This is a genomic window from Serratia sp. C2(1), assembly GCF_036352655.1.
Lineage (GTDB): Bacteria > Pseudomonadota > Gammaproteobacteria > Enterobacterales > Enterobacteriaceae > Serratia > Serratia inhibens.
In genome coordinates, this window is the sequence record NZ_JAZFBA010000001.1 from 2,981,928 (window position 1) to 3,038,695 (window position 56,768).

The window sequence follows — 56,768 nt, forward strand, 5'->3', positions numbered from 1 at the left end:
TTGGCGGCAGTATGTCGCTGACACCGGAAACCCAGCGGCCGTGGCTGCTGGTTGGCCTGATCACGCTGGCGGTGATGGTGTTCGCCGGCGGGCATTTTTACCGCAACGCCTGGCGCGCGCTGCGCAACGGCAGCGCCACCATGGATACGCTGGTCGCACTCGGCACCGGCGCCGCCTGGCTGTATTCGATCAGCGTCAACCTGTGGCCCAATTTCTTCCCGATGGAGGCGCGGCACCTGTACTACGAGGCCAGCGCCATGATCATCGGTCTGATCAACCTCGGCCATGCGCTGGAGCAGCGGGCGCGCCAGCGTTCGTCGCAGGCGCTGGAGCGGCTGCTGGACCTGACGCCGCCGACGGCGCGGCTGGTGACCGACGACGGCGAGAAAACCATTGCGTTGGCACAGGTGCAGCTCGGCATGACGCTGCGCCTGACCACCGGCGATCGTATCCCGGTGGACGGCGAAATTGTGCAGGGCGAAGTGTGGCTGGACGAAGCTATGCTGACCGGCGAAGCGGTGCCGCAGCAGAAAGGCATTGGCGATACGGTGCATGCCGGTACGGTGGTGGATGACGGCAGCGTGCTGTTTCGCGCCGGCGCAATCGGCAGCAAAACCACGCTGGCGCGAATCATCAAACTGGTGCGTCAGGCGCAAAGCAGCAAGCCGGAGATCGGCAAACTGGCGGACCGCATTTCTGCGGTGTTCGTGCCGGTGGTGGTGGCCATCGCCCTGTTCAGCGCGGCGATCTGGTATCTCTTCGGCCCGCAGCCGCAATTGGTTTACACGCTGGTGATCGCCACGACGGTATTGATCATCGCCTGCCCTTGCGCACTGGGCCTGGCGACACCGATGTCGATCATTTCCGGCGTTGGCCGTGCGGCCGAGTTCGGCGTACTGGTGCGCGATGCCGATGCGTTGCAGCAGGCCAGCACTCTGGATACGCTGGTGTTTGATAAAACCGGCACCCTCACCGAAGGCCAGCCGCGCGTGGTGGAGATCTTCACCTTCAATCAGATCGGCGAGCAGCAGGCGCTGCGTTGGGCCGCCGCGCTGGAACAAGGTGCCAGCCACCCATTGGCGCGGGCCATCGTTGAGCACGCCGCCGGGCAAGCGCTGCCGCCGGTTGAGCAGTTCCGGACCCTGCGCGGTGCCGGCGTCAGCGGCGAAGTGGACGGCGTGAAGCTGCTGCTGGGCAACGCCGCGCTGTTGCAACAGCACCAGGTGGCGACCACAGCGCCGCTGGAGGCACTGATGCAGCAACAAGCGGAGCGCGGCATTACGCCGGTGCTGCTGGCAGCCGACGGGCAGCCGGCTGCCCTGATCGCCATCCGCGATCCGCTGCGCAGCGACAGCGTTGAAGCGCTGCAGCGTTTGCATCGTCAGGGCTATCAACTGGTGATGCTGACCGGCGACAACCCGGTGACCGCCAACGCCATTGCCAAAGAGGCAGGAATCGACAAGGTCATCGCCGGCGTGCTGCCGGACGGCAAGGCCGAGGCGATCAAACAGTTGCAGGCGCAGGGTCACCGCGTGGCAATGGTCGGCGATGGCATCAACGACGCCCCGGCACTGGCGCAAGCCGACGTGGGCATCGCGATGGGCAGCGGCAGCGACATCGCTATCGAAACCGCCGCCATCACCTTGATGCGCCACAGCCTGAATGGCGTCGCCGACGCGCTGGAACTGTCGAAGGCCACGCTGCGCAACATGAAACAGAACCTGCTCGGGGCATTCATTTACAACACGCTCGGCATTCCCATCGCCGCCGGAGTGCTGTATCCGCTGACCGGCACGCTGCTCAGCCCGGTAGTGGCGGGCGCAGCAATGGCGCTGTCTTCCATTACCGTAGTCAGCAACGCCAACCGGCTGCTGCGTTTTAAACCGAAACGCTGAATGCCACAGGGGGCGCAAATCCTTGCGCCCCGCTTCCTTTGGGATAATTCCCCCACTCTTCAGGCTTTCTTGTGTGGCGGATAGCGTTTAGCATGGCACAACCGCGTTACCCGCCAGAGGGGCCAGGCCGTCGCTTGCAAACTCGCGGGGAAAATAAGGAGCCACGCTGTATGGGTAAGCTATTACGCCGCATCGCCGCCTTTCTCGGCATTCTTTCTCCGATGACCTACGCCTACCCGGCGCTGGATATCCGGCTGCCCGGCGATCGTCAATTCCATTTGGTGGGCAGCATTCATATGGGCACGGTGGATATGGCGCCGCTGCCGGCCACGCTGGCTACCCGCCTGAAACAGGCTGACGCCCTGATTGTCGAAGCCGATATCACCGGCTCCGCTTCGCCGTTTGACCGCACCGACGCACAACCCAAGCTGGTGGAGCGCCTTTCCGATACCGAGTTTCAGCAGCTGTTGACCCTGTGCCAGGAACTGGGCACCGACGCCGAAGCGTTCTCTACCCTCCCCGGCTGGCAAGTGGCGCTGACGATGCAGGCCCGCCAGGCTCAGCGACTGGGGCTACGCGCCGAATACGGCGTGGACTATCAGCTGTTGCAGGCCGCCCGGCAACAACACAAAAAGGTGATTGAGCTGGAAGGCGCGGAACAGCAGATGGCGATGCTGGAACAATTGCCGGAAGGCGGCATGGCGCTGTTGCGCGATACGCTGGAGCACTGGCACACCAATGCGCGGCTGCTGCAAACCATGGTGAGCTGGTGGCTTGACGCGAAACCCAACGGCGCGCTGGAAACCCTGCCCGCCACCTTCAGCGCCGATCTGTACGACGTGCTGATGCATCGGCGCAACCGGGACTGGCGGCAGAAACTGGAGGCGTTGCCGGCCGGCAACTACGTGGTGGCGGTGGGCGCGCTGCATCTGTACGGCGAAGACAATCTGCCGGCGATGCTTCAGGCGCAGTAAAAAAAGTGGCCAATATCGCTACTGGCCAGTCAAAGAGGAATTTCTTGTATTTTAGTTATACGCATAGCAACCGTGTTAACGGTTACAGTAGACAGGGTAGCAACCCAGTGAACACCTTGGCAACCCGCTTTATGTAACAGCGGCTCAGGTTGCTGCCGCCGTTGTATTTTTGTAATTTTGTTGCTTCGCGTTGCAACGTCCCCGACAGGGGGAAAATAGGAAAACAGTATGACGCCCGCAGTGATCCTGCTTGAGAAACAAAAAATCGCGTTTACCCTTCATCCCTACCATCACGACAGTGCAGAAACCCACTTCGGTGATGAAGCGGTACAGAAACTTGGGCTCGATGCCGATCGCGTCTATAAAACGCTGCTGGTGGCGCTGAACGGCGATGCCAAACAGCTGGCGGTGGCGGTAACGCCGGTCGCGACCCAGTTGGATTTGAAAAAGGTCGCCCGCGCCCTGGGCGCAAAGAAAGCGGAAATGGCCGATCCGCAACTGGCGCAACGCGTGACGGGTTATCTGGTCGGCGGCATTAGCCCGCTGGGGCAGAAAAAGCGGCTGCCGACGGTGATCGACAGCCCGGCACAGCAGTTCGCCACCATTTACGTCTCCGGCGGCAAACGCGGGTTGGACATCGAACTGGCCGCCGGCGATTTATGCCGCCTGCTGGCCGGCAGCTTCGCCGATATCGCCAAGCGCGATTAAAGAGCGGGTACATCTGCCCCCAGCCACCACTTTTACCCTAAATAATTGACGTTGTATCAAGACGGCAAGAACGTAAATCCCCAGGAGCATAGAGGGCTATGAGACTGGGGTGAGCGGATGCAGCCAACGCAGAGACAACGTCAAGTATGACGGGTAAAAGCTTACTGATAAACAATCTCGCCCTTCGGCTCATAGGCCGCCGCATCCAGCGGAGAGTGCTTCTCGATATACTGTTTCAGCACTTCGGCATCGATAAAGCCGGTGTTGACGTAGCCTGGCAGAGTATCCAGCTTCGGATAACCGTCGCCGCCCAACGCATTGAAGTTCAGCGTCGCCATACGATAGGTTTTGTCCGCCTGCAGTGGCTCACCCTTGATCTTCACGTTGCTGACGCCCTTGCCGTCCGCCGTCAGGCTGACGTTGGCAAACTGCGCGTAAGCGCCGGAATCCACCTTCATGTTAGCCACCACCGCCAGGTATTTTTCTACCTCGCTGCCTTTCATCTCGGCATACACCAGCGTGTTGCCAAACGGCTGCACCTTGAGCACGTTTTTATAGGTAATGTCGCCGGATTCGATCGAATCACGCACCCCACCGCCGCTCATCACCGCAAAATCGGCGTCGGCACGCTCCATTTGCGCCGCCAGCAGCACGCGCGACAGGTTGGTCTGAACGAAGCGCACCTTGCTGCGATCGCCCTCCAGCTTGCCGTTTACGCTGCCGATTTTAACCTCAAGCTGCGCCTTGCCCTTGTCCTGGAACGGTGTCAGCAGTTTCATCATGGAAGGATCTTCCTGAATTTGCTGGGTGTAATACACCCGCTCGCTGGTGCCGTCGGCTTTTTCCACCTTCTTCTTCAGGTTGACCGGGATCAGCTGATAATGCACCAGCTTCAGTTCGCCGTTGCGGAACTGGAAGTCGGCGCGGCCGACGTATTTGCCCCACTCGTGCGCCTGGACGATCCAGGTTCCGTTTTGGCGATCCGGCGAACACGGAGTGCCCGGCACGTAGTCTACCTGCTTGTGGTTTTCGCCGGCCATACAGACCGGATCCTGTGAGTGGCCGCCGACGATCATATCCAGATAACCTGCCGGCAGACTGCGCGCCATCTCGACATCGCCCGGCGCGTTGGAACCGTGGTTGCCGTCATCGTAATGGCCCATGTGAGTGGCGGCGATGATCACGTCCGGTTTTTCATCTTTGCGCAGTTGCTCAACCACTTGTTTCGCCTCCTGCGCCGGCACGCGGAACTCGATATCGGTGAAATATTCCGGGTTGCCGATCTTGGCGGTATCGTCGGTAGTCAGGCCGATAACCGCAATCTTGATACCCTGCTTGTCGAATAAGGCGTAAGGTTTGAACAGGCGCTGCTGGGTGCTTTTCTGATAGATATTGGCCGACAGCAGCGGGAAGGTCGCCCATTTCTCCTGCTGACGCAGCACGCTGAGCGGATTGTCGAACTCATGGTTGCCGATCGCCATCGCATCGTAACCCACCAGGTTCATGCCGCGAAAATCCGGCTCGGCATCCTGCAGATCGGACTCCGGCACGCCGGTATTGATATCACCGCCGGACAACAGCAGCAGGCTGCCCCCCTTGGCCGCCACTTCCTGGCGAATGCCGTCCACCAGGGTTTTCTGCGCACCCAGACCGTACTCACCGTGATCGTTCTGCCAGAAATGGCCGTGGTGATCGTTGGTATGCAAGACGGTGATGTCGTAGGTCTTATCCTTTTCCCAGGCGCTGGCGGTTCCCGACAGGAAAGTCAGGGACACGGCCAAGGCGCATGCGGTGGTTTTTAACGAAAAACGCATGGCGGCTCTCCATGATGAAAATGCACTGTTTTTTTGAGGTGGTCGAAATTGTAGCGCGAAACAAAGGCGAGTGATTTCAAATTTTTGCGATGTGAGTCAAATTATGTCGGATATGGTAAAAATTGAACAACTTGCCTAAGATAATCTGCTCTGAACTCTAAAACTTACCAGGCTAATAATAAAATGACCGACCGTAGCGAAACCGTCATGCCGCCGGCCAAGGGCGGCGCGGTTAAAGGCACCGCTTTCTCGATCCTCGGCGCCATCAGCGTATCCCACTTGCTGAACGACATGATTCAGTCGCTGATCCTGGCGATTTACCCGATCCTGCAGGCCGATTTCAACCTCAGCTTTGTGCAAATCGGTATGATTACCCTGACCTACCAATTAACCGCTTCATTGCTACAACCGCTGATCGGCCACTTCACCGATAAACACCCGCAGCCTTATTCGCTGCCGATCGGTATGGGCTTCACCTTGTGCGGCCTGCTGCTGCTGTCGGTAGCCAATACCTTCCCACTGGTGTTGCTGGCCGCGGCGCTGGTCGGTACCGGCTCTTCGGTGTTCCACCCGGAATCGTCTCGCGTGGCGCGTATGGCTTCCGGTGGTCGGCATGGTCTGGCGCAGTCGCTGTTCCAGGTCGGCGGCAACTTTGGCAGCTCGCTTGGCCCCCTGTTGGCGGCATTGATTATCGCGCCTTACGGCAAGGGCAACGTCGCCTGGTTCTCACTGGCGGCACTGTTGGCTATTGTGGTGCTGCTGCAGGTCAGCAAGTGGTATCAGCAACAGCATCAGGCAACAAAAAGCTTGCCTAAAACTGCCGCTGCGCGACAACCGCTGCCAAAACGTACCGTCACCTATGCCCTCGCCATCCTGCTGGTACTGATATTCTCCAAATATTTCTATTTGGCCAGCATCAGCAGCTATTACACCTTTTATCTGATGCATAAGTTCGGCGTTTCGGTTCAGAATGCTCAGATACATCTGTTCGCCTTCCTGTTCGCTGTCGCCGCCGGTACCATTATCGGCGGGCCACTGGGCGACAAGATAGGCCGGAAATACGTCATTTGGGGCTCCATACTCGGCGCAGCCCCTTTCACGCTTGTTTTACCCTATGCATCTTTATACTGGACCGGCATTTTGACGGTGATCATAGGAGTAATTCTCGCCTCGGCGTTTTCGGCCATTCTGGTCTACGCTCAGGAGCTGATTCCGGGGAAAGTTGGCATGGTTTCCGGTTTATTCTTCGGTTTTGCTTTTGGTATGGGGGGGTTAGGTGCGGCAGTTCTTGGTTATGTCGCAGATTTGACCAGCATCGAATTGGTCTACCAAATCTGTGCTTTCTTACCCTTGATCGGCATTATTACTGCATTACTGCCTAATATGGATCATAACGCGCAATAACCCTGCTACAGCCCGGTTGATAAATATCATTCAGCCGGGTTATCTCCCACATAAATCAATGTTATTTGACTTATTAATTGATAAATCCCCTCACTGGCCCGTTCAAGGCGGAATCCTCTGCTTTTCCGCAAAAAATACAAATTTAGCCAAGCAAGGCATGCACAAATGCAATAAACTAAATGTATCTTTTCGTAACTTCGTTGCGCTTTCCCTCTGCCGCCATGCATAGCTAGAAGGAGTCTGGATGCATAATTCAACACCGTTAATCACTACTATTGTCGGAGGGTTAGTACTCGCCTTCCTCCTCGGTATGCTGGCGAATCGCCTGCGCATCTCCCCACTGGTAGGATACCTTGCAGCAGGCGTGCTCGCCGGCCCCTTTACCCCCGGGTTTGTTGCCGACACCTCGCTGGCACCGGAACTGGCGGAAATTGGCGTGATTTTGTTGATGTTCGGTGTTGGCCTCCATTTCTCTCTTAAAGACCTCCTCGCAGTAAAACATATCGCCATTCCCGGCGCCGTGGCACAAATTGCCGTCGCCACCTTGCTGGGTATGGGGCTGTCGAAGCTGCTCGGCTGGGATTTGATTTCCGGGTTGGTGTTCGGGCTGTGTCTGTCCACCGCCAGTACCGTGGTACTGCTGCGTGCACTCGAAGAACGCCAGCTGATTGACAGCCAGCGAGGGCAAATCGCCATCGGCTGGCTGATCGTGGAAGACCTGGCGATGGTGCTGACGTTGGTGCTGCTGCCGGCCTTCGGCAACATGATGGGCAATGACAACGCCAGCAGCAGCCAGTTGCTGATTGATCTGGCGATCACCATCGGCAAGGTCATCGCCTTTATCGCGTTGATGATTGTGGTTGGCCGCCGTCTGGTGCCGTGGATCCTGGCAAAAACCGCCAGCACCGGTTCCCGCGAGCTGTTTACCCTGGCGGTGCTGGCGCTGGCGCTCGGCATTGCCTATGGCGCCGTAAAGCTGTTCGACGTTTCCTTCGCTTTGGGGGCGTTCTTCGCCGGCATGGTGCTGAACGAGTCGGAGCTGAGCCACCGTGCAGCCCACGACACGCTGCCGCTGCGCGATGCTTTCGCGGTGCTGTTCTTTGTCTCGGTCGGCATGCTGTTTGATCCGATGATCCTCATCAACGAGCCGCTGGCGGTGCTGGCGACGCTGGCGATTATCGTGTTCGGCAAATCGGCGGCGGCATTCCTGCTGGTGAAAATGTTCGGCCACTCCAAGCGCACCGCGCTGACCATCTCAGCCAGCCTGGCGCAGATCGGCGAGTTCGCCTTCATTTTGGCCGGCCTTGGCATCTCGCTCGGCATGATGTCGGAACACGGTCGTAATCTGGTGCTGGCCGGCGCCATTTTGTCGATCATGCTCAACCCGCTGCTGTTCACCCTGCTTGAACGTTATCTGGCCAAAACCGAAACCATGGAAGACCAAATCCTGGAAGAAGCGGTGGAAGAAGAAAAGCAGATCCCGTTCGATATGTGCAATCACGCCCTGCTGGTCGGTTATGGCCGCGTCGGTAGCCTGCTGGGCGCAAAACTGGCCGAGGCCGGTATTCCGCTGGTGGTGATCGAGAACTCTCGCCCTCGGGTCGAAGCGTTGCGTGAACAGGGTATCAAGACGGTGCTGGGCAACGCCGCCAATCCGGAGGTGATGGATCTGGCAAGGCTCGACTGCGCACGCTGGCTGTTGCTGACCATTCCAAACGGCTACGAGGCCGGGGAGATCGTCGCCTCTGCGCGCAACAAACGGCCAAACATCGAGATTATCGCCCGCGCGCATTACGATGACGAGGTGTCATACATCTCAGATCGCGGTGCCGACCAGGTCGTGATGGGCGAGCGGGAAATCGCCAACAGCATGTTGAATATCCTTAAGCTGGATACGCTGAGCGAAGAAGAGAAAATGGGCGCCTGCCCGATTTGACGTGAAAAGCGATGATTCAAAAAAGGTCCGGCTTGCCGGACCTTTTGTTTTTTATCGTTCCCAGTAAGACTCTTCCAGGCTGTCTTCCCGTTCCGGCAGGCCACGCGTCAGGCGCGGTGAATGCTGGTTCAGCACCTGATAGCTGACGCGGTTGGCGTATTTGCACACCTGCGCCAACGAGGAGTAAGTCAGGTAGCTGCGCACATGCTTGCTGGAGTTCGGCACGTTATTGCGGTGAAAACCGTTGGCGGCGATATCATGCAACAACGCCGACAGCGCACCGTCGCCGGCGCCGTTGGTGTTCATGATTTTTTCCGGCCCGCCCATGTACGGCGCAATATGCGAATAAATGCGGAACGGGTTCTCACAGCTTTCACGACGCATGGCGCGGCTGAACTCATAACGGTTGAATTCGGCGATATGCCCCGGCAACAACGGATGCTGGGTTTCCCGCTTATTGGCCTCTTCAGTGTAACCCGCCATATACAGGCCGTTTGGCCCGGCGGTGCACAGCACCAGATCCACCCACTCGAGCGCCATATCAGAGGCGGTGAGCGGATCGCTCAGCCCGGTCAGCTCCAGCGCTTCGTCTTCGTTCATCGCCAGAATCGACACGTGCTGCTTCAGGAAATCGCGCCACCACTGCGGGTTATCGGCAATCACATACTTGGTGCCCAGCGTCAGCACCACCGGCACGTCGTGTTTTTTGGCAAATTCTATGGCTTGCATGGTGGCGGCAGGCATCGGCTCCCCCTCCTTGCAGCGCACCAGATACGACGTCAGTACCAGCGCCGATGCACCTGCAATCACCTCTTCCGGCACGCTCTCCGGCCGCAGTTGGTTCATCTGCCCGGGGCTGATGGCGAAAGTGCGTTCGCCGCTTTCAGTGATCAAGGTGAAGCAGCGGCCAATGGCGCCGTCAACCGCCTGCAGGTGGTTAAGATCGGTGCGGCTGGAGGTATTGCACAGATAACGGTAGGCATAGCTGCCGATTTTGATGTTGCTGCACATGACGCCGAGCAGGACCGAACGGTCATCCGCCAGCACCGAATAGTTGTGCAGGGTATTGCCGATGGTGCCGCCGGCGAACTGATGGTCGATCTGATTGTTTTCGCTTAGCTCCTGATACAGCGCCTCGGCGACGTCATCCTCAATCACCAGGGAATGCCCCAGGCTCAAGCCGTAGCGCTGGATAAACGCGTCATCCACTTTTGCTTCGATATCCACCAGCGTCTGGTCAATGCCGACGATATAAGAGGTGCTGACTTCATTTTCAGGCTGAACTTGCTGCAAGAGCGGATCGCGGGCGTTCACCGGAAAATAGTGCTTGGACTTACGTTTACCAGGAAATTTCATGTGATTGGCGGCAGTGGCAGTTAACAGGCAGAGAATGTTAGCACATTCCTGCCCGCTTGATGATGGCTGTATCAGGAATCAAAAACGCTGAGCCACCAGTTGTTGCATCATATCTATATGCGCCGGCTCGTCGTTCAGCGCGGAAATATACTCGAACTTCTCACCGCCGGCCTTGAGGAAGATCTCGCGGTTCTGCTCTTTGATTTCTTCCAGCGTTTCCAGGCAGTCCGCCGAGAAGCCGGGGCAAATCAGCTGAATATGCTTGATGCCCTGCGCCGGCAGGCTTTTCAGGGTTTCATCGGTATAAGGTGTCAGCCAGGGTTCGCGGCCAAAGCGCGACTGGTAGGTCATCATGACCCTGTCCGGTGCCAGCGGCAACGTAGCGGCCAGGGCGCGCAGCGTATCTTCACAGCGTTGCGGATAATCGTCGCCGAGGCGAGCATAACGCTTGGGAATGCCATGGAAAGACAACACCAGACGATCCGGCAGGCCGTGCTCGGCGAACGAACGCTCAACGCTCTGCCGCAGCGCGGCGATGTAGGCCGGGTGCTCGGCATAGTCACGGATAAAACCTATCGACGGCAGGCGGCGGTAGCCTTTCAGTACGCGCGCCACACCGTCCCACACCGCCGCACTGGTCGAACAGGAGTATTGCGGATACAGCGGCAGCACCACCAGATTGGTTACGCCTTGCGCCAACAGCTTGTCTATCGCTTCCGCCAGGCTCGGCGAGCCGTAGCTCATCCCCAACTCCACCGGGGTATTCGGCATGCGTGCGGCCAGCGCGCGCTGCTGGCGCCGGCTGTAGACCAACAGCGGCGAACCTTCCTCCATCCATACCGATTGATACAGTTTGGCAACGCGCGGCGATCGGATCGGCAGGATCACGCCATTAAGGATTGGCCACCAGATCAGCGGTGAAGTATCGACTACGCGGTCGTCACTGAGGAATTCCTTCAGATAGCGTTTTACCGCCGACGAGCTAGGAGCATCCGGCGTGCCCAGGTTCACCAGCAATACTCCGTGTTTCTCTTGCTTCATCTCAGCTCCCCTTGATGCCTTGCAGGCTAACACCCCGTTCTGGGTCAGGGCGTTAACGTCAATTAATGGCGTCTATTGTAGCGGAAAAGCGCTGCACCGGAACCGATATCAGCAACAGGCGATACCTCAGTCGCCAGATAAAAAAAACGCCAGACCTAAGGCCTGGCGCTATGCACAGCAATAAAAATCGATCAGCCGAGGATGCTCGCCAGTTCAGCGCTCACTTCGGTCACTTTACGAGTGCCGTCGATTTTACGGTATTGGGTGTTGCCTGCTGCAGCTTCTTTGCTGTAGTAGGAAATCAGCGGTGCGGTCATCTGGTGGTATTCCACCAGGCGCTTGCGCACGGTTTCTTCCTGATCGTCTTTACGGGTGGTCAGCTCTTCGCCGGTCACGTCGTCTTTGTCTTCCACCTGCGGCGGATTAAATTTAACGTGATACACGCGGCCAGACGGCGCATGTACGCGACGGCCCACGATGCGATCGACGATCAGTTCGTCCGGCACGGCGAATTCCAACACGTAATCCACGTTGATGCCGGCTTCTTTCATTGCGTCGGCCTGTGGAATGGTGCGCGGAAAACCGTCCAGCAGGAAGCCGTTACGGCAATCTTCCTGGGTGATGCGTTCTTTGACCAGTGCAATTACCAGCTCATCGGTCACCAGCTTGCCGGCGTCCATGATTTCCTTCGCCTGCTTGCCCAGTTCACTGCCGGCCTTTACGGCTGCGCGCAACATATCACCGGTGGAGATTTGCGGAATACCGTATTTCTCCATGATGAATTGAGCCTGAGTACCTTTACCAGCGCCCGGAGCGCCCAGCAGAATGATACGCATTGCGTAAATCCCCTTGCTATTGTTCCCTTCATCTTTCAAACCGCAGCGTTGTTGGCTACACACGCTCCCCCCAGTCACTTACCTGAGTAAGCTCCCGGGGCCTCACGTACTTGCCGCCTAGCCGCAATTTGAAATCTTTTGGGTATTAAGTTTTTATAAAATTGCGAAAACGCTCAACCATACCATTTCCGGGGGGGCTGGCTCAAGGTACGCAAGGAAATCGATTGCGGAACGGCAGGGGCAACAAGGCGGGTAAAACGGGAAAATCAGGGAGAAAAAACAAAGAATACGCCCTTAACCCTGCGGTTAAGGGCGCATAAGCCGGAAATTATGCCGACAACAACTTATTCATACGACGGATAAACTGGTTTGGATCTTCCAGCGTGCCGCGTTCAGCCAGCAGCGCCTGATCCATCAGCAGATCGATCCATTCGGCGAATTGTTCGTTATCACCCACATCGGATGCGCGTTTGACCAACGCATGCTCCGGATTTAACTCGAAAATGTATTTCACTTCCGGTGCTTCCTGGCCCGCAGCGGCAAACAGTTTTGCCATCTGGGTGCTCATTTCATCGGCACCGGTGGTGACAATGGCCGGCGTATCGGTCAGGCGGTGCGTCAGACGCACGTCCTTCACGCGATCGCCCAACAGCGTCTTCACGCGGTCTATAAACGGCTCCAGCTGCTTCTCGGCAGCCTTCTGTTCTTCTGTTTCATCCGCCAGTTTGTCCAGCGCTTCATCCGCCTTGCTGACCGACTGGAATGGCTTGCCGTCGAATTCGGTCAGGTAGCTCATCATCCATTCGTCGATGCGATCGGAAAGCAGCAGCACTTCGATGCCTTTTTTGCGGAACAGCTCCAGGTGCGGGCTGCTCTTGGCGGCGGCATAGCTGTCGGCAGTGATGTAATAAATTTTATCCTGCCCTTCCGCCATGCGCCCGACGTACTCTTCCAGCGAGACGGTTTGCGCCGAGCTGTCGCCCTGGGTAGAAGCGAAGCGCAGCAGCTTGGCGATGGCCTCTTTGTTGGCACCGTCTTCTGCCGGGCCTTCTTTCAGCACCAGGCCGAACTGCTGCCAGAACTTCTGGTAGCCTTCGGCATCGTCTTTAGCCAGTTTTTCCAGCATCTGCAGTACGCGTTTGGTCAGCGCACCGCGCAGGTTTTGCGTCACGCGGCTGTCTTGCAGGATCTCACGCGAGACGTTCAGCGGCAGGTCGTTGGAATCTATCAGGCCACGCACGAAGCGCAGGTAGTTCGGCATGAACTGCTCGGCGTCGTCCATGATAAACACGCGCTGCACGTACAGCTTCAGGCCGTGTTTATGATCGCGGTTCCACATGTCCCACGGCGCCTGCGCCGGGATATACAGCAAGCTGGTGTATTCCTGCTTGCCTTCCACCCGGTTATGGCTCCAGCTCAGCGGATCGGTAAAGTCGTGAGCAATGTGCTTGTAGAACTCTTTGTACTCTTCATCGGTGACGTCAGCCTTGCTGCGGGTCCACAGGGCTTGCGCCTTGTTGATTTTTTCCCAGGTGACGGTGCCGTCTTCTTCGTTTTTGCTTTCAATTTCGACCGGCAGTGCGATGTGATCGGAGTATTTGCCAATCACCGAGCGCAGACGCCAGGCGTCGAGGTATTCATCTTCGCCTTCGCGCAGATGCAAGGTGATCTCGGTGCCGCGATCTTCTTTGGTGACATCGGCAATGGTGTAATCGCCTTCACCGGCGGACTCCCAGAACACGCCCTGATCGGCCGGCGCGCCGGCGGCACGGGTGCGCACGGTGACTTTATCCGCCACGATGAACGCCGAATAGAAACCGACGCCGAACTGGCCGATCAGTTGGCTGTCTTTGGCCTGGTCGGAACCGATAGACTCCAGGAATGATTTAGTGCCTGATTTAGCGATGGTGCCGAGGTTTTCGATCACTTCGTCGCGGCTCATGCCGATGCCGTTATCGGCAATGGTCAGCGTGCGCTGGTCTTTATCGAACGAAAGGCGTACGCGCAGCTCGCCGTCGCCTTCATACAACTCAGGCGCAGACAGCGCGCGGAAACGCAGTTTGTCGGCGGCATCCGAGGCGTTGGAGATCAGCTCGCGCAGGAAGATTTCTTTATTGGAGTACAGCGAATGAATCATCAAATGAAGCAGTTGTTTTACTTCAGACTGGAAACCGCGGGTTTCTTGACCTTTCATACTCATTGATTACCTCAAAGACAGTTGCTACCAAAACCGGACAATGAGGAATAAGTGGGGACAAGCGCGTTGTATTTCAAGCGGCTGGCGGGAATTTTTTGCGGGAAAATAACGGGGCCACGCCGGCCCCGTCGAGAAAAACATTAAAACTTGATGACGTTGCGGCCGGCCAGCGAATGCGACAGCGTGGTGCCGTCGACCATCTCCAGCTCGCCGCCCACCGGCACGCCGTGGGCAATGCGGCTGGCAACCACGCCATACTGGCCGCACATCTCGGCGATGTAGTTCGCGGTTGCGTCACCTTCCACCGTCGGATTCGTGGCCAGAATCACTTCGGTAATGCTTTCCTTTTCCAGCCGTTGCTCCAGCCGATCCAGACCGATATCGCCAGGCCCAATGCCGTCCATCGGCGACAGGTGGCCCATCAGCACAAAGTAGCGCCCGGCGAACTGGCCGGTCTGCTCGATGGCGTGAATATCAGCCGGGCTTTCCACCACGCAGATCTGGCCGTTTTGCAGACGGCGTGGATTGGCGCAAATGGTGCAGATATCCTGCTCGGTGAAAGTGCGGCAATCGGCGCAGTGGCCAATTTCCGACATGGCGCGGGTCAGCGCCTGCGCCAAGCGCATTCCGCCGCTGCGATCGCGCTGCAGCAGCTGAAACGCCATACGCTGAGCCGACTTCGGGCCAACGCCCGGCAGGCAGCGCAACGCCTCCATTAATGTTTCAAGGAGCGGGCTGGTTTGCATCAGAACGGCATCTTAAAGCCAGGTGGCAATTGCATGCCGCTGGAAACAGACGCCATCTTCTCTTTCTGGGTTTCGTCGATGCGGCGCGCAGCGTCGTTAAACGCAGCGGCGATCAGGTCTTCCAGCATCTCTTTGTCGTCTTCCATCAGGCTTTGATCGATCTCCACACGACGGCAGTTGTGAGCGCCGTTGATGGTGACTTTCACCAGGCCGGCACCGGATTCGCCCGTCACTTCCAATTTGGCGACTTCTTCCTGCATCTGTTGCATCTTTTCTTGCATTTGCTGGGCTTGCTTCATCAGGTTGCCCAGACCGCCTTTACCAAACATAGTCGTCTCTCGTCGCTAGGGCCGCGCACTTTGCGCAGCGTTTAAAGGGGGCGAATACTCTCTTCATCCAGATCCGCGTCGAAAAATCGGCGCAGCGTCTGGATATTGGTATCCGCAACGATGGACTGACGCGCCTGCGCCAGTTTTTCTTCATAAATGGCTTGCCGCCACTCCAGCGGAGTCCGCTCCGCCGGGTTATCGTCTTCCACCACGGTCAACTCAACCGGGCTGCCGTACAGCTCGCCGAGTGCATCGGTCAGCACCTTCTGCGCCGAAGGCGAGTTCAGATGGCGCTGCGAAGACCGCAGGCGGAGACAAATTTTGCCTGGTTCCAGCTGTTGTTTCACGGCGTTCAACGCCAGTTGCTGCACCAGTTTCGGGATTTTCAGCTTATCGATCTCTGCCGCCCAGGGATCGCGCTCAAGCGACTCGACCACCAGTTTGGCCGACAGTTCGGGCGTTTTCTCATGCTCCAGAGCGGTACGCAACGCTTTCGGCGTCGCCAGCGGTTCCGTCTCCGGTTCCGGCTCGGTCAGCGCTCGCCAACGGTAGGCTTCCGGCTTGGCCGGTTTTTCCTGCACCTGTTTTTCCGCCAGGCGCTGCTGGCTACGCTCAGTCACTGAAGCCAAACGCTCCAGCGCTGAGTTTGCCGGCCGCGCTCTTCCAGGCGCCGCCGGCTCATTCTTTTTTGGTGTAGATGCTCCCTGCCGCAGCAGTTGGGTACGCGCTTTCAATAGCTGCGCGGTGGCATCCGGCAAATTCGCGGATTGATTATTTTGCGGCGCGGCTTGCCCTAATGGCGGCGGCGCGTCCTGAAACTGGGGCGGTTGGGCAGCGAGGGCCTGCGGCTGCGCTATTTGCGCAGGGGCAACGTGCACCGGTGCCATCGGCTCCGGGATCACCGCTTTCGGGTGAAACGCCAACGCACGCAGCAGGGTCATCTCAACCCCCATGCGGCGATCCGGCGCAAAAGCCAGCTCTTTGCGCCCCACCAGCAGCGTTTGGTAATAAAGCTGTACGTCAGTCGGCGGCAAGGTGCGCGCCAGTTCACGCAGCCGCTGTTCAATGGCGGCGTAATGATTGTCCAGTACCGACGGCAACAATTGCACCATCGCAATGCGGTGCAACAACGCCAACGTCTCGACCAGCAAATTTTCCCAATCTACGCCGCGAGAAGCCGCCTGCGCGACCTGCGCCATGACCTTTTCGCCGTCGGCGCTCACCAGCGCCTCCAGGATGGCCAGCGGCTGTTCGTCGTCCAGCGTGCCCAGCATCTGACTGACGGTGGCGGTCGTCACCTGACCTTGCCCCATGGCAATCGCCTGGTCGGTCAGGCTGAGCGCGTCGCGCATACTGCCGTCGGCGGCGCGCGCCAACAGTTGCAATGCACGCTGATCGCTGGTGATTTGCTCCGCCTGCAGCACCCTTTCAAGTTGGTTGCGGATCTGATCGACATCCAGCGCTTTGAGATGGAATTGCAGGCAGCGTGACAGAATGGTCACCGGCAGCTTTTGCGGATCGGTGGTCGCCAGCAGGAACTTCACGTGCGAAGGCGGCTCTTCCAGCGTTTTCAACAGCGCATTGAAGCTGTGACGCGAGAGCATGTGCACTTCGTCAATCAGGTAAACTTTAAAACGACCGCGGGCGGGCGCGTACTGGACGTTATCCAGCAGATCGCGGGTATCTTCCACCTTGGTTCTGGACGCGGCGTCGATCTCGATCAGATCGACAAAACGCCCTTGCTCAATCTCGCGGCAGTTATCGCATTGGCCGCACGGGGTGGCGGTGATGCCGGTTTCACAGTTCAGGCCTTTGGCCAGCAGGCGCGCAATGGTGGTTTTACCCACGCCGCGCGTGCCTGAAAACAGATAGGCGTGATGAATCCGCCCCAGCGAGAGGCCGTTGGCCAGTGCCGTCAGGACGTGTTCTTGTCCGACAACATCTGCAAACGTTTGAGGGCGCCACTTACGGGCAAGAACCTGATAGCTCATTAATACCGGAGAAGTCGAGGGATCTAGAGGGTCATGCTAACACAGCCCCGCGGCGATCCGCGAGGCCGTTGTGGCATTGGGACAATGCAGGATCAGTGACCGGCGAAGTTGACCAGGCTGTAGCATTCGATGCCCAGTTTGTTCAGACGCGTTTCACCGCCCAGCTCCGGCAGATTGATGATGAAAGCGGCATCGTTGACTTCTCCACCCAGGCGGCGGATCAGTTTCGCGGTAGCCTCAATGGTGCCCCCGGTCGCCAGCAGATCGTCAACCACCAACACTTTATCGTCGGTAACGATGGCGTCGGTGTGGATTTCCAACTGATCGGTGCCGTATTCCAGCTCATAGCTTTCGCTGAGGGTCGCGCGCGGCAACTTGCCCGGTTTGCGTACCGGCACAAAACCCACGCCCAACGCCAGCGCCACCGGGGCGCCAAACAGAAAACCACGCGCTTCGGTGCCAACCACTTTGGTCACGCCCGCATCGCGGTAGCGCTCAACCAGCAATTCAATGCTGGCCGCGTAAGCCAGCGGGTTTTCCAGCAGGCTGGTGACGTCACGGAACAGTATGCCCGGCTTTGGATAATCCGGAATGGTTTTGATACTGTCTTTAATAAACTGAAGCTGCTGCGCAGTAGCGGTCATAATTATTGCCTGATAAAACTGCCTGATGACTTGCGCGCAAACCTCTTCTTCCACCCCATTATAAAGAGGGAATGGAAAGCAGGCCGCGCACGAAAACGCCCAAATCTATGCAAACTGGCGGACAAATGCAACCATCCCCGCCATCTTTCAAATTACGGCGTTGTTGGCAGCACTCGGTGGCTCGCCGCAATGTCAAAGCCATTGGGTATAATAAGACAGGATCAGCGCTGTTTTTGTTGCGACAGATCAACAACCGGCAGACGCAGCATAAAGGTCAACAGGATGGTCAGCATCAGCAACAGCAATCCACGCACCCACCAGAGTTTAACCAGCCACAGCGAAACCGCAAACGTCAGCACAATCACCGCTACCGCCTTCCATTTGGCCCCTGGCGGCAACGCACGGTGCTGTTGCCAATGGCGCAGATAAGGGCCGAACCAGGAGCGATGCAGCAGCCAATGGTGAAAACGCGGCGACGAGCGGGCAAAACACCAGGCGGCCAGCAGCAGAAACGGCGTGGTCGGCAACAGCGGCAACACCACACCGAGCGTCGCCAGCACCACCGCCAACCAACCGAGGATAATCAATAACCAACGCGTCATGCGAGCCCTTGTCCACTAATCTGTCTGGCGTTACTTTATCACCCTCCTCCCCTGCGCCACCAGCCGCAACGGCCGGAATATGCGCGCCGCGCTTGTTTAACGGCGGGATCGCGGGCAAGCTGAGCCCTGTGAAATTTTAATGGAGCCAACGTGAGCACTCACCGTCTATTACAGGTGTTAGAACAGCAGATTGCGGCATTGGCCGCCGAGGTGACGCCGCGTGGCGACGCGCCTATCCCTCAGGCGCGCTTTGACACCGCGCTGTTTTCCAATCGCGGCACCCGGTTGCGTGATTATTTGGCAGAAGTGCAAAGGAACTTCGCCCAGTTGCAGACGGCGGCCAACGACAACCGCACCAGCCAGGTCGCCTTTCTGGCAGAGAAATTGGTGGCCCAGATCACCGCTCTGCAACGCGAGCTGGCGACACAGGCGTTGCGCCGTAAAAATCAGCCGAAAGAAGTGGTGGCGGTCGATCTGTATCACAAGCTGGCCGAACATCAGGATTATGAACGCCGACTCATGTCGATGATTCAGGATCGGGAAAGCCTGCTGGGAAGACAAACCACCTTTGCCGCACAGCAAAAGCTACAGCACGAGCTGGCGGCGCTGGAAGGCAGATTGGTACGTTGCCGTCAGGCGCTGGCACGCATTGAACGCAGCATCGAGCGTAAAGAAAACGGTTTTTGAAGATTTATCACAATACTTTAATGATTATTCCCCGCCGCGCGCCTTGTTCACTATACTCAGCCGAAGCGACGCCTTATTCATTCACCTACTAAACAAAAACGTTGGTTTTATGTCTCTAGATAATGCCTCACCAGAATTGCAGCTGGCGGTAGACCTGATTTACCTGCTGGAATGTAACGAGATCGATCCAGCCATCGCGCTGGCGGCGCTGGATATTGTCAAACGGGACTATCAGGAAAAGCTGCAACGCAACGGCATCACCACTCCCTACCTGCCCGTCGGGCAGTAAAAAGGGTTCAGCCCATTATCCTGCCGACGGGCTGCCCTCATCCTGCGACAGCGTCCGCTTCACTTCCTGTACCTCGTTACCCTGCTGGTTGTGCAAATACACTTCAAGCTGGTTAAAGGCGATATCAATGTCGTTCTCCCGGCACAGGCGATCGATCGCGCGGTTCAGCTCATCGACGGTATAGCTGCGATCACGCAATTCACGGACATAAAGACGCAATTCGTGATCCAGCGTGCTGGCGCCAAAGTTAAGGAAGAAAACCTGAGGTTCCGGATCTGTCATCACTCGCGGGTTATTCTGCGCCGCCTGCAACAGCACCGCTTTCACCTTGTCCAGATCGGAACCGTACGCCACCCCAACCTTGATCAACACCCGGGTAATGGTGTCTGACAGCGACCAGTTGATCAACCGCTCGGTAACAAACGCCTTGTTCGGGATAATCACCTCTTTACGGTCGAAATCGGTAATGGTGGTGGCGCGAATGCGGATTTTGCTGACCGAGCCGGAGAAAGTGCCGATAGTGATGGTGTCGCCGATACGGATCGGCCGCTCGAACAGGATGATCAGGCCAGAAACAAAGTTGGCGAAAATCTCCTGCAGGCCGAAGCCCAGCCCGACTGTCAACCCGGCGGCCAGCCATTGCAGCTTATCCCAGGACACCCCCAGCGATCCGAGCGCGGTAACCGCACCCACGGTGGTAATCAGATAGGTCAGTATGGTGGTGATGGCGTAAGACGCACCTTGCCGCAGTTGCAGCCGCGACAGCACCACGACTTCCAGCAGGCCCGGCAAGTTGCGCGTCATGACATAAGCGACGATCACCGCCGCGATGGCCACCATCATGTTGCCCAAGGTTACCGCTTGCGGCACGCTGCCGCCGGCAACGGTGGTGGTGTAATGCCACAACGTGATGCTGTCCAGATACGAAATCACCGTCACCAGATCTGACCAAATGCCGTAGAAGGCGCAGGCAAAGATGATGAACAGCGCCATGGTGGTCAGACGCAGCGATTGCTGGTTGATCTGATCCAGCGCCAAAGGCGCCTCCTCGACAGGTTCCCCGCCTTCTGCCCCCTCTTTCGCCAGGCTCTGCCGACGCGCCAGCGCGCGGCGGTAAGCCAAGCGACGTGCCGCAACGCTCAGGCCGCGAATGGCGGTCAGATAAACGATGTTCCACAGGAAGAACAGATACAGGCTGTCGATCCAGCGGCCGGCCAGACGCAACGTGGTGTAGAAATAACCGGCGAACATCAGGCCGAGCAGGATGAGCGGCGTGGCAGCAATGGCGGTGATGATCACCAGTTGCACCGCGTGCGAGCCTTTCTCACGCCAGCTGTCGCGGCACAGCGGAAACACCAGCACGGCAAGCAACGCCAACGTCAGCATCACCACCACCTGGCCGATAACATCTTCCACCAGCCGCAGCGGCGCTTTCTCGCCCAGCACCGACCAGAAGATCAGCGGCAGCAGCGCCAACCCCAAACGCAGCGTCTGCCGGCGGTAGTGCGCGCACAGTCCGGTGGAAAAGTTGAAATGGCGCTCGGTAACGCCGCCCGGTGCCAGCGTACGGTAGGTAAAGCCGAAAATCAGCCAGAACAGCGCCAACTGTTGCGACAATGCCCACAGAAAATCGCTGAGGCCGATTTCCGCGCGGTAACACCAGAAACCGGCACCAAGCAGCAGCGCCGAGCCGGGCAGCACTTTCAACAAGGTCAGTATAATGGCCTTCGGCGTGTGCAGTTGGCTGTCGCGTTTTAACTGCCCGACATCATTAGCCAACTTTTGCAGGTGCGTATCGATCAATTTGTAGCGCCAGCGCAGCAGGGCTATCAGAATCAGCATCGGGATGATGAACACCAGCGCATTCAACCCGCCCTGCAGCATTTTGCCGGTGTCCAGTTTGAAATCGAGTGCGGCAATCTGATCTTTGACCGCGCCCGGCAAGGCTTTCAACCACGCCAGATCGATCGGTTTGTTACTGTTAACCCAGAATATTTGCTGGGTCAGCGTGTCTTGCAGCGAGCTGTAAACGCTGGTCAGTTGCTGCTGGTTAATCTGCAAGCTAATAGACTGCGCAAGCTGGTTGCTGAGCTGCTTGTTCAACTGATCCAACAGCTCACGACGCATATCGACGATTTCGTTCAGCGCATCAAGCACATCCGAACTGGCTTTTTCTTTGCTGTCGACAAGCAGCTTATTAATGTAATCATCGCCCTTGAACAGGTCGTCGCGCTGCTGGTTGATATCAAACTGCTCCAGGCGTAAATCGGCGATTCGCGTGCCCATATCCGCCACCAGCGTGCCCTGCGGCAAGTTTTGCTGTTGCTGATACAGAATGCGCGACAGCACCAGGCTGCCTTTCAGCACCTGGATCTGTTCCTTCAGGTTACGCTCCGACTGCAGGCCGCGATCGAGCCAGTTTTTTACCCGGATATTCTGTTGAAACAGTATGTTGCTCTCTTCCGTGGCGGCAATCAGCCGCTGGCTGAGCTGGCGGTTGACGTCCAGCTCTTTACTGACCAGCTTATCCTGTTGGATGTCCGTGGCGTCTTCCGGATTTTGCGCCTCTTTGGCGGTTTTTTCAGACAGCGTCAGGCGTTTGTTGTTAACCACTTCTTGCAACAACTGCACCGAACGATCCAGCGCGTCGATGTGCCCGGTGGTGAAATCGCGCTGTTTCTGCAGCAGGTCTTGCAGGGTGGTGTTGGCCTCCAGGCTCCTGCGCTGCAGATCAATCTGTGCATTGAGCAACACCTGTTCCGTTGCCAGCATTACCTGCTGGCTGTCGCGCAACGAGTTTTGTCCCGGCGTCTGATCGTTGAGCTGATTGCGGATCTCTTGCAGACGCTGCGACGCGGTATACATGCTGCTTTGCACCCGTTCCGGCTGGGTCTGCAGCGAAACCAGTTGGCTATTATAGGCGGAGAGGTTTTCCTGTGCGGTTTGCAGTTCGTCCAACGTCTGATAAAGGCGGGTTTCCAGTTGGCGCAAGGAGAGCGGCAGCAGATCGGCCCTGGCGGCCGCGCTATCCACGGGGACCTTCAACGCCTCCAGATCTTCGGTCACCTGGCGCAGCTTGCCCGGCGCCAACTGCAATTGCTGTTTAAGCTCGGCGCCATCCTGTTTGACGCGTTCAATGGCGTCCAGCAGTTCGAGCGTGCGCGTCAGATCCTGCTGGGCAAGCTTATTGACCGGCGTCAGCGTCTTTTGCTTATTCAGTGCATCAAGCTGATTTTGTATTTCACTGCGCGACGGTACATCGCCGTTCAACGCCGCATGGGCAACAGGCTGGCAGACCGCACAAACGGCGATCAATAAAAACAGAGCGAGGGCGCGGGAAACGTCCACACCGAAGAACGAGGGTAACGCCAGAAAAGAACGCTTAGCTAACCTGCGATGCATGATTTAACTTCGAATCAATAAAGAAGCCGAAAGATTATCACGATCGCAGATAGCCCACGAATAGGAAAACGTTGCTGGTGATGTACAGATGTAGCGGGATCAGAACGTCAGTACTTTTCCGGCGGCCAGCGTCCATTGCGCGAGTTCCACCAGCGTACCGATTTCCACCCCGTCCGCCAGCGGTAACCGGCTGACGCCGCGCGCATCTGCGCAGGTTTTGCACAATTTTACCGGCACTTGCTGCGCGGTGAGGATCTCCAGCATCTGCTGCAAATGGTAGCCTTCGTGCGGTTGCTGCCCGGCAAGGCCGGCTACCACGGCGTCTGACATCAAAAACAGTTTCAGATTGAGGTCGGCCTGCTGTTCTTTCAGCGCAATGCCCAGACGCAAGGCGTTAAACAGTGATTCCTGGCCATAGGCCGCGCCACTGGCGATCAACACAACGGATGACATGGTGCATCTCCTGGTTAAGGATGACAATCGGCACTGTGCGGCTCGGCCGCCTGCTCTGCCGGTTTCACCCGTAAGGTCGGGCAGAATTGGGCCATTTCGAGGAATGAATCGACCAAGGCTGCCGCTTCGGTTTTCAGATCAAAACTTTCCGGCATAAACAGCCAGTTTTCCATCAGGCCGGTAATGTAGGCGCGCAGGATGATCGCCGCACGGCGGGTATTGAGATCGGCGGGGAGCTGGCCGTGACGCATGCTATTGCGCAGCACCGACTCTATACGTTCGTAACCTTCCAAACTAAGCACTTTACGCGCTGCCTGCAGCGGCATCATTTCACCGACAAATTCGCACTTGTGGAATACGATTTCCATCAGCGCTCGCCGGCGGCTGTCATCAACCGTCGACGTCAGTATATAAATTAGTATTTCACGTAAAATACGCAGTGGATTCTCAGGGTACTTTGCCTGATACTCTAATTCGAGATCGCCTATTTTCGACTCTGACAATTCCCAAACTTCGTTAAACAGGTCTACCTTATTCTTGAAGTGCCAATAAATAGCACCACGAGTAACGCCGGCAGCGGTGGCAATATCTGTCAGTGACGTTGCGGAAACGCCACGCTCAGAAAATTCCTGCACCGCAGCATCAAGAATGTGCTGTCGAGTTTCTAGCGCCTGCTGTTTGGTTTTTCGTGCCATGGCGTTGTTTTTTCGGGGGAGTGTGATTTACATACATTCGCGTATGTATGTACCATAGCACGCACATATAATTAACGCAGCAATGGGTTTTAAAGCTTGTGATCCATTGATCATTTTGAAATCGGACACTTGAGGTTTTTCTATGAACAAAAACAGAGGGTTAACGCCTCTGGCGGCAGTTCTGATGCTTTCAGGCAGCTTAGTACTTACAGGATGTAACGATAAAGAAACCCAACAACAAGGCGCCCAACCACCGGCTCCCGAAGTGGGCGTAGTGACATTGAAGGCCGAGCCTCTCAACATTACTACCGATCTTCCTGGCCGTACTGCTGCGTATCGTATCGCCGAAGTTCGCCCTCAGGTCAGCGGCATCATCCTGAAGCGCAATTTTGTTGAAGGCAGTGACATCAAGGCAGGGTCTTCCCTGTATCAGATCGATCCCGCCACCTATCAAGCTACCTATGACAGCGCCAAAGGCGATCTGGCCAAATCTCAAGCCAGCGCTTCGATCGCGCGCGTAACGGTGAATCGCTACAAGCCTTTGCTGGGCACCAACTACATCAGTAAACAGGATTACGATACCGCAGTTTCCACGCTGCAGCAGGCAGAAGCCGCCGTGGTGGCCTCGAAAGCCGCAGTGGAAACCGCACGCATCAACCTGGCTTACACCAAAGTGACCTCACCGATCTCCGGCCGCATCGGCAAATCCGCCGTGACCGAAGGCGCACTGGTTACCAACGGTCAGACCACGGCGTTGTCTACCGTGCAACAGCTGGATCCGATGTACGTGGACGTCACCCAATCGAGCAACGATTTCCTGCGCCTGAAGCAAGAACTGGCCAGCGGTGCGCTGAAACAGGAAAACGGCAAGGCCAAAGTGACCCTGCTGCTGGAAAACGGCGCGGAATACGCCCAGGCAGGCACGCTGGAGTTCTCTGACGTCACCGTTGATGAAACCACCGGTTCCATCACCATTCGCGCAGTGTTCCCGAACCCGAACGATACGCTGTTGCCGGGGATGTTCGTTCGCGCCCGTCTGGACGAAGGCGTACGCAGCGATGCATTGCTGGTGCCGCAACAGGGCGTCACTCGTAACCCACGCGGCGAAGCTACCGCTCTGGTGGTTGGCGCCGACGATAAAGTCGAGTTGCGTACAGTGAAAGCGGATCAGGCTATCGGCGACAAATGGCTGGTTACCGACGGTTTGAAAGCCGGCGATCGCGTGATTGTCACCGGCCTGATGAAAGTCCGCCCGGGCGCTCAGGTGAAAGTGCAGGAAGTTGACACTCAGGCGCAGAAACAGCCGCAGTCTGAAGCGCAGAAGTCATAAAAAGGAGCCGGTAAGACATGGCTAAGTTCTTTATAGATCGCCCGATTTTCGCCTGGGTAATCGCCATCATCGTCATGTTGGCGGGGGTGCTTGCAATAATGAAACTGCCGATCGCGCAGTATCCCACTATTGCACCACCGGCGGTGAGTGTTTCCGCCAACTATCCAGGCGCGGATGCAAAAACGGTGCAGGACACCGTGACCCAGATTATCGAACAGAACATGAACGGTATCGATAATCTGATGTACATGTCCTCCACCAGTGACTCCTCTGGTAGCGTCACCATTACGCTGACATTTAACTCCGGCACTGACCCTGACATCGCGCAGGTTCAGGTCCAGAACAAATTATCGCTGGCCACGCCGCTGTTACCGCAAGAAGTGCAACAGCAAGGCCTGAAAGTAGAAAAATCCAGCAGCAGCTTCCTGATGGTAGCCGGCTTCATTTCCGACGATCCAAGCATGACTCAGGACGACATCGCGGACTATGTAGCTTCAAACATCAAGGATCCTATCAGCCGTTCACAGGGCGTGGGTGAAGTGCAGCTGTTCGGTGCTCAGTATGCCATGCGCATCTGGCTGGATCCGGGCAAACTGAACAATTTCCAACTGACCACGACGGACGTAACCTCCGCCATTACCGAGCAGAACAACCAAATCGCCGCAGGGCAATTGGGCGGGATGCCACCGGTACCGGGCCAGCAGCTTAACGCCTCAATCATCGCGCAGACTCGTCTGACCTCTCCTGAAGAGTTCGGCAAAATTCTGCTTAAGGTGAATGCAGATGGCTCTCAGGTTCGCCTGAAAGATGTGGCTCGCATTGAGCGCGGCGGCGAGAGCTATGCCGTAACCGCACGTTATAACGGCAAACCGGCGGCAGGCCTGGGTATCAAACTGGCTACCGGCGCCAACGCCCTGAACACCGCCAAAGCGGTAAAAGACGCGTTAACCAAGATGCAGCCGTTCTTCCCTCAGGGGATGAAAGTGGTTTATCCGTACGATACCACCCCGTTCGTCAAGATTTCGATCAACGAAGTGGTGAAAACGCTGTTCGAAGCGATCGTGCTGGTATTCCTGGTCATGTATCTGTTCCTGCAGAACTTCCGTGCGACGCTGATCCCAACCATAGCGGTGCCGGTCGTCTTGCTGGGTACCTTTGCGATACTGGCGGCCTTTGGCTTCTCGATAAACACCCTGACGATGTTCGGCATGGTGCTGGCGATAGGCTTGTTGGTGGATGATGCCATCGTGGTGGTGGAAAACGTCGAGCGCGTCATGTCCGAAGAGGGACTGCCGCCGAAAGAAGCGACCAAGAAATCGATGGAGCAGATCCAGGGGGCCTTGGTCGGTATCGCCATGGTGCTGTCAGCGGTATTCGTACCTATGGCATTCTTCGGCGGTTCGACCGGCGCGATCTACCGTCAGTTCTCCATCACCATCGTTTCCGCGATGGCGCTGTCGGTACTGGTGGCGTTGATTCTGACGCCGGCGCTGTGTGCCACCCTGCTGAAACCGGTGCAAAAAGGCGACCACGGGGCTAAAACCGGCTTCTTCGGCTGGTTTAACCGCATGTTCGAAAAGAGCACCCACCACTACACCGACAGCGTTGCCAGCATCCTGCGCAGCACCGGTCGCTATCTGGTGATCTACCTGTTGATCGTCGTCGGCATGGGCCTGCTGTTCCTGCGCCTGCCGTCCTCGTTCCTGCCGGAAGAAGACCAGGGCATCCTGCTGACCATGGTGCAGTTGCCTGCGGGCGCCACCGAGGCTCGAACCTCGAAGGTGCTGGAAGAAGTCACCGACTACTTCCTGACCAAAGAAAAAGACAACGTGGTTTCGGTGTTTACCGTTGCGGGCTTCGGCTTTAACGGTAACGGCCAGAACAACGGTCTGTCATTCGTCAGCCTGAAAGACTGGTCCGAGCGTAGCGGAGAGCAGAATAAAGTGCCGGCCATTGCAGGCCGCGCCATGGGCGCGTTCTCGCAAATCAAAGACGGCCTGGTATTCCCGTTCAACCTGCCTGCGATTATCGAACTGGGTACCGCTACCGGTTTTGACTTCCAGCTGATTGACCAGGGTGGCCTGGGGCATGAAAAACTGACTGAAGCACGTAACCAGCTGTTGGGCATGGCGGCCAAGCATCCGGACCTGCTGGTCGGTATGCGTCCTAACGGCCTGGAAGATACGCCGCAGTTCAAACTGATTATCGATCAGGAAAAAGCCAAGGCGCTGGGTGTCAGCATCACCACCATCAACAGCACGCTGACCACCGCGTTGGGTGGCTCGTACGTGAACGACTTCATCGACCGCGGTCGTGTGAAAAAGGTTTACGTGCAGGCTGAAGCACCGTTCCGTATGTTGCCAGAGGACATCAACAAGTGGTTTGTCCGCGGCACCAGTGGCCAGATGGTTCCGTTCTCCGCATTCTCTTCAGCGAAATGGGAGTACGGTTCACCGCGTCTGGAACGTTATAACGGCCTGCCTTCCATGGAAATTCTGGGTCAGGCGGCACCGGGCAAGAGTACCGGTGAAGCGATGAACATGATGGAAGAGCTGTCCTCCAAGCTGCCAAGCGGCATCGGTTACGACTGGACCGGTATGTCCTACCAGGAACGTCTGTCCGGTAACCAGGCCCCTGCCCTGTACGCCATCTCGATTCTGGTGGTGTTCTTGTGCCTGGCAGCGCTGTATGAAAGCTGGTCGATTCCGTTCTCGGTCATGCTGGTTCTGCCTCTGGGGGTTATCGGCGCATTGCTGGCGGCCACCATGCGCGGCCTGAACAATGACGTTTACTTCCAGGTAGGGCTGTTGACCACCATCGGTCTGTCCGCGAAGAACGCCATCTTGATCGTCGAATTCGCCAAGGATCTGATGGATAAAGAAGGCAAAGGCCTGGTAGAAGCCACGCTGGAAGCGGTGCGCATGCGTTTGCGCCCGATTCTGATGACTTCACTGGCATTCATCCTCGGGGTACTGCCGCTGGTCATCAGCAGCGGTGCAGGCTCCGGCGCGCAGAACGCGGTAGGTACCGGCGTTATGGGCGGGATGATTACCGCTACCGTGCTGGCTATCTTCTTCGTTCCGGTCTTCTTCGTGGTGGTTCGTCGCCGCTTCAGCAAGAAGTCTGACGATGTGGAACACAGCCATCCGGTTGAGCATCACTGATAATCCAGTGAACGCTTACCCCTGAACACAAAGGCCGCTTATGCGGCCTTTTTCTTTGACTTCATTCGCTTAATGCAAACCACTCTCATTAATTCGCCAGCCACGGCATTTTATACTTGATCCGCCCCGCCGTGAGGTGCATAATTATTGTTATAGTATAACATTACATTGGAGTGCATCATGAAAGCAGGCATCCATCCAAACTACCGTACCGTGGTGTTCCACGATCTGAGCGCCAATACCTACTTTAAAGTGGGTTCGACCATTAACACCGATCGCACCATTGAACTCGATGGCGAAAACTGGCCGTACGTCACTATCGACGTCTCTTCCGCTTCGCATCCGTATTACACCGGCAAGCAGAAAGAGTTCTCCAAAGAAGGCAGCACGGCGCGCTTCCAGCAGCGTTTTGGCCGCTTTCTTGGCAGCAAGTAAAAGGGAATCGATATGCAGGTTTTAAGTTCATTGCGTTCGGCGAAGAATCGCCATCCGGATTGCAAAGTCGTACGCCGTAATGGCCGTATCTATGTGATTTGTAAAACCAACCCGCGATTCAAAGCGGTACAGGGACGCAAGAAAAAACGTTAACGTCTGAAGTGTCATCTGTCGCAAAGCCCCGTTGCTGCTCAACGGGGCTTTTTTTATGGAGAAAGAAAACTGAAACGCAACCAAGTAGCCCCGCCTTACCGGCAGGGCTACTGCAATTTATTTCATACTGCCTAACAGCGTATCGACGTTGTGCTGGAATGCCTGTACATAGCTCGCCGCCGGCCCTTGCGGTTTGGACAGTGCCTCCGGATACAGTTCACCGCCGGCTTTCGCTCCGGTGGCGGCGGCAATCTGTTTTACCAACCTCGGATCAGTCTGGTTTTCGATAAAGTAGGCATTAACCTTCTCTTGTTTGATCTGTTTTATCAAACCGGCCACGTCGCTGGCGCTGGCTTCGGCCTCGGTAGAGAAACCGACCGGGGCAAGGAAGGTGACGCCATATTCTTGCCCAAAATAACCAAAAGCATCATGGCTGGTCAGCACCTTGCGTTTTTGTTGCGGTACTGCGGCAAACTGGGTCCTGGCCCAGAGATCCAATTTCTGCAACTGCTGGATATATTCCGAACCGCGCTGGCGAAAATAATTAGCGTCTTGCGGATCGGCGGCAATCAGCGCATTCATCACGTTGGTTGCGTACTGCACCCCGTTCTTCATGCTGTTCCAGGCATGGGGATCGGTGACTTCCTTGCCGTCCTCGCTCATCTGGCGGGTGTCGATCCCCTGCGAAGCAGTAACCACCCGCCCTTTATACCCCGAGGCACCGACCAGGCGATCGATCCAGCCCTCCAGTCCCAGGCCGCTGACGAACACCACATCGGCCTGCGACAACACCTTGCTGTCTTTCGGCGAAGGTTCAAAGCTGTGCGGATCGCCGTCCGGCCCCACTAATGTAGTGACCCTGACGTGTTCTCCCCCCACCTGCTTCACGATATCGCCGAGGATCGAAAAGCTGGCGACGGCATCAACGGTTTTCGCCATCGCCAATGGGCTGGACAGCAGAGCAGCGACTGCCAGCGAAATAGGTAAACGTTTCATACTTTCTCCTTGAACTTGGCACTTCTCAACGGCGCGCGAGAGAATAAATCCCCCCACGCGTCCCAAACAGAATAGATCCAAAAAAGATCGCGCTGGCGCTGAGCACAATCGCCGGGCCGGCGGGCAAGGACGCGTAATAAGACCATTCGAGGCCAATCAGGCTCGAGAGCATGCCAATCCCCATCGCCACCGCCAACGTATGCGGCAGATTACGCGCCCAAAAACGCGCGCTGGCGGCAGGCAGCATCATCAACCCCACCGACATCAGCGTTCCGAGGATCTGGAACCCCGCCACCAGGTTTATCACCACCAGCGCCAGAAACAGCCCATGTATCAGCGCCAGCCAGCGCGGCGCGCTGACTCGCAAAAAGGTGGCGTCGAAAGATTCAATCACCAGGGCGCGATACAGCACCGCCAGTGCCAACAGCGAAAAACTGGCTATCGTACCCACCATCAGAATGGCATTCATATCTACCGCCAAAATCGAGCCGAACAGCACGTGCAGCAGATCGACACTGGAGCCGCGCAGCGAAACCAGCGTCACGCCCAGCGCCAGTGAACCCAGATAAAAACCGGCGAAACTGGCGTCTTCTTTCAGCGGCGTCCGGCGGCTGACCAGCCCCGAGAGCATTGCCACCGCCAGCCCGGCGATAAATCCGCCGACACCCATCGCCACCAGCGACATGCCTGAAATCAGGTAGCCTATCGCCGCCCCGGGCAGCACCGCATGGGACAACGCATCACCAACCAGGCTCATGCGCCGCAGTAGCAAAAACACCCCCAGCGGCGCGGCGCTGAGCGACAGCGCAAAACAGGCCACCAGCGCACGACGCATAAAGCCGAACGAGGCAAAGGGATCGATGAGAAGATCAAGCAGCATCATGGCGCTACCGCCATGCGGCACAGCGGCGGACTGGCGAGATTCAACGCGGGAATGTGCTCCAGCACCCGATCGGCGCTACCCCAGTGGCAACACTGCGGCGTCAGCAACAACGCTTGGGGGAAGTGGTTCGCCACCATAGACATATCATGCAGCACGGCAATCACCGTTCGCCTCTGTCGGTGCAGCTGTGCGATCACCTGCAGCAATAGCTGGATGGTAGCGCTGTCGATGCCGGTAAAAGGTTCATCCAGTAAAATCAGCGGCGCCTGCTGGACCAGCAGGCGAGCGAACAACACGCGTTGCAGTTGGCCACCTGAAAGCTCGCCTACCGGGCTTCTCGCCATCGGCGCCATGCCGACGGCATCCAGCGCCTCGACAATCCTCAACCCGGCGCGCTTGCCCAGCCCACCGAACATACCGCACTGCAGCCAGCTCCCCATTGCCACCAGATCGCTCACTACGATCGGAAATTGACGATCCAGCTCAGCCTGCTGCGGCAGATACGCCATGCGCGGTAGCTTGCTGCCGCTGAAAAGCAGGCTCCCGCTCTGCAAGGGTAAAAGCCCGGCCAACGTTTTCAGTAACGTAGATTTCCCCGCGCCGTTAACTCCCACCACCGCCGTCAGAGAACCGGCAGCGAAATGTCCGCTAAGCGGGGGAAACAGCGGTGTGCCGCCATAGCCCATCACAGCTTGTTGCAGCGTAATCATGGCAGCAATACCGCCCAGTAGATGCTCATCCATAGCAGAGCCAACAGCGCTGCAGCGATAACACAGCGTAATCCCGCCGATGCGGTGAACAGGGAATGCAATGACGATACAGCGTCATTTTGATGGGGTACGGATGTCAGTTTCATAGCCTGATGGAAAAAATGTTATTGTTATAATATAACATCACAAACATATCCGCGACTCAAGCGCTCACCCGGTGATTTATGTAACGGAACTTAACAACGAAAGTTATGCTTGCACCGATAGTTAGCAGCTTAACGAATAACAAGGGTACTCCCTTTGGATATACCGAATAACATCAGGGTTATTAAGCAGTAAACAACGTTGGAAAACCGTAAAAAATTCTACGGTAAACGAAAAGTTTACCGACGAGGTGGCGAAAAAGGAGTAAGATAAATAGATTGGATAGCTGCACGGTCAGGCATTAAATGCATGTAACTCTTCGTTGCGACACAATGACGGAAGCACTTTCCGTTAAAAAACTAAAGAAAGTGATTAACGATAAAATGTCAGAGTTGGTGCCGGCATTGACCAGCGGCCTGAGTTTTTATTCGGAAAGTGCGCGTTACGCCGAGGGTTCATTAGAAATACTTGATATTCAAAATGGGAGCGGCAGCCAATATTCAATGAGTTATCGCTATAAATGGACAATTTTCAACGCCTGTCTGGATATCAGCGCCGAGGAATACATCAGCGACAGCGTGGCCTTTAGCGTTGTTGACACGGGATTAACCTTTGACGTCATTGATTACTCCCGCCCCTCTACCGCAGATGAATTGTAAGTTTACGTAATAACAGCAGGCCAAATGCGAAAAAATGATTTATATTCATTATACGGAAAGTTTATTTTTTCACCATTAAGCTACCTCCGTCCATGATGTAAATCAGCTTACTCACAGAGTGTTATCAACACCGAAATTAAGACTTACGGAGGGGATGATATGGATGAGTATTCGCCTAAAAGGCACGATATTGCTCAGCTCAAATTCTTGTGCGAAAATTTGTATGATGAAGGTATCGCAACGCTGGGCGACAGCCACCACGGCTGGGTGAACGATCCAACGTCTTCCGTCAACCTCCAGCTTAACGAGTTGATTGAACATATTGCTTCGTTTGTGATGAGTTATAAAATTAAATACATGGACGAAAGTGATTTATCGGAGTTAGTCGAAGAGTATCTCGACGATACCTACACACTGTTTAGCAGTTACGGTATTAACGATTCCGATTTGCGCCGCTGGCAAAAAACCAAAGCGCGATTATTCAGAATGTTCTCAGGAGAGGGCATCTGTACGACAATGAAAACTTAGGGGATAATTATCCCCAAACTACTCTATGGTTTATAAAACTAAAGGTTATCATGACTAAAATTGACTATCTGATGCGTTTACGTAAATGCACCACGATTGACACCCTGGAACGCGTTATTGAAAAGAATAAGTATGAGCTTTCGGACGACGAGCTAGAGCTGTTTTACTCCGCAGCAGACCACCGTCTTGCCGAGCTCACCATGAATAAGCTGTACGATAAAATCCCTGTTGCCGTTTGGAAGTTCGTCAGGTAATCCGGGTGGTAAATGCGTTGAGCCGATCTCCAGTCGGCCTCAATGTCTACCCTAATCGAGAATTTATCGTATTGACTTACAGTGATTTTTATTCGCTGTCGAAATTCTGGAATAATAGTTGGAAGCAATCCTCAATTAACGGTGGACGGCTCTACCACGCGCTGCCCATTAGCACCGGGGTGCGGAAAAACCTTGGCTACGGCAGTCGAAGAACGGTAGTTCATTATCATGCAAATACGCTGTAGGTAGTAAAAGCTGCGGTAAAATAACCACCATCAATTCCCTCATGTTATACCTCCAGACAATCCGCCTGATAACGGCGGCGCACCAGCGGAAGAACCGGTGCGCCAAACAGCATGCAGGCTACAACATGCGGCGCAGAATCGCATTCTTTTCAAAATAGTGATGCTTTATCACCGCAACCACGTGGAGCACTATCATTCCCGTCAGCGCCACACACGAGCAGCGATGTATGACAAAAAAGAATCTGTTCACTTCCAGGTTAGCCACTGGTCGGGGAAAATCTATAACGCCAAAGACCTGGAACCCCTTTTCCAACATTAAAAAGCCGCTGATCAGCACCACGAAAATAAGCAGATAGAAAATCTCATGCAGCAAATGCACCAACCCCTTCCCATGCCCTTTCAGCATTTCGCCATAGGGAACCGACGGCCTGAAAAAACGCCAGAGAAAGCGTGCCACCATCAGCGGCGTCAGCACCAGGGCCAACGACATATTAGTCTCTGAGAAAAAGGTAAATATCCGCTCATTCGGCATAAAATGCAGTGAGTATCCGACAATCATGACGTAAAACATCGCGGCGGCAATGATCCAATGCAATAGGCGGCTGAAGAGATCGTAACGAGTGCGGATGCCAATCGTCTCGGTTTGATGTTGCATAAAACCCTCTTAAAAGCGGCCATTGCTGGCCGCTGAATATTCTGTTCGTTATCAGATTGCTTACTTTTTCACAACCCACGCGTCCTGCCAGTTGGCCCCCACACCCGGCTCATAATGGTTTGCTGCGCTGTTCCACTGCATGCAGTAGCCGCTGTACGGGAATGGCTTACATTCGTAAACCTTGCCATCTTTCGGTTGCAACACGGTGGTGCCGGCAGTGTATTTGCTCAGGTCGTTCGGGAAGACGAAGTTATATTCGCCGGTGCCGCCGGTAGACTCAGCTTCAAGATTGAAATTTTCAACGTCAGGCTGAATGCTATGCCCCGTATCGTTAGTCGCAATCACCTTCAACATATGGTGACCTTCGCTGACGTTGTTCAGATCCATGCTCAATGGCTGGCTGGCATCTTCCAACGTGGTCTTCAGGTAACCCTTCTCGATCTGGTGGTGATCGAACACGCGAGCTTCAACGGTCAGTTTGCCTTTCACTTCAGCGTTAAAGGTCAATTGGGATTTACCGTCTTTGATCTTGGTGCTCGACAGCCCACCAACGCGGATTTCCTCGGTAACGGCAGGTGTTTCTTCTTCATAGGAAATCACCACGCTCTTCAGCGTGCTGCCTTTCTTGGCGAAGACGTAGTTGTTACCGGCAATTGGATTGACGTTGCCATCCTTATCTTTAACCCCGGCGCGCACGTCAGCATGGGTGGCGTTAATTTTTTCCGCGAGCGCCTGGCTCCAGCGGTTTTTATCGGTCAGCGCTTCGCTGTTGATATCGAGTTCGACCTGCATGGCGATCACTTCGCCGGCATCACTGAAGAAACGGGCGATCGCTTTATCGCCGATCACCAGATTTTTACCGTTGATCTGTCCTTGCAGTTGCTGGTTCCATTCGGAAACAATGCCGCCATCTTCAAAGTTAACGTCGACGGCCTGATAGAAACTGTTTACCGTGTCGTTAATTTCCCACACGCCATAAATCACCTGGTAACCGGTTCTTTCCGGAACCACACACTGGTGAACTTCACGCTCCTTTGGCGCATCACCGTGGCCATCAACCTCACAGAAAGGCTCGCTTTCGAAAGATTCACGCGACAGCGGCTTATTCACATCCCAGTTCTGCTTGGTGATGTAATAACGCCAGTTGTTGGTTTTATGCTTGGCGGTATGGTACCAAGTGAAGGTCTGTGGACCCGGCTTCATGGTATTCAGCGCCCAAATGTTGATGCCCTGACGGTCAAGTGGCTCAAAGCCCCCGACGCCGCCGCTGGCCAATTGGCCATCCAGAGGCTGGTCATTAACCGGGAAGCCGGAGATTTGCTCAACGCTTTGCGGTTCCCACTGGGCACGACCGCAATCGGTGTTTGAACCCAGTTTGCATTTAAATGCACGGCTCTCGGGGACTTCAATATAACCGTGCGACCATGCAGTGGAAGAGGCGGCAAGGGTTGCCATCATCAAGGCAATTTTTGATAATTTCATTACTACTCCAGTTAAACTGTTCGGCTTTCAACTGATAAACGTCAAATAACTTCCAGTCGAATTATTTACTGTTCTAATAAACGCGGTAACTTCCCGCCCCAAAAGAATAAAACGAATAAATAAGCCTGAGATACTTAGGTTGCCTTAACTTAATGCACATTAATGGCAGTACCCCCTTAGTACATATGAAAAATACTTAAAAAAAATCTGGAGCATTGAAACCATAATTAACCGAAGATAAAATAACCAAGCACTCCCAATACCTAATATGAGAATAGTATGTTTACTAAAAATATTGCCGCGTTAACGATATCCATCGGGCTGCTGTCCGGCTGTCAACATTCTGCAGGACATAAAACCACGCCGCCCACGGCCGAACATCAGTTGGAACAGCTGTCCTCGCTGGTCGGGGCCAGCCAGTTTCTTCGGGAAAAATGCAACCGTGCCGACATTCCGGCCAATAATAAGTTGGCCGCAGCGGCATTGAACGAAGCAAATAAAAAAGGTTGGCCAAGCCAAGACGTAAATCAAACCCAATTACTCGACGCGGCCAAAGGAGTATTTGATCGGCTGAATGCCGACGCTACTCCCCTGGCGCAGAAATGCAGCAGCTTTAACCAGTCGCTGGCGCGTTTTCTTGAGCATACACGCTAGCCAACAAAGGGTTGGAAAATCCAGTGGTAAACTACCCACGACCATCCGGCTATCGCCAGCCCTGGCCCGAACGGCAAGGGCTGCGACCAGCTGCGGGAACGCATCACGCGCAGCAGCAATAGCCAGAGCAGGCTACAGGAAGACCCAAACAACAAGATCTGCGGCAGAGCTTCATATCCCCCCCAGGCCCCCAACGCCGCCAGTAATTTAAAATCGCCATATCCCAAACCTTCGCGTCCGGTCGATAGCCGAAACCCCCAGTAAAGCAGCCAAAGGATGAGGTAACCCGCGACAGCTCCCATTACCGCGGCGGGTAAAAAGTGCGGCTGCGCAATGCTATGCCACAACAACCCGAGCCACAGCAATGACAGGGTCAGACAATCGGGCAACAACTGCCGTTCCATATCGATAACCGACAGCGCTAACAATAACGAAAATAACGCCAACATAAAAAACCAGTCGACACCGACACCGATAAAATAGGCTATCGATATGCCAGCCAGCATGGTAACCCATTCCACCAACGGATAACGCGAGGAAATAGCCACCCGACAGTGGCGGCAACGCCCGCGCAATATCAACCAACTTAGCAGCGGAATATTATCATAGGGCTTTATTTTCTCTAAACAGTGCGGGCACGTTGAACCTGGCAGAAAAAAATTAAAAACATCAGGGTCACTGCCATTATTCCTCCCGAACGCTTCGCGCTCAAGCATCTTAGGCAACCGGTAAATCACCACATTAATAAAACTGCCCAAACAAAGGCTCAGCACTGCGCTGAATAATAGCCAGCAGTCACTGACTCTATCTTCAATGGCGAATAACATATTTCCCTCTGAATGAATAAAACGGAGAACCCTTATCAAATGGCTTGCTGCGCTGCCACCAACAGTTGGCTGACCTTCACTACGCCCTGATCCTGTTCGCTACGCTCGACGGCAAGTTGCACCACCCGAATCCCTTGTTCGCGCTGTAATTCGGCCAACCAGAGCATTAAATGCGCGAACGGGATCGAGGCTAATGTCATCTGCACGCCTTCTTCGCTTTCATCCCAGGCCGTAACGGGAATTTTATTTTTTTGCACGCTCTGCCGCAGATGTTCCTGTAGCAAAACACGGGGTACGGCGTCAGGCGGTAAACGAGATTGCAGCAAGGAGACGCGGTTCATCTGCCCATTCAGCGCCACCAATTGCTGCGCATTTTTTTTCATCTGATAAAACTGATACAAACAATAACTGAACGCGGCCAGCAGCAGCAGGCTCAACGCCACCGCAGCCTGCAGGCTTTTATCGGCGCCAAAGCCAATTCTCCGTACGTTCATTGCTCCCCTCCGACCGTCAGAATCACCAAATTATCCGAAGGCCCTTCCGTCATGGTGATGACGATGCCATTGTCTTCGCTTGGCAACGGCAGCGGCGTATCCTCTTTTAGCAGGGTGATAACCAGCTCATTTTTAGCGCCATCGAAAATTAACGACTGCAGTTGTGGCTGCTCCCACAGAGAGAGCGCCTCAGTGGCATAAGGCAATAGCTTAAACAGCTGAGGTTCCTTCAATATGTTTTGCATCTGTCTGGCTTTTTTTCTGGCCTCCTCAACGGGTGAGGCCGTCAGCGACTGCCCCGGCGACAGATGCTGATATAAAGCGGCCATCTGCCTTTCGGCTTGCCCGGCCTTCAGTTGATGGTACAAACCGCAAACCAGCAACGAACAACTGATCAATATCAACGCACAAGCGGTCTTCCCTGGAATAAACCACGGCCATCTGAGGGCGGGTTTAAATTTCCCCTGCAGCAGGTTGATCTTGCTGCGCCCGGCCTCATTCGCCAATTGCCATAACGGATCCCCTGCGGAGGATTCGCTCTCCCATGCCGGCGGCACGGTGTCGCCGGCATGAAGGCAAAGATCCGGCGTGACCGGAAGCTCGCTGTCCACCCATGCGCAAGGCAATTGCATGCCTTGCCACTTGCCCGTTCTTATCAACCATCGATCGGGCCAATATGCCGCACTACACTCCCCGGGTAAGGGCAATGCCAGCACATCCGGTAGCATTTTATCGGCCTGAAGGCCGCAGGCGCGCAGCCGTTCGCACCAGGTTTGCATTTGTGTCAGCGTTACCCCGGCAATGCCGAAATTCATCTGCTCCCTGCCCACTATCACCCAGTGCATCTGTTCCACGTCGGTCAGCAGTTCGCTTTCATGCTGGAACGCCAACGCCATCGGCGTCGCCAGCCTGGATTTTCCCTGAAACTGCGTATTGCGCAGCACCACATGGCGCGCAGGAACCAACACCACCACGCTGCTGTTCCGAGCCATAACCGCCAGCTCGGTACCCGCATTATCCAGATCGAGGCTGGCGGCAAAGGTGCTTTGCGCCGCCCCAAACTTGCCCCAGCGTACGTCGGCGACGGTGCCGTGCCCCAAGACGATTAGCAGTATATTGTCCGCCATACTCTACTCTCCCCAACCAAACTGGCGCCGAATGACCTTCGTGCCGGAACCGTTCCGTTGCAATACGCTGACCAAGCGATACCTGCCGTCACCCAGTTTCACCCGCAGCTCCACAATAAAGCGGCTGCCGGTAGTGGCAAGTCCGTCAGCCAGGCCGCCGTCTTTCAACTTACGCAGCTCGGGGTAGTTATCCGTGGTTAAAAAGTCCAATGAGCTCCAGCCAAGCTGCGGCCGACCGGCGATGATCGCCAGGAGTTGCTCGTTACCCAAAGCATTCAGCGACATCGCCCTGATCAACGGCAACTGCCGCGCCGTGGCGGTGTTGAGGTTAATTTGCAGCGTATTGTCCGGTAAGGCGCAGACCAATGGCGCCATACGCAGGTACAGTTCACGGCTTATGATGCCGATCTCCCGCAGTTCACTGGCGTCTTCAATCAGATAGGCCGTTTCAGACGTGGCGCGTTGTGCGCTGATTTTCATAATAACAGCGTCGGCGATAGCACCGGCCTGCGGCTCGGCAACGCCCAGATTGGTGAGCAACAGCATGAATATCTGCTTCTCCCTCGCTATTTTCGGCTTTTCGGCCCCAGCGTCATCCACCGGGGATGACGTTGCGAGCGCATTTAAATTAAAACAGATATCGGCGCTGACAATGCGCACTGAAACCTCCCCCTCTTCCGTGCGCATGGCCATATTTTCACGCGCCCATGCCTGCCCCAAATTCACCGAAACCTGCTTATCCAACGCTTGTTGCAACTGCCTTTTGGCATAGATTTCTCCGCCCAACAGCAGCCACTTGGCCCGTAATTGCTCCTGCTGAAACTGCGCTCGCGTCAATGAGCGCTGCCAATAGTTGTTGATATTCACCGCTATAATCGTCATTACCGACATCATTAACAAAACCATCAGTAACGCCATTCCCCGCTGTTTATTCATGATTTTTCCTCAGGCGACAGCGGAACAATGCGTCGTACCATGCCGAAAGAGCGCGTTTCAACGATGATCTCGACCGCCTGAGGCAGCCAGGTGCTGGCATGCCACGCCGATAACCATTCACCTTGATAATAAAAACGCAGTTGGAACTGCAACACATCCGACAACAACGCCACACTGCGCGCGGCAGACGGCGGACTGTTCAGGACTGGGGAGCTCAGCCGTTCCAGTCTCCCCTTCTGAAACCGATATTCCACCCGCTCCAGCGTCGAACGCGGCAACCTGGCACCGGGGTTATGCCAGTAATTTCTGATCATCATGACCCGATAGCCGTCAGCGCCCTCCGCAACCTCGCGCGCCATAAACTCCGGTATGCCGGGCTGACCGGCCAAACCGGCCGGCGTGCGGGTGAGTGCATGGGTAAAGTCCCGTTCAATGAGGGTTAGCGCCCGTTGCAACTGAACCATTTGCGTCGATTTTCTCTGGGTGATCTCACTGTTTCTCAATACACCTTTGAAAATCATCATCGCAGTGAGCGACAACAAAGAAAAAATAACGATGGCCAGCATCATTTCCACCAGAGTAAAACCGCGCTCCGCTTCCCTGTTCATGGCAATTCTCTGTAGGCCAGCAGCCTGATCAAGGCACCTGGCGCCTGCGGATCGCGCCGAACCTCCATTTCTATCGCTCGCATCCCGACATCCGTGGTGTCTCTGCCGCGATAACGCCAATACCAGGTTTCATCCGCCATTTCAGTCGTCCCCTGACGCCATGCCTGAGCGGGCAGTACCGTATCAAGCTGCAATAAAGTCAGTTGGTTATCCGCTACCCACAGGGCGATATTCTTCGCTTCGATGGTCCCCAGGCTTTGCACCTGCCGCCCGGTGGTTTTGATTAACGCCATGCAACCGATAGCGAAAATCATCAGCGCAACCATCACCTCCAACAGGGTCATGCCGCGCTGTCGTTTATATTTATGCTTCATCACAGTGGACTTCTGTCGTCTCAAACGTAAAGAAACCGGTCGCGCTGAGCTGCCACTGGCATTTCCCCTGCAGCAATGTGACGGAAAATACGGTGGTTTCCCCGCCCGGATACAGCCAGACTTGCGGTTCCTCCTGCGGCGGCCATGCCTCATCCAGCTGGATAGCCTGCCCTTCCTGGGCCAACAACAGTTCAACCCCTGCAGCTAAAGGCAAGCCTATCGCCACCGCCGTTTTATCCTGCGGTTGACCGGCGGCGACAATGCGCCAACCGCTGCGGCTGAACACCACGCCATAGGTTGTTCCTTCACGCTCAGCCCGTTCCGCAACCTCATTCAACTGCCAGGCCAATTGCTCACCCTGTCGCGCCAGTTGGCTTTCAGTGGCGGGAGAACGCAGCATCACCAGGCTGCTGGTAATGCCTAATAACAGCAGCACCAGCATAATCTCCAGCAGAGTAAAGCCGCGTTCGTACCTCATCATCACTCAGCTTTATCCGCAGTGCTCGCGCCCCAGTTACCGATGTCGTCATCAGTGTCGGCAATGCCATCCGGGCCGATGGAGAACACATCCAGCCTGCCGTGCTTGCCGGGGTTGCGCAGTTGATACTCATTGCCCCAGGGATCTTGCGGCAGCCGGCGGATATAACCGTCTTCAGGATAATTGCGGGGAATCGGCGCCACTTCGGGCTTGGTCGACAGCGCCGCCAACCCTTGCTCCGAAGTTGGATAACGCCCGTTGTCCAACTTGTACATATCCAGCGCATTTTCCAGGGCGACAATATCGCTGGTCGCCTTTTGCTTATCCGCTTTATCTTTATTTCCCATCAGGCTGGGAATCGTCAAACTGGCCAATAACCCCAGAATGACAATCACCACCATAATTTCCAAAAGCGTAAAGCCCTTTTGTTTAAAATTGCGTACATTACTGATACTTCTTACTTTATTTTCCGTTAACATCTTCATTATCCAATCATATTATTGAGCTGCAATATTGGCTGAAGGATAGCCAAAATAATAAACAGCACCGAGCTGGCCATCACTATTACCAATAAAGGTTCAAACAGCCCCAGCGCCAAAGTTATTTGCCGATTAAAGGCATCCTGTTGCATATTCGCCGCCCGCTCGAGCATCATTTCCAATTCACCGCTGCGCTCACCGGACATGATCATGTGCCGCATCATCGGCGAAAAAAGTGCGGTTCCCTCCAGAGACGGCGACAACCCTTCTCCTTCACGCACCCGTTCCATCGCTGCCAACAACCGCTGTCGGGCATCATCATTGCCCAGTACGCTGGCGCTGATGCGCATCGCCTCCAGCAACGGCACCGCGCTGGCGTTCAAAATGCTCAACGTTTTGGCGTAGCGCGCCGTATTCACGCCAAGGATCAACTTGCCGATAACCGGTAGCCGCAGGATAAAAGCATGCCACCGGGTACGCCTGCTCGGCTCTTTCAGGCGATAGCGAAACAAACCGACGCCCGCCAGCAACAACATCAGCACTGCCAGCCCCCACTGCCGGATGACGTCACTGGCACCGATCAGCAGCCGGGTAGACAACGGCAAGGCCTGTTTCATATGAATAAATTGCTCTATGACTTTAGGCACCACCGCAGTAAGCAAGATGGCGACTACCCCGATCGCCACCACCGTCAGCACCATCGGGTATACCAATGCCTGAGTGATCTTGTTTTTCATTTGCTGGCGCTGTTCGACATAGTCGGCCAACCGCTCCAGCACCGGTGCCAGATGGCCGGAGATTTCGCCGGCAGTCACCATGGCGCAGTACAGACGATCAAAAATAGGCGGGTATTGCCCCAACGCATGCGCCAGGGAAAAACCTTCCAGGATCCGCAGGCGTACCTGCGTCAGCACCGCCTGCAAACCTTTCTTTTCCGTTTGCCGCGCTACCGCCATCAACGCTTCTTCCAGCGGCAATGCGGCGGACATCAGCGTCGCTAACTGACGGGTCAACAACGCCAGATCGCTGCTCGTGACGCCGGAGGTCAGCCGAAAGCCAGGCAGCTTGTTGAAACTGCGATTTTTTTTGGCCTTAACCGCCAGCACCTGCCACCCTTTTTCACGCAACAGATCGCGGGCATGACGCAAAGAGTCCGCCTCAAGCCCCCCGCGTCGGGCACGCCCTTGCCTGTCGCAGGCATGATAATCAAATCTCATCGCCATCCCCTTCGCGGGTTACTCTCAGCACCTCTTCCAGACTGGTCTCGCCGGCACTCATTTTGGCGATCCCATCCTGACGTAAAGACTGATAGCGCGAGGCGGCCAGCCGCATGATGTCGATCTCGCTGTCCCCGCGGTGGATCGCCAGCCGCATGGGTTCATCCAGCACCAGCAGCTCATGCAGACCGATACGGCCAAGGTAACCCTGCCCACTGCAGGCGTTACAGCCCAACGATCGCCAGCCAGTGACGCTCTGATCCGCAGGCAGATCAAACGCCCGCCGTTGCCGATCGGACAGAGCGTAGGGTTCGCGGCAATGTGGACACAGCCGCCGCACCAGGCGCTGCGCCAACACGCCACTGAGCGAACTGGACAGCAAGAATGGTTCAACGCCCATATCTCGCAGGCGGGTAATGGCACCGATCGCCGTATTGGTATGCAACGTGGACAGCACCAGGTGCCCGGTCAGCGAAGCCTGTACCGCGATCTGCGCCGTTTCGCCATCGCGGATCTCGCCGATCAGCACCACATCGGGATCTTGGCGCAGCAGCGCACGCAGCCCGCGGGCGAAGGTCATGTCCACCTTCGGATTCACCTGGGTCTGCGCAATGCCGCTCAACTCATATTCGACGGGATCTTCAATGGTCATGATGTTGCGGTTTTCGTCATTAATCTGGTTCAGCAAGGTATAGAGCGTGGTGCTCTTGCCGGAGCCGGTCGGCCCGGTAACCAGGATGATGCCGTGCGGCTGCTGAATCAGACGCAGGAGCGCCTGTTGACGTTCCTGCGTCATGCCTAAACTGGGCAGATCCAGCCTGACGCTATTTTTGTCCAGCAGGCGCATAACCACCCGCTCACCGTGGCTGGCCGGCATCACCGATACGCGCACGTCAATCGCCCGCCCAGCGATCTTCAACGTCATGCGTCCATCTTGCGGCACCCGTTTTTCAGCAATGTCCAGTTTCGACATCACCTTGATGCGCGACACCAGCAGCGCGGCCAATTTGCGCTGTGGCGCCAGAATGCGTTGCAGCGCACCGTCAATGCGAAAACGGATCACCAATTCGCTTTCGTAGGTTTCGATATGAATATCGGAGGCACGGGCTTTGATTGCCTCACTCAGCATGGCGTTGATCAAACGGATGATCGGCGCATCGTTCTGCTCGTCCAGCAGATCCTGCTGCTCCGGCAGCTCTTCCGCCAGCGTGTAAAAATCCAGCTCGCCGCCCAGATCGTCGATCATCTTCTGCGTATGACCGGCTTCCTGCTGGTAATACGCCACCAGTTTCTGTTCAAAGATTTCAAGCGCCAACCACACCAACGTCGGCTCGCCCGGCAAGCAGCGGTATGCTTCTATCAGCGCGGCCTGAGCCGTTTGCTGATGGCAATACAACTGTGTGCCACTCGGTTCAGCGACGGCGAGCACGCCGTGCTGGCGTGCCCAGGCAAAAGGCAACAGATGACCGGAGGGGCTCAGCGTCATGATTTTCCCTCTTGGTGATAAAACGCATTTACCTGCGAAATGACGCGGAGAAACGCTTGATTGTCACCCGCAGTTGGGCCAGAAGAGATTTCCTCGCGCAACGCCTTTTTCAACTCGATATCTTCCCGCTGCTCGGTATCGAATTTGCCGACTTTACGTTGGCTTTGCTGCGAGAATCCTTCGGTCGTACGGATGATGGTCGGGCGGATGAACAGCATTAAATTGCGCTTGCTCTCTTTCACCGCCGTAGAACGAAACAGCGCGCCCAACACCGGAATTTTCCCCAACAGCGGAACGCTGCTTTCCACCTCTGAATTGGTTTTATCCAGCAGACCGCCAACCACCACCGTTTCGCCGCTGTCGACCAACACGGTGTTGTTTACCGTACGGATATTAAAAGTGGCGCCCAGGGAATCGGAGGAGACCTGCGTATTGTCGGCCACGCTGGAGACTTCCTGTTCAATCTGCATCAGGACCGACTGACCCTTGTTAATCTGCGGTTTGACCTTGAGTTTGATCCCCACCGTTTTACGCGAGACGGTATTGAAAACGTTATCGCTGTTGGTGGTTTGCGAGCCGGTCAAAATAGGCACATCCTGGCCTACGCTGAATTCCGCTTCGGCGTTATCCAGAGTGACAATGCTCGGCGTAGCCAGGATATTATTTTGATTGTTGCTGGCGATAGCGGATAACAATACCCCCCAATTTCCGCTGTAAAAGCCGGTCATCAAGCCGCTGGCCTTGTTGAAGGCTTCAAGCATACCGCCGTCGAAACCCGATGAAACACCGGGTACATTGCCGGCAAACTGCGTTCCACCACCGTATTTATTGGCCCACTGGACGCCGATATTCAGACCCTGACCGTCCTGCACCTCAACAATCACCGCCTCAACCAGCACCTGAGCACGGCGAACATCCAGTTTGGTAACCACCTCTTCCAGGTCGCGCATCACATCCGGCGCAGCGGTGATGATCAACGCATTGGTTTGCTCATCGGCTTTGATCACCACATTTTTCAACAAGGCTACATTGGTCGCCGTGCCCTCTTTTTCATTTTGCAGGCCTGAGCTAATCCCCGTCAGCACCTCAACTAGGCTCTGTGCCTTGGCGTATTTCAGCTGAATGACTTTTGTATTGCCCTGATTGACGCTCTTGTTATCCAGCTGATAAATCATGTCCTTAACATATTCGCGGATCCGATCGTCGCCGGTGATCATCACAGTATTGGTTCTGTCATCCGCGACCAGCCGCAGCGTCGCAGCCCCCGCCATGCGCTGCTTGCCCTCTTCACGGAACAGTGCATTGACCATACGCACAATTTCGGCCGCCGCCGCATGCTTCAGCGCAAGGGTTTCTATCTGATTGCTGTCGTCCTGATCCATCTCCCGAACAATATCGATCAACCCATTCACTACCGCGGCTCTGCCGGTGATCAACAATGCGTTGCCCTGTTCATAATGCGCCACGCTGCCTACGCCCACGCTGTCGTTCAGTTGACGTAATAATGGGGAAATATCCTTGGCCGCGATATTGCGCAAAGGAACAATACGCATTACAACCTCATCCCCTTCCCCAATCAGCTCGCCGCCGGCCTGCGACAAAGCGGCTCTTTTCCCGTCTTTCGCCACAATGACTTTAAGTACGTTATTTGGCATACCAATGACGGTATATCCGTACACGTCCAGCACGTTCAGGAAGAATTGATAATATTGTTTATCATTAAGCTGCTCATAGCTACGTACGGTGACTTTTCCTTTCACCGCCGGATCAATAATGATCGTTTTCCCCAGGTTTTTACTGACCGTGTTGATAAATTCCTGAATATCCGTACCTTTGAAATTGGCAGAGAATGACGCTGCATGTGTTATCCCGGGGGTAGCAGCCAACATTGATACCACCACCAGTTCCCGCCAGGGAAGGCGGGCCAGTTGATGGCCAAAATGGTAAAAAAGATGCGTAATCACAATGTAGCCTTATGACCTTAAAAATTTCTCGTCCTAAAAATAAAATACACCTAGTCTTTAAAAATCATCGAGGCGTAGTATCCATTCTCATCAAGCAATATTTTGTCTTGCAGTATTCGTAATATAACGAGGTTACTGCCAGCGATGCGATCGCCCATACCGTAGCTGGCCTGCTTGCCGGCGCGCTCTATGATGACCAGGCTGTGCTTGTGATCATCACTCAATAGCAAGCCGGTAATTCTTCCCGCCAGACGGGTTTCAGGGGCATTATTGATAACATCGTCATTTAGCCCCTGCGAGCTAATCTTATAGCTCATACCGTTATTTCTATCTCCCTGCCTTTCCCCATACCGGCCAAAAAATTCAGCATTGTTGATTTTTTCTATATCATCTTGCGCAGGGAAGCCAACATAATGCCTCTCTGCAGGCACGATATTACTCCGCGATAAAACACCTGCCTGATCTATGCGGTATATTTTCCAAAGTTGAGAAAAAATAAAAACCACATTCGCCAAAAAGAAAAATGAAATAAAAAAAACAATAAACCGTTTACTCACTTTGGCCTCGGGGTAATCAGATAAATTGGCAGTTCGTTTTCATCAGGCGCTAAGCAGACACACCCACAAACATCACCACCGACAACAGCAGTGTCAATGTCAGTGCCATCTTATAGTTAATAATTTCCAACAGGCTCTTCCTCCCTTTTTTACTTTCCGCTCTTTTTTTAATTCCTGACCCAGTCCCCTCAGTTGTTTCCTGTTCGCAGGCCTGAAAACTCAGCATGACACCAAATCGGGGAATAGTTTTAATCACTTGACTGGGGATACCGTGTCGCGAAAACAACGACCGACATTGAAATATAATTTGATGATAATTGTTATCGCTAATGGTTTCATGATTGCAAAACCATACTGCGCGAATAATATCATTCTTTTTATATATCCCACTAAGCAGACAGAGAATAAACCGACGTTGCAATTCTGTCATCTCAATGACAACATTCTCTCTTTTAAACAACAATGTTTTATTATTGTTATCTAATACAACCGACTCGTTTTCCATCAGGGTGTCGTTCAGAGCAATGTCATGTATGTCCATATCTCACCTATTGACTAGAAAAAACAACAACCAAGCATCGTTCCCTCCCCCCAAGAAACCCTGTTCGAGGAAGAAGAAAACAATAGCGCGATTAAAGATGCCATCTAATAAAACATGAACAATAAGGAATGGCAACAGCATCAAAACACAATATACAATATAAAATTAATAATATTTTACAAAATCGATTAAAATAAAAAAAACCAATAAAAACAAACAATTAATTGAAAACATAAAATTATAAAAATATCATATATAAAAATATATATCATTCTCTATAATTATAAACACCTTGGTATGGAGATAGCTGACAGCAATGGAAAAGCCAAACCTGAATATAACCTCAAGGCAAAAAAACAGTAGTCCGTTAATAGTTTCTATCGTTACTGTATGCTTATGCCTCGGATTATTATTTTACATTACAAAGAAACATTGGGGCATAGACACTACTAAACATCAGAGTGTCCTTATCAAGATAATTGATATGATAGAAGTTAGATTCACTATTAAAAAAATAGGAATAAATTTCAGAGGGTAAGGTGTCTCTTACCGAACGCTGTTCATTGCCATATTTGAATTTATAAAACTCATCTTGTGCAACATAAGTGAAATTAACATTGCGGCTCACAAAAAACCGCTTATCTCCACTGCTCGCCACCCCATTCAGAGTCATAATACCTTTATTGTTCGTAAAAAAAACGTAGTGCATTTTTAAAACAAGACGAATATCCATCGGTGCGCCGGCATGATCCAAATCATTGGCGTAAGTGAACTTCGCATTAGCTTCGCAGGCAATGCCCTTTAAATCCTGATAGGCATGGGTGAGGTAATATATGCTACTACCGAAAACAATGCACAGAACAATGAGTATCATCGACAATACAGTTAACTTTTTTTCCATGCGCGGATATACTCACTTTCACAATGATGATAAGAATGATCGCTGTCCATTACACATTTTGCGATAAAATGACGGCCACTGTCTTCCGTGGTGTTAAGTGAGTGATTCAGCCGCGTAATAATCACCTCGTCCTTACCACATCGATTTCCATAAATATCCTTCTCGTTCAAAAACTGCAGGTAGCGTTCCGTTTTTTTATCGAGATACTTTCCATAATAATAAATCGGGCAACCTTTAACCACACCAAGATAAGAGATAAACGGGCGACTTTCATTTTCACGGTAATGCTGATAATAAAAAAACAAAAAAAACAAGATGGCAATAGGTAATGCAATGGATAAGGTACGAAGTAACATCATCAGGTAATAATGATATGCATATGACTTTTGGGTGCCACTGCTGACAGACATTAACGGGGGAACATCTTCTGACGATTGGCCTGGGGGGGATATTTCCAAGACCTTAACAAAAATGGTTTTATTAATTCTATAACCTGTTTTAGCCACCGTGATTATCAAGCGATCGCTGAATCCTACGGTAAGTAATGCCCGGCGAGTCAGGCTAATATATTGGTTCAGCGTTGCGGAAGATACGCTCAGACCTTGCTCACCCCAAACCTGCTTAAAAATATCCTCTCTGCTGACCGGCTTTACACCATGCTCAAGCAAGCATTTGAACACTCTGACATTCAGGCTCGATAAAAATACTTCCTTACCATTTTTTATGCTCTTTAGCGAGCCGTTCTCGGTATTAAAGGCAACTTTGTTATCAATGATATAAATCATATTACAGCCTAATCTGATGCCTGATTATTGTCCAAAACTCCGTACCGACCCATTATAGTCAATATCAAAACTATCGCCTGACAACGCCAAGCATCAACAATATTTTAACCTCAACATCGACACCCCGCAACATTGAGATAATTCTCATCTTGTTCGGGTATCTCTGAAAAAAGAAAAAGCATCGAAACCAATATTTGAGACATCATATTATTTTTTAGGTGAAAATCAGATCGGATGACTGATTAAAACGCCTCTTTTATCGAGCGAATGGGCTAAACGACGATAGACGGAAACAGTGCCTAAGCGGTGGAGGAGGAAAAGCCGGGAGCAGAAATTGGTGGAGGCCCTGCCAGCTACATCCCGGCACACACGTCACCTGCTGCGGCTGCTTCCTTCCGGATCTGACCGAGTTCACAAGTTAGTGTTGCGGGAGAACCAACAGGGCCCCCATTGACGGCTTCCAAGACTGCGAAGCGGTGGGCATTATCGGTGATGGCCAGCCAAATAGCAAGCCAACCGGGACCAACCGCTGTTTTCTTACCCACCTCGGCTGTGGCACACTTTCATCCTTGGTTTTTTGCCGCAGCAGGAAAACATAAATGGAACCAGAAGACGCCACATTCAGCCAGCGCGTGTTCCACGTGGTAGCCGCCATTCCCTATGGCAAGGTCACGACCTATGGCGAGGTAGCGCGGCTGGCCGGCTCACCCCGTGCCGCACGTCAGGTCGGTGGCGTATTGAGGCGCCTGCCGGAAGGCAGCAGCCTGCCCTGGCACCGGGTGATTAACCGCCATGGCCAAATTTCGCAGCAGGGGGAGGACTTTCAACGTCAGCGCCAGGCGTTGCTGGGTGAGGGGATCATCTTTGGCGCGCACAGTACGGTCGATCTGCTGATTTACGGCTGGCGCTGGTAGCAACAAAACAGCCTTTGGCCGGAGCGCAAAGGCTGTTGATCTCTTACTGCTTCAGAATTGCCGGTTTACGGCATGGCTGTTGGGGTCGCCTGAACCGCAATGCCCTGCACCGGAACCAACTGCAGGTCGGCACGAGTGCCGTTGCGGTTAACTACTTCCTGGATAGTGTCGGTAATAAAGGTCATCCGACCGTTTACCGTAATGGCTGCACTCAGAATGATACGCGCGTTGGGCTGAATATCAGCCGGGTTGTAAGGCAGTACAAAATTAAACGGCGCCTGCTTGCCTTCAGTGCGCACCGCGCGCTGGGCAATCACTTTCGACGGCGCATCCGCCAATGAAGCATCAGAGAGCGTAACCGTCAGCACGGCATCCGGTGGCAGCGCAATGCGCTGGCGAATGTTAACCGAACCAGTTACCGCCGGGCCCTGAATCTGCGTTTGCGCAATCGCTGGGTTTCCCGCTGCCGGCACAGGCACATTGGCGCTCTTTTGGGCACAACCCGCCAGGGTGATCGTCAATGCTGCTGCTCCACCTACGATTTGCCAGAGTTTCATGGATCGGTCTCCTTTTTTATTATCAATACCTTGGTGGCTTTCACCACCCCACTCATTAAACTTAGCACAAAATACTGAAAAATCCATTTAGCACTGCCTATTAATCACTTAGCCTCCTAATAACGCTCAATATTCAGGCAATTTTCCCTGTGCTTTATCGCAACATATTGACGTCTTGCCGTGATATTCCGCACACTGCGCAAAATGATTATTAAAAAGGTAGTAACTTTATGAGCCAGGCACTGCAAAACCTCCTCGATCTGCTGGATCTGGAGAAAATCGAAGAAGGGCTATTCCGCGGACAAAGTGAAGATCTGGGTCTGCGACAGGTATTCGGCGGTCAGGTGGTCGGCCAGGCGCTGTATGCCGCCAAACAAACCGTGCCGGCAGAACGCAGTGTGCACTCGTTCCACAGCTACTTCTTGCGCCCAGGCGACAGCAGCAAGCCCATTATTTATGACGTAGAAATCTTGCGAGATGGCAATAGTTTCAGTGCCCGTCGCGTCAGCGCCATTCAGCACGGCAAACCGATATTCTACATGACCGCCTCTTTCCAAAGCCCGGAAGCGGGGTTTGAACACCAGAACACCATGCCGGACGTGCCGCCGCCAGAAGGGTTGATGTCTGAATCCGACATTGCCCAGAAGCTGGCGCATATGTTGCCGGATAAGGTTCGTGAAAAGTTTATCGGCCAGAAGCCGATTGAAATGCGCCCAGTCAAATTCCATAACCCGCTGAAAGGCACGGTGGAAGAACCGCATCGCTACGTGTGGTTCCGTGCCAACGGCACCATGCCGGACGATCAGCGTATCCACCAATATCTGCTGGGCTATGCGTCAGATTTCAACTTCCTGCCGACGGCACTGCAACCGCACGGCGTCGGTTTCCTTGAGCCGGGCATGCAGGTAGCGACCATCGATCATTCGATGTGGTTCCACCGGCCGTTCCGCATGGATGACTGGTTGTTGTACGTAGTGGAAAGCCCCTCCGCCTCTGGTGCGCGCGGCTTTGTGCGCGGCCAGTTTTACACCCGAGACGGCGTGCTGGTCGCCACTACGGTGCAAGAAGGCGTAATTCGCCAGCGCGAAGCCTAAAGCAAAAAAAAAAGGGCGATGTCACCATCGCCCTTTTCGCATCATCATTATTTTTCGAGTTATTTAGCGCACTGCCCTTCTTCAAGGCTTATTGGTTATAGGCACTCTCGCCATGGCTGTTGACGTCCAGACCTTCGCGCTCCTGCTCTTCCGGTACGCGCAGACCGACGATGGCGCCCGCCACTTTAAAGGCGATAAAGGCCGCCACACCGGACCAGACCAGGGTAATCACCACGCTCAGCAACTGGACCCACACCTGATGGCCCATGGTGACGCCTTCTGCATAACCGGTACCGCCCAGTGAGGAAGAGGTGAACACGCCGGTCAACAGACAGCCGACGATGCCACACACGCCATGCACGCCGAACACGTCACAGGTATCGTCCACTTTCAGCCATTTCTTCAGCGTGACCACGCCCCACAGGCCGGCAATACCGCCAATCAGGCCAATAATCAACGCCCCGCCGACACCCACGGTACCCGCAGCCGGCGTGATGGCAACCAACCCGGCGATACACCCGGAGCAAGCGCCCAGCAGCGAAGGCTTGCCGCGTACAATCCACTCGGCAAAGGTCCAGGAGAGGATCGCGCCGGCGGTAGCAATCACGGTGTTCAGGAATGCCAGTGCCGCAATGCCGTTAGCCGCGCTGGCAGAACCGGCGTTGAAGCCAAACCAGCCGACATACAGGATAGCCGCGCCGGTAAACACCATTGGCAGGTTATGCGGTTTGAACGCTTCTTTGCCGAAACCGGCTCGTTTGCCCAACAGGTAGGCGCCAATCAGCCCGGCGCTTGCCGCGTTGATGTGCACCACGGTGCCGCCGGCAAAGTCCAGCGCGCCGTCAGCAGCCAGGAAACCGCCGCCCCATACCATATGTGCAATCGGCAGATAGGAAATGGTGAACCAGATAGCCGCAAAGATCACGACGGCAGAGAAGCGGATGCGCTCGGCAAAACCGCCTACGACCAGCGCCACGGTAATGCACGCGAAGGAACATTGGAACGCCACGTGGATCATCTGATTAAAGGTGCCGGTGACGCTATCAATGCCAATGCCTTTCAGCATCGCCGTCTGGAATCCGCCGAAGAATGCATTGCCCTCGCTGAAAGCCAGGCTGTAACCATAAAGCACCCACAACACACACACCATTGCGAAGGTGACAGTGACCTGAGTCAACATGGAGAGCACGTTTTTGGAACGCAACAAACCACCGTAAAACAGCGCTACGCCCGGCAAGGTCATGAACAGCACCAAAGCGGTGCAAATCATCATGAACGCGTTGTCAGCCTTGTCTGCGACCGCCGGAGCGGCCAGGGCCAAAGAAGGAACCATGGTTACCGTACTCAGGCCCAACATGGATAAAAGTTTTTTCATTATCAATCCATCCCCATTACTTTACTGAGCCTGTGATTACAGTGCTGCTTCGTCTGTTTCGCCGGTGCGAATGCGAATGACACGTTGCAATTCGGCAACGAAAATTTTGCCGTCACCGATTTTGCCGGTGTAGGCCGCTTTACTAATGACATCAACCACTTCGTCTAACTGATCGTCGGCGATAGCAATGTCAATTTTGACTTTAGGTAAGAAGTTGACGCTGTATTCCGCTCCGCGATAAAGCTCAGCATGTCCCTTCTGGCGACCAAACCCTTTCACTTCGGTTACGGTCAGCCCCTGAATACCTACAGAGGATAGGGCTTCACGCACGTCCTCCAGCTTGAATGGTTTAATCACCACGGTCACCAGCTTCATATTGCCCCTCCACGAATTAAGCCCAAACTCACCCTTGGTACGAGTCTTATAAAGCAAAGGCTATGCCACAAATGGTTTTGTGCGCGAATTCAGCAAATTAACCGGTAGGGCGGCGATGCGATGTGCAGCACTAACCCGGCTGCCTGCTCTCATGCAGAGAACTGATTAAATATTGCGCACTATTTTGGTGCGCGACGCGTCGAAAAAGTGCAGAGGAAGGGATTTGAAAAGGATGGATGCCTGTTTGTGGTGCGTGGCAGGAATAAAGAAAGGGCCGGTTTTGATGACCGGCCCTCTGGGATTATGCGGTTTGCGTTTCTTCGCGGGTGGCGGCGGCCAGCTCCTCGCCTACCAGTTGCAGTTGATACATCTGGTAGTAACGCCCCTGCTGCGCCAGCAGTTGCTGATGATTGCCCTGCTCCACTGCCTGGCCGCGGTGCAACACCAGAATCGAGTCGGCATCGACAATGGTCGACAAGCGGTGAGCGATCACCACCAACGTGGTGTGTTCACGGATCAAACGCAGAGCGCGCTGGATCGCCTGCTCGGTTCCGGAGTCAATGTTGGCGGTCGCCTCGTCGAGGATCAGGATCTGCGGCGCTTGCACCAATACCCTGGCCATTGCCAGCAGCTGTTTCTGGCCTACCGACAGGTTGTTGCCCTGCTCGCCCAGACGGGTATGGATGCCCTGCGGGAAGGCACGTACCAGCTCCGCCAACTGCACCGTTTCCAACGCCTGCCAGACCGCCTCTTCGCTGATGTTACGCCCCAGAGTGACGTTGGCCAGCACCGACTCGGCAATCACCACCGGATCCTGCTGCACCATCGCCACGCCCTGGCGCAGCGTACGGTGTGACAGACCGGACAAGGGGCGGCCATCAAGACGCACTTCGCCTTCGTTGACCGGGTAATAACCCATCAGCAGGTTAGCCAGCGTGCTCTTGCCGCTGCCCGTATGACCGACCAGTGCCACGAAACCGCGCGAAGGCACCGACAGCGAAATATGTTGCAGTACCTTTTTATCTTCACGGTAGGCGAAGCTCAGGTTGTCGATCTCGATGCGCCCGCTTGAAAGCGGGCGATCGTCGGCACCGTAGCTCTGCTGGCTGCGGTCCATCAGCTCGAAAATACGCTCACCGGCCACCACCGCCTGTTGCAGAATCGACTGCTGCGACGTCAGTTCAATCAACGGCTCATTCAGACGCCCCAGATAGTTGATAAAGGCATACAGCACGCCGACGCCTATCGACCCTTCGCCGCTGAAACCGAACAGCATCAGCAGGCCGCACAATACCAGCGCCGAAAACAGGCTGAGCAGCGGCCGCAGCAGAAAACCGTCCAGGCGCAGCGTCTGCATACGCGCGGAATAGTGTGAACGGCTGGCAGCGCTCATGCGCTCGCCAAAGCGGATCTGTTGACGGAACTGCTGGATCACGCCCATGCCGTTGATCACTTCATTAAAACCGTCGTTGATGTCCGCCAGATAGCCGCGCATCCGGCGTACGACCGGCGTGCTGTAGTACTGATAAATGCCCATCACCACAAATACCGCCGGGAAGATGCAGATCGCCACCAGCGCCATGCGCCAATCGAGGCTAAACATCGCCACCAGCATGGCGCCAATTAACGCGGCGCTTTTCAGCACGGTGGAAACCACCATCACGTACAGATCTTTAATCACTTCGGTGTCATTGGTCACCCGGGAGATTAACTGCCCGACCGGTTGCGTATCGAAGGCGCTGAGCGGCTGGCGCAGTGCGGCATCCATCACGTCAGTGCGCAGACGCTGAACCACTCCCACCGCCGCCTGATTGAACAGCAACGCCTGAAAATAGTGCAGCGCCGCCGCCAACAGCTCCAGCAGAATGTAAGCCGCCGCCAGCCCGCAGACGATCATTAACGGCAATTGGCCCTTGGCGACGTAATTATCGATAAAGTAACTGACCAGAATCGGCCCGGCGACTTCCGCCGCCGCAGCTACCCACAGCATCAACACCGCCAGCCCCAGCGGTTTGCGGTAGGGCGAACCATAAGCCAGCAACCGTTTCAGCGTCGGCCACAGCTTTTGCATTTTATTCATTGGCTACTATCTCCTCGCCGGCTTGCGGTGCTTCATCCAGCGCCGCCTCCAGTTGCTGATAGCGATACATATCGCGATACCAGCCGGGCTGATCCGCCAGTGCGGCATGCTGGCCGCGTTGCGCCACGCCGCCATGCTGTATCACCAGGATCTCGCTGGCTTCGGTCAATGCCGAAAGCCGGTGCGCGCTGATAATCACCGTCCGGTTCTGCCCCCAACTGCGTAAATTATGCAAGATCTGGTGTTCAGTGCGCCCATCCACAGCAGAGAGCGCGTCGTCGAGGATCAGGATTTCCGCATCCAGCAACAGGGCGCGCGCAATGGAAATACGCTGCTTCTGCCCGCCGGAGAGCATTACGCCACGCTCACCCACTTCGGTTTCATAACCCTGTGGCAACCGCAAGATATCTTCGTGCACGCTGGCCAGGCGAGCCGCGCGCTCAATCTGATCCTGCGTCGCTCCCGGCTTGCCCAGCGCGATATTGTTGGCAACGCTATCCGAAAACAGGAACGGCGTCTGGCTGACCACGGACAGCCTTGAGCGCCAATCGTCAAGCTTCACCTGGGTCAGCGGCATCCCCTGATAACTAATCTGGCCATCACCAATATCAAACTGACGCTGGATCAACGACAGCAGCGTCGATTTCCCTGCACCGGTTGGCCCACACAGGCCGAGCATCTGCCCCGGCTCCAGTTTCAGCGCCACGTTATGCAGCGCCGCGTGTGAATTTCCCGGGTAATGGAATGCCCGGATGTCGACCTCCAGGCTGCCGCGCCCGGCCGGCAACATGTTCTCGCCGTCCGTCACCGCCGGCGCTTCCTCCAGCAGGCTGCGAATACGGCCATAGGCTGCGCTGCCGCGCTCCACGATGTTGAACATCCATGCCAGCGCCAGCATCGGCCAAATCATCAGGCCGAGGTACATCACGAAGCTGGTCAATTGGCCGAGCGTCAGCGAACCGTTTACCACCATCCAGCTGCCACCGCCGATCGCCAGCAGATTGGAAGCGCCGATGGCGATATAAATCGTCGGATCAAACCGGGCGTCTATCCGCGCCACATGCATGTTTTTGGCACCGGTTTGGGCGGCGACTTCCGCAAACTGGTTGGACTGATGATCTTCCAGGCCGAATGCCTTGATCATGCGGATGCTGGTCATGCTTTCCTGCGCCTGATCGTTCAGGCTGGAGAACGCCGCCTGCGCCGATTTAAAGCGCTGATGCAACTGATCGCCGTAGTATTTAATCACGATCGCCATGATCGGCATCGGGATCAGCGACAGCAGGGTCAGTTGCCAGCTGATTTGGG

Annotated in this window: 55 protein-coding genes, 1 other RNA gene, 1 pseudogene and 1 other annotated feature (2 of these 58 cut by a window edge); of the genes and pseudogenes, 18 read left to right on the forward strand and 39 right to left on the reverse strand. The window is 54.9% G+C overall.

Annotated features, from left to right (window positions below):
• The 3 genes from copA to ybaK form a co-directional block, all read left to right on the forward strand.
• Positions 1-1,895, forward strand: the 3' portion of a protein-coding gene (copA, locus tag V2S86_RS14050; RefSeq protein WP_330762900.1) for a copper-exporting P-type ATPase CopA. The gene continues 829 nt to the left of window position 1, outside the view; only the last 1,895 of its 2,724 coding nucleotides appear in the window; the start codon falls outside the window, past its left edge; it ends in the stop codon at positions 1,893-1,895.
• Between the two features lie 170 nt (positions 1,896-2,065).
• Positions 2,066-2,869: a TraB/GumN family protein gene (locus V2S86_RS14055; protein WP_330762901.1), complete on the forward strand. Its 804-nt coding sequence runs from the start codon at positions 2,066-2,068 to the stop codon at positions 2,867-2,869.
• A 228-nt stretch (positions 2,870-3,097) separates the two neighbouring features.
• Positions 3,098-3,577: a Cys-tRNA(Pro)/Cys-tRNA(Cys) deacylase YbaK gene (ybaK, locus tag V2S86_RS14060; protein WP_126480785.1), complete on the forward strand. Its 480-nt coding sequence runs from the start codon at positions 3,098-3,100 to the stop codon at positions 3,575-3,577.
• A gap of 161 nt (positions 3,578-3,738) precedes the next feature.
• Here the strand turns inward: ybaK and ushA are convergent, their stop codons facing one another.
• On the reverse strand, positions 3,739-5,391 hold the full coding sequence (gene ushA, locus V2S86_RS14065; RefSeq protein WP_330762902.1) for a bifunctional UDP-sugar hydrolase/5'-nucleotidase UshA: 1,653 nt from the start codon (positions 5,389-5,391) through the stop codon (positions 3,739-3,741).
• A gap of 183 nt (positions 5,392-5,574) precedes the next feature.
• Between ushA and V2S86_RS14070 the strand changes: the two genes are divergently transcribed.
• Positions 5,575-6,795: an MFS transporter gene (locus tag V2S86_RS14070; protein WP_330762903.1), complete on the forward strand. Its 1,221-nt coding sequence runs from the start codon at positions 5,575-5,577 to the stop codon at positions 6,793-6,795.
• A 244-nt stretch (positions 6,796-7,039) separates the two neighbouring features.
• Entirely contained in the window at positions 7,040-8,731 is a 1,692-nt protein-coding gene (gene ybaL / locus V2S86_RS14075; protein ID WP_330762904.1) for a YbaL family putative K(+) efflux transporter, read from the forward strand.
• Between the two features lie 51 nt (positions 8,732-8,782).
• Here the strand turns inward: ybaL and V2S86_RS14080 are convergent, their stop codons facing one another.
• From V2S86_RS14080 to V2S86_RS14120, 9 genes are all read right to left on the reverse strand, one after another.
• Positions 8,783-10,087 carry an inosine/guanosine kinase gene (locus V2S86_RS14080; RefSeq protein ID WP_212558769.1) on the reverse strand — a complete coding sequence of 435 codons (1,305 nt, stop codon included), beginning with the start codon at positions 10,085-10,087 and terminating at the stop codon, positions 8,783-8,785.
• A 78-nt stretch (positions 10,088-10,165) separates the two neighbouring features.
• A complete protein-coding gene (hemH, locus tag V2S86_RS14085) occupies positions 10,166-11,128 on the reverse strand; it encodes a ferrochelatase (RefSeq protein ID WP_330762905.1) in 963 nt (320 codons plus the stop codon).
• Between the two features lie 191 nt (positions 11,129-11,319).
• Positions 11,320-11,964 carry an adenylate kinase gene (gene adk, locus V2S86_RS14090; protein WP_330762906.1) on the reverse strand — a complete coding sequence of 215 codons (645 nt, stop codon included), beginning with the start codon at positions 11,962-11,964 and terminating at the stop codon, positions 11,320-11,322.
• A 328-nt stretch (positions 11,965-12,292) separates the two neighbouring features.
• Entirely contained in the window at positions 12,293-14,158 is a 1,866-nt protein-coding gene (gene htpG / locus V2S86_RS14095) for a molecular chaperone HtpG (protein WP_330762907.1), read from the reverse strand.
• Positions 14,159-14,301: 143 nt separating this feature from the next.
• Positions 14,302-14,907, reverse strand: coding sequence for a recombination mediator RecR (gene recR, locus V2S86_RS14100; protein WP_004949381.1), 606 nt, complete (start codon positions 14,905-14,907; stop codon positions 14,302-14,304).
• Entirely contained in the window at positions 14,907-15,236 is a 330-nt protein-coding gene (locus V2S86_RS14105) for a YbaB/EbfC family nucleoid-associated protein (RefSeq protein WP_004949379.1), read from the reverse strand. Before V2S86_RS14105 ends, recR begins: the two co-directional genes overlap by 1 nt.
• 41 nt (positions 15,237-15,277) lie before the next feature.
• Positions 15,278-17,227 carry a DNA polymerase III subunit gamma/tau gene (gene dnaX, locus V2S86_RS14110; RefSeq protein ID WP_330762908.1) on the reverse strand — a complete coding sequence of 650 codons (1,950 nt, stop codon included), beginning with the start codon at positions 17,225-17,227 and terminating at the stop codon, positions 15,278-15,280.
• Positions 15,881-15,945: a sequence feature (DnaX frameshifting element), on the reverse strand. Its footprint overlaps the gene before it by 65 nt.
• 92 nt (positions 17,228-17,319) lie before the next feature.
• On the reverse strand, positions 17,320-17,871 hold the full coding sequence (gene apt, locus V2S86_RS14115) for an adenine phosphoribosyltransferase (protein ID WP_330762909.1): 552 nt from the start codon (positions 17,869-17,871) through the stop codon (positions 17,320-17,322).
• Between the two features lie 221 nt (positions 17,872-18,092).
• Positions 18,093-18,473 carry a DUF454 family protein gene (locus V2S86_RS14120; RefSeq protein ID WP_330762910.1) on the reverse strand — a complete coding sequence of 127 codons (381 nt, stop codon included), beginning with the start codon at positions 18,471-18,473 and terminating at the stop codon, positions 18,093-18,095.
• Between the two features lie 150 nt (positions 18,474-18,623).
• Here V2S86_RS14120 and priC point away from each other — a divergent pair, with 150 nt between their 5' ends.
• On the forward strand, positions 18,624-19,160 hold the full coding sequence (priC, locus tag V2S86_RS14125; RefSeq protein WP_330762911.1) for a primosomal replication protein: 537 nt from the start codon (positions 18,624-18,626) through the stop codon (positions 19,158-19,160).
• Between the two features lie 109 nt (positions 19,161-19,269).
• Positions 19,270-19,449, forward strand: a complete 180-nt coding sequence (gene rsmS, locus V2S86_RS14130; RefSeq protein WP_330762912.1) for a pleiotropic regulatory protein RsmS — start codon at positions 19,270-19,272, stop codon at positions 19,447-19,449.
• 15 nt (positions 19,450-19,464) lie between these two features.
• Here the strand turns inward: rsmS and mscK are convergent, their stop codons facing one another.
• The 3 genes from mscK to acrR all read right to left on the reverse strand — a co-directional run bounded on the left by mscK (position 19,465) and on the right by acrR (position 23,999).
• The gene (gene mscK, locus V2S86_RS14135) at positions 19,465-22,851 is read right to left on the reverse strand and encodes a mechanosensitive channel MscK (RefSeq protein WP_330762913.1); all 3,387 of its coding nucleotides are present in this window, start codon (positions 22,849-22,851) and stop codon (positions 19,465-19,467) included.
• 99 nt (positions 22,852-22,950) lie between these two features.
• On the reverse strand, positions 22,951-23,304 hold the full coding sequence (locus tag V2S86_RS14140; protein WP_006322283.1) for a DsrE/DsrF/TusD sulfur relay family protein: 354 nt from the start codon (positions 23,302-23,304) through the stop codon (positions 22,951-22,953).
• A 14-nt stretch (positions 23,305-23,318) separates the two neighbouring features.
• Positions 23,319-23,999, reverse strand: a complete 681-nt coding sequence (gene acrR / locus V2S86_RS14145) for a multidrug efflux transporter transcriptional repressor AcrR (RefSeq protein WP_330762914.1) — start codon at positions 23,997-23,999, stop codon at positions 23,319-23,321.
• 142 nt (positions 24,000-24,141) lie between these two features.
• On the opposite strand from acrR, the gene sdeX reads away from it, so the two are divergent.
• From sdeX to ykgO, 4 genes are all read left to right on the forward strand, one after another.
• Entirely contained in the window at positions 24,142-25,329 is a 1,188-nt protein-coding gene (gene sdeX / locus V2S86_RS14150; RefSeq protein ID WP_311993679.1) for a multidrug efflux RND transporter periplasmic adaptor subunit SdeX, read from the forward strand.
• Positions 25,330-25,346: 17 nt separating this feature from the next.
• A complete protein-coding gene (gene sdeY, locus V2S86_RS14155; RefSeq protein WP_330762915.1) occupies positions 25,347-28,493 on the forward strand; it encodes a multidrug efflux RND transporter permease subunit SdeY in 3,147 nt (1,048 codons plus the stop codon).
• Between the two features lie 180 nt (positions 28,494-28,673).
• Positions 28,674-28,928 (forward strand): type B 50S ribosomal protein L31, encoded by a 255-nt coding sequence (locus V2S86_RS14160; RefSeq protein WP_004949355.1) that lies wholly within the window; start codon positions 28,674-28,676, stop codon positions 28,926-28,928.
• Between the two features lie 12 nt (positions 28,929-28,940).
• Positions 28,941-29,081, forward strand: a complete 141-nt coding sequence (gene ykgO, locus V2S86_RS14165; RefSeq protein WP_006322277.1) for a type B 50S ribosomal protein L36 — start codon at positions 28,941-28,943, stop codon at positions 29,079-29,081.
• 117 nt (positions 29,082-29,198) lie between these two features.
• Here the strand turns inward: ykgO and V2S86_RS14170 are convergent, their stop codons facing one another.
• Genes V2S86_RS14170 through V2S86_RS14180 form a run of 3 tightly spaced genes read right to left on the reverse strand, consistent with a single transcriptional unit; the run spans position 29,199 to position 31,670 of the window.
• Positions 29,199-30,077, reverse strand: coding sequence for a metal ABC transporter substrate-binding protein (locus V2S86_RS14170; RefSeq protein ID WP_330762916.1), 879 nt, complete (start codon positions 30,075-30,077; stop codon positions 29,199-29,201).
• A 25-nt stretch (positions 30,078-30,102) separates the two neighbouring features.
• Positions 30,103-30,960: a metal ABC transporter permease gene (locus tag V2S86_RS14175; RefSeq protein ID WP_330762917.1), complete on the reverse strand. Its 858-nt coding sequence runs from the start codon at positions 30,958-30,960 to the stop codon at positions 30,103-30,105.
• The gene (locus tag V2S86_RS14180) at positions 30,957-31,670 is read right to left on the reverse strand and encodes a metal ABC transporter ATP-binding protein (RefSeq protein ID WP_330763205.1); all 714 of its coding nucleotides are present in this window, start codon (positions 31,668-31,670) and stop codon (positions 30,957-30,959) included. Before V2S86_RS14180 ends, V2S86_RS14175 begins: the two co-directional genes overlap by 4 nt.
• Positions 31,671-32,146: 476 nt before the next feature.
• On the opposite strand from V2S86_RS14180, the gene V2S86_RS14185 reads away from it, so the two are divergent.
• From V2S86_RS14185 to V2S86_RS14195, 3 genes are all read left to right on the forward strand, one after another.
• Positions 32,147-32,473, forward strand: a complete 327-nt coding sequence (locus V2S86_RS14185) for a hypothetical protein (RefSeq protein ID WP_330762918.1) — start codon at positions 32,147-32,149, stop codon at positions 32,471-32,473.
• A 159-nt stretch (positions 32,474-32,632) separates the two neighbouring features.
• On the forward strand, positions 32,633-33,001 hold the full coding sequence (gene tomB / locus V2S86_RS14190) for an Hha toxicity modulator TomB (protein ID WP_004949348.1): 369 nt from the start codon (positions 32,633-32,635) through the stop codon (positions 32,999-33,001).
• Positions 33,002-33,051: 50 nt separating this feature from the next.
• Positions 33,052-33,255, forward strand: a complete 204-nt coding sequence (locus tag V2S86_RS14195) for an HHA domain-containing protein (protein ID WP_006322256.1) — start codon at positions 33,052-33,054, stop codon at positions 33,253-33,255.
• 363 nt (positions 33,256-33,618) lie between these two features.
• On the opposite strand, the gene V2S86_RS14200 is transcribed toward V2S86_RS14195, so the two are convergent.
• Positions 33,619-34,155 carry a cytochrome b gene (locus V2S86_RS14200; RefSeq protein WP_330762919.1) on the reverse strand — a complete coding sequence of 179 codons (537 nt, stop codon included), beginning with the start codon at positions 34,153-34,155 and terminating at the stop codon, positions 33,619-33,621.
• A 60-nt stretch (positions 34,156-34,215) separates the two neighbouring features.
• Positions 34,216-35,637 carry an N-acetylglucosamine-binding protein GbpA gene (gene gbpA, locus V2S86_RS14205; protein ID WP_330762920.1) on the reverse strand — a complete coding sequence of 474 codons (1,422 nt, stop codon included), beginning with the start codon at positions 35,635-35,637 and terminating at the stop codon, positions 34,216-34,218.
• Between the two features lie 279 nt (positions 35,638-35,916).
• On the opposite strand from gbpA, the gene gspS reads away from it, so the two are divergent.
• Positions 35,917-36,291, forward strand: coding sequence for a type II secretion system pilot lipoprotein GspS (gene gspS, locus V2S86_RS14210; RefSeq protein ID WP_330762921.1), 375 nt, complete (start codon positions 35,917-35,919; stop codon positions 36,289-36,291).
• On the opposite strand, the gene V2S86_RS14215 is transcribed toward gspS, so the two are convergent.
• The 13 genes from V2S86_RS14215 to V2S86_RS14275 all read right to left on the reverse strand — a co-directional run bounded on the left by V2S86_RS14215 (position 36,288) and on the right by V2S86_RS14275 (position 47,379).
• On the reverse strand, positions 36,288-37,118 hold the full coding sequence (locus tag V2S86_RS14215) for a prepilin peptidase (protein WP_330762922.1): 831 nt from the start codon (positions 37,116-37,118) through the stop codon (positions 36,288-36,290). The two genes, gspS and V2S86_RS14215, sit on opposite strands and share 4 nt — an antisense overlap.
• 35 nt (positions 37,119-37,153) lie before the next feature.
• Positions 37,154-37,612, reverse strand: a complete 459-nt coding sequence (gene gspM / locus V2S86_RS14220) for a type II secretion system protein GspM (RefSeq protein ID WP_330762923.1) — start codon at positions 37,610-37,612, stop codon at positions 37,154-37,156.
• Positions 37,609-38,739, reverse strand: a complete 1,131-nt coding sequence (gene gspL, locus V2S86_RS14225; protein WP_330762924.1) for a type II secretion system protein GspL — start codon at positions 38,737-38,739, stop codon at positions 37,609-37,611. The genes gspM and gspL overlap by 4 nt, the downstream gene beginning before the upstream one ends.
• A 3-nt stretch (positions 38,740-38,742) precedes the next feature.
• The gene (gene gspK / locus V2S86_RS14230) at positions 38,743-39,675 is read right to left on the reverse strand and encodes a type II secretion system minor pseudopilin GspK (protein WP_330762925.1); all 933 of its coding nucleotides are present in this window, start codon (positions 39,673-39,675) and stop codon (positions 38,743-38,745) included.
• A complete protein-coding gene (gspJ, locus tag V2S86_RS14235) occupies positions 39,672-40,283 on the reverse strand; it encodes a type II secretion system minor pseudopilin GspJ (protein ID WP_330762926.1) in 612 nt (203 codons plus the stop codon). The genes gspK and gspJ overlap by 4 nt, the downstream gene beginning before the upstream one ends.
• A complete protein-coding gene (gene gspI, locus V2S86_RS14240) occupies positions 40,280-40,657 on the reverse strand; it encodes a type II secretion system minor pseudopilin GspI (RefSeq protein WP_330762927.1) in 378 nt (125 codons plus the stop codon). Before gspI ends, gspJ begins: the two co-directional genes overlap by 4 nt.
• Positions 40,647-41,138 carry a type II secretion system minor pseudopilin GspH gene (gspH, locus tag V2S86_RS14245; protein ID WP_330762928.1) on the reverse strand — a complete coding sequence of 164 codons (492 nt, stop codon included), beginning with the start codon at positions 41,136-41,138 and terminating at the stop codon, positions 40,647-40,649. The genes gspI and gspH overlap by 11 nt, the downstream gene beginning before the upstream one ends.
• Positions 41,138-41,620, reverse strand: coding sequence for a type II secretion system major pseudopilin GspG (gspG, locus tag V2S86_RS14250; RefSeq protein WP_330762929.1), 483 nt, complete (start codon positions 41,618-41,620; stop codon positions 41,138-41,140). Before gspG ends, gspH begins: the two co-directional genes overlap by 1 nt.
• Entirely contained in the window at positions 41,620-42,831 is a 1,212-nt protein-coding gene (gene gspF / locus V2S86_RS14255) for a type II secretion system inner membrane protein GspF (RefSeq protein WP_442996139.1), read from the reverse strand. Before gspF ends, gspG begins: the two co-directional genes overlap by 1 nt.
• Entirely contained in the window at positions 42,821-44,317 is a 1,497-nt protein-coding gene (gspE, locus tag V2S86_RS14260; RefSeq protein WP_330762931.1) for a type II secretion system ATPase GspE, read from the reverse strand. The genes gspF and gspE overlap by 11 nt, the downstream gene beginning before the upstream one ends.
• Positions 44,314-46,206: a type II secretion system secretin GspD gene (gspD, locus tag V2S86_RS14265; RefSeq protein WP_330763206.1), complete on the reverse strand. Its 1,893-nt coding sequence runs from the start codon at positions 46,204-46,206 to the stop codon at positions 44,314-44,316. The genes gspE and gspD overlap by 4 nt, the downstream gene beginning before the upstream one ends.
• A 125-nt stretch (positions 46,207-46,331) precedes the next feature.
• Positions 46,332-46,838 (reverse strand): type II secretion system protein N, encoded by a 507-nt coding sequence (locus V2S86_RS14270; RefSeq protein WP_330762932.1) that lies wholly within the window; start codon positions 46,836-46,838, stop codon positions 46,332-46,334.
• Between the two features lie 49 nt (positions 46,839-46,887).
• Positions 46,888-47,379 (reverse strand): winged helix-turn-helix domain-containing protein, encoded by a 492-nt coding sequence (locus tag V2S86_RS14275; RefSeq protein WP_330762933.1) that lies wholly within the window; start codon positions 47,377-47,379, stop codon positions 46,888-46,890.
• Between the two features lie 316 nt (positions 47,380-47,695).
• On the opposite strand from V2S86_RS14275, the pseudogene V2S86_RS25470 reads away from it, so the two are divergent.
• A pseudogene (locus tag V2S86_RS25470) lies at positions 47,696-47,851 on the forward strand (hypothetical protein); the annotation flags it as partial.
• Here V2S86_RS25470 and V2S86_RS14280 read toward each other — a convergent pair.
• The 3 genes from V2S86_RS14280 to ffs form a co-directional block, all read right to left on the reverse strand.
• The gene (locus V2S86_RS14280) at positions 47,789-48,280 is read right to left on the reverse strand and encodes a FidL-like protein (RefSeq protein WP_330762934.1); all 492 of its coding nucleotides are present in this window, start codon (positions 48,278-48,280) and stop codon (positions 47,789-47,791) included. The pseudogene V2S86_RS25470 and the gene V2S86_RS14280 overlap by 63 nt on opposite strands.
• Complete coding sequence (locus V2S86_RS14285) at positions 48,265-49,065, reverse strand: winged helix-turn-helix domain-containing protein (protein WP_330762935.1); 801 nt, start codon at positions 49,063-49,065, stop codon at positions 48,265-48,267. The genes V2S86_RS14280 and V2S86_RS14285 overlap by 16 nt, the downstream gene beginning before the upstream one ends.
• Positions 49,066-49,409: 344 nt before the next feature.
• Positions 49,410-49,506, reverse strand: an RNA gene (gene ffs, locus V2S86_RS14290) — signal recognition particle sRNA small type.
• A 158-nt stretch (positions 49,507-49,664) separates the two neighbouring features.
• Between ffs and V2S86_RS14295 the strand changes: the two genes are divergently transcribed.
• On the forward strand, positions 49,665-49,979 hold the full coding sequence (locus V2S86_RS14295) for an MGMT family protein (protein WP_119804832.1): 315 nt from the start codon (positions 49,665-49,667) through the stop codon (positions 49,977-49,979).
• A 65-nt stretch (positions 49,980-50,044) separates the two neighbouring features.
• Here V2S86_RS14295 and V2S86_RS14300 read toward each other — a convergent pair whose 3' ends face one another.
• On the reverse strand, positions 50,045-50,536 hold the full coding sequence (locus V2S86_RS14300) for a YbaY family lipoprotein (protein ID WP_004949342.1): 492 nt from the start codon (positions 50,534-50,536) through the stop codon (positions 50,045-50,047).
• A 230-nt stretch (positions 50,537-50,766) separates the two neighbouring features.
• Here V2S86_RS14300 and tesB point away from each other — a divergent pair, with 230 nt between their 5' ends.
• Positions 50,767-51,630, forward strand: a complete 864-nt coding sequence (tesB, locus tag V2S86_RS14305) for an acyl-CoA thioesterase II (RefSeq protein ID WP_330762936.1) — start codon at positions 50,767-50,769, stop codon at positions 51,628-51,630.
• An 88-nt stretch (positions 51,631-51,718) separates the two neighbouring features.
• Here tesB and amtB read toward each other — a convergent pair whose 3' ends face one another.
• From amtB to V2S86_RS14325, 4 genes are all read right to left on the reverse strand, one after another.
• Positions 51,719-53,005, reverse strand: a complete 1,287-nt coding sequence (gene amtB / locus V2S86_RS14310; protein ID WP_006322220.1) for an ammonium transporter AmtB — start codon at positions 53,003-53,005, stop codon at positions 51,719-51,721.
• Positions 53,006-53,041: 36 nt separating this feature from the next.
• The gene (glnK, locus tag V2S86_RS14315; protein ID WP_004949337.1) at positions 53,042-53,380 is read right to left on the reverse strand and encodes a P-II family nitrogen regulator; all 339 of its coding nucleotides are present in this window, start codon (positions 53,378-53,380) and stop codon (positions 53,042-53,044) included.
• A gap of 301 nt (positions 53,381-53,681) precedes the next feature.
• The gene (locus tag V2S86_RS14320) at positions 53,682-55,460 is read right to left on the reverse strand and encodes a SmdB family multidrug efflux ABC transporter permease/ATP-binding protein (RefSeq protein ID WP_330762937.1); all 1,779 of its coding nucleotides are present in this window, start codon (positions 55,458-55,460) and stop codon (positions 53,682-53,684) included.
• Positions 55,453-56,768, reverse strand: partial view of a SmdA family multidrug ABC transporter permease/ATP-binding protein gene (locus V2S86_RS14325; protein ID WP_330762938.1) — the 3' portion only. 460 nt of this gene lie beyond the right edge of the window; the window shows 1,316 of its 1,776 coding nt (coding positions 461-1,776); its start codon lies beyond the right edge, outside the window — the gene reads right to left on this strand; its stop codon occupies positions 55,453-55,455. The genes V2S86_RS14320 and V2S86_RS14325 overlap by 8 nt, the downstream gene beginning before the upstream one ends.

Excerpts from the sequence above, each read along its gene's own strand:
- V2S86_RS14055 (WP_330762901.1), top strand. The coding sequence starts at position 2,066 with ATGGGTAAGCTATTACGCCGCATCGCCGCCTTTCTCGGCATTCTTTCT.
- ybaK (WP_126480785.1), top strand. The coding sequence starts at position 3,098 with ATGACGCCCGCAGTGATCCTGCTTGAGAAACAAAAAATCGCGTTTACC.
- ushA (WP_330762902.1), bottom strand. The coding sequence starts at position 5,391 with ATGCGTTTTTCGTTAAAAACCACCGCATGCGCCTTGGCCGTGTCCCTG.
- V2S86_RS14070 (WP_330762903.1), top strand. The coding sequence starts at position 5,575 with ATGACCGACCGTAGCGAAACCGTCATGCCGCCGGCCAAGGGCGGCGCG.
- ybaL (WP_330762904.1), top strand. The coding sequence starts at position 7,040 with ATGCATAATTCAACACCGTTAATCACTACTATTGTCGGAGGGTTAGTA.
- V2S86_RS14080 (WP_212558769.1), bottom strand. The coding sequence starts at position 10,087 with ATGAAATTTCCTGGTAAACGTAAGTCCAAGCACTATTTTCCGGTGAAC.
- hemH (WP_330762905.1), bottom strand. The coding sequence starts at position 11,128 with ATGAAGCAAGAGAAACACGGAGTATTGCTGGTGAACCTGGGCACGCCG.
- adk (WP_330762906.1), bottom strand. The coding sequence starts at position 11,964 with ATGCGTATCATTCTGCTGGGCGCTCCGGGCGCTGGTAAAGGTACTCAG.
- htpG (WP_330762907.1), bottom strand. The coding sequence starts at position 14,158 with ATGAAAGGTCAAGAAACCCGCGGTTTCCAGTCTGAAGTAAAACAACTG.
- recR (WP_004949381.1), bottom strand. The coding sequence starts at position 14,907 with ATGCAAACCAGCCCGCTCCTTGAAACATTAATGGAGGCGTTGCGCTGC.
- V2S86_RS14105 (WP_004949379.1), bottom strand. The coding sequence starts at position 15,236 with ATGTTTGGTAAAGGCGGTCTGGGCAACCTGATGAAGCAAGCCCAGCAA.
- dnaX (WP_330762908.1), bottom strand. The coding sequence starts at position 17,227 with ATGAGCTATCAGGTTCTTGCCCGTAAGTGGCGCCCTCAAACGTTTGCA.
- apt (WP_330762909.1), bottom strand. The coding sequence starts at position 17,871 with ATGACCGCTACTGCGCAGCAGCTTCAGTTTATTAAAGACAGTATCAAA.
- V2S86_RS14120 (WP_330762910.1), bottom strand. The coding sequence starts at position 18,473 with ATGACGCGTTGGTTATTGATTATCCTCGGTTGGTTGGCGGTGGTGCTG.
- rsmS (WP_330762912.1), top strand. The coding sequence starts at position 19,270 with ATGTCTCTAGATAATGCCTCACCAGAATTGCAGCTGGCGGTAGACCTG.
- mscK (WP_330762913.1), bottom strand. The coding sequence starts at position 22,851 with ATGCATCGCAGGTTAGCTAAGCGTTCTTTTCTGGCGTTACCCTCGTTC.
- V2S86_RS14140 (WP_006322283.1), bottom strand. The coding sequence starts at position 23,304 with ATGTCATCCGTTGTGTTGATCGCCAGTGGCGCGGCCTATGGCCAGGAA.
- acrR (WP_330762914.1), bottom strand. The coding sequence starts at position 23,999 with ATGGCACGAAAAACCAAACAGCAGGCGCTAGAAACTCGACAGCACATT.
- sdeX (WP_311993679.1), top strand. The coding sequence starts at position 24,142 with ATGAACAAAAACAGAGGGTTAACGCCTCTGGCGGCAGTTCTGATGCTT.
- sdeY (WP_330762915.1), top strand. The coding sequence starts at position 25,347 with ATGGCTAAGTTCTTTATAGATCGCCCGATTTTCGCCTGGGTAATCGCC.
- V2S86_RS14160 (WP_004949355.1), top strand. The coding sequence starts at position 28,674 with ATGAAAGCAGGCATCCATCCAAACTACCGTACCGTGGTGTTCCACGAT.
- ykgO (WP_006322277.1), top strand. The coding sequence starts at position 28,941 with ATGCAGGTTTTAAGTTCATTGCGTTCGGCGAAGAATCGCCATCCGGAT.
- V2S86_RS14170 (WP_330762916.1), bottom strand. The coding sequence starts at position 30,077 with ATGAAACGTTTACCTATTTCGCTGGCAGTCGCTGCTCTGCTGTCCAGC.
- V2S86_RS14175 (WP_330762917.1), bottom strand. The coding sequence starts at position 30,960 with ATGATGCTGCTTGATCTTCTCATCGATCCCTTTGCCTCGTTCGGCTTT.
- V2S86_RS14180 (WP_330763205.1), bottom strand. The coding sequence starts at position 31,670 with ATGATTACGCTGCAACAAGCTGTGATGGGCTATGGCGGCACACCGCTG.
- V2S86_RS14185 (WP_330762918.1), top strand. The coding sequence starts at position 32,147 with ATGACGGAAGCACTTTCCGTTAAAAAACTAAAGAAAGTGATTAACGAT.
- tomB (WP_004949348.1), top strand. The coding sequence starts at position 32,633 with ATGGATGAGTATTCGCCTAAAAGGCACGATATTGCTCAGCTCAAATTC.
- V2S86_RS14195 (WP_006322256.1), top strand. The coding sequence starts at position 33,052 with ATGACTAAAATTGACTATCTGATGCGTTTACGTAAATGCACCACGATT.
- V2S86_RS14200 (WP_330762919.1), bottom strand. The coding sequence starts at position 34,155 with ATGCAACATCAAACCGAGACGATTGGCATCCGCACTCGTTACGATCTC.
- gbpA (WP_330762920.1), bottom strand. The coding sequence starts at position 35,637 with ATGAAATTATCAAAAATTGCCTTGATGATGGCAACCCTTGCCGCCTCT.
- gspS (WP_330762921.1), top strand. The coding sequence starts at position 35,917 with ATGTTTACTAAAAATATTGCCGCGTTAACGATATCCATCGGGCTGCTG.
- V2S86_RS14215 (WP_330762922.1), bottom strand. The coding sequence starts at position 37,118 with ATGTTATTCGCCATTGAAGATAGAGTCAGTGACTGCTGGCTATTATTC.
- gspM (WP_330762923.1), bottom strand. The coding sequence starts at position 37,612 with ATGAACGTACGGAGAATTGGCTTTGGCGCCGATAAAAGCCTGCAGGCT.
- gspL (WP_330762924.1), bottom strand. The coding sequence starts at position 38,739 with ATGGCGGACAATATACTGCTAATCGTCTTGGGGCACGGCACCGTCGCC.
- gspK (WP_330762925.1), bottom strand. The coding sequence starts at position 39,675 with ATGAATAAACAGCGGGGAATGGCGTTACTGATGGTTTTGTTAATGATG.
- gspJ (WP_330762926.1), bottom strand. The coding sequence starts at position 40,283 with ATGAACAGGGAAGCGGAGCGCGGTTTTACTCTGGTGGAAATGATGCTG.
- gspI (WP_330762927.1), bottom strand. The coding sequence starts at position 40,657 with ATGAAGCATAAATATAAACGACAGCGCGGCATGACCCTGTTGGAGGTG.
- gspH (WP_330762928.1), bottom strand. The coding sequence starts at position 41,138 with ATGATGAGGTACGAACGCGGCTTTACTCTGCTGGAGATTATGCTGGTG.
- gspG (WP_330762929.1), bottom strand. The coding sequence starts at position 41,620 with ATGAAGATGTTAACGGAAAATAAAGTAAGAAGTATCAGTAATGTACGC.
- gspF (WP_442996139.1), bottom strand. The coding sequence starts at position 42,831 with ATGAGATTTGATTATCATGCCTGCGACAGGCAAGGGCGTGCCCGACGC.
- gspE (WP_330762931.1), bottom strand. The coding sequence starts at position 44,317 with ATGACGCTGAGCCCCTCCGGTCATCTGTTGCCTTTTGCCTGGGCACGC.
- gspD (WP_330763206.1), bottom strand. The coding sequence starts at position 46,206 with ATGTTGGCTGCTACCCCCGGGATAACACATGCAGCGTCATTCTCTGCC.
- V2S86_RS14275 (WP_330762933.1), bottom strand. The coding sequence starts at position 47,379 with ATGGACATACATGACATTGCTCTGAACGACACCCTGATGGAAAACGAG.
- V2S86_RS14280 (WP_330762934.1), bottom strand. The coding sequence starts at position 48,280 with ATGGAAAAAAAGTTAACTGTATTGTCGATGATACTCATTGTTCTGTGC.
- V2S86_RS14285 (WP_330762935.1), bottom strand. The coding sequence starts at position 49,065 with ATGATTTATATCATTGATAACAAAGTTGCCTTTAATACCGAGAACGGC.
- V2S86_RS14295 (WP_119804832.1), top strand. The coding sequence starts at position 49,665 with ATGGAACCAGAAGACGCCACATTCAGCCAGCGCGTGTTCCACGTGGTA.
- V2S86_RS14300 (WP_004949342.1), bottom strand. The coding sequence starts at position 50,536 with ATGAAACTCTGGCAAATCGTAGGTGGAGCAGCAGCATTGACGATCACC.
- tesB (WP_330762936.1), top strand. The coding sequence starts at position 50,767 with ATGAGCCAGGCACTGCAAAACCTCCTCGATCTGCTGGATCTGGAGAAA.
- amtB (WP_006322220.1), bottom strand. The coding sequence starts at position 53,005 with ATGAAAAAACTTTTATCCATGTTGGGCCTGAGTACGGTAACCATGGTT.
- glnK (WP_004949337.1), bottom strand. The coding sequence starts at position 53,380 with ATGAAGCTGGTGACCGTGGTGATTAAACCATTCAAGCTGGAGGACGTG.
- V2S86_RS14320 (WP_330762937.1), bottom strand. The coding sequence starts at position 55,460 with ATGAATAAAATGCAAAAGCTGTGGCCGACGCTGAAACGGTTGCTGGCT.